The sequence below is a fragment of the Mesorhizobium sp. NFR06 genome (assembly GCF_900115245.1).
Classification (GTDB): domain Bacteria; phylum Pseudomonadota; class Alphaproteobacteria; order Rhizobiales; family Rhizobiaceae; genus Mesorhizobium.
In genome coordinates this window covers 1-54,905 of the sequence record NZ_FOVT01000004.1, presented here as the reverse complement: position 1 = coordinate 54,905, position 54,905 = coordinate 1, and the positions used below count along the sequence as shown (strand labels likewise).

General features: G+C 64.5%; 57 protein-coding genes and 1 pseudogene (1 of these 58 running past the window's edge). 17 read left to right on the top strand and 41 right to left on the bottom strand.

Going from position 1 to position 54,905, the window contains the following annotated elements:
- The 7 genes from F3H96_RS09145 to F3H96_RS09115 form a co-directional block, all read right to left on the bottom strand.
- A protein-coding gene (locus F3H96_RS09145; RefSeq protein ID WP_149791624.1) for a DUF480 domain-containing protein crosses the window boundary here: on the bottom strand, positions 1–627 show its 5' portion. It extends 3 nt beyond the left edge of the window; the window shows 627 of its 630 coding nt (coding positions 1–627); it begins with the start codon at positions 625–627; its stop codon lies off the left edge, out of view.
- A 280-nt stretch (positions 628–907) separates the two neighbouring features.
- Entirely contained in the window at positions 908–1,687 is a 780-nt protein-coding gene (locus F3H96_RS09140) for a succinate dehydrogenase iron-sulfur subunit (protein ID WP_149791623.1), read from the bottom strand.
- Complete coding sequence (locus tag F3H96_RS09135; protein ID WP_149791622.1) at positions 1,687–2,121, bottom strand: DUF3052 family protein; 435 nt, start codon at positions 2,119–2,121, stop codon at positions 1,687–1,689. Before F3H96_RS09135 ends, F3H96_RS09140 begins: the two co-directional genes overlap by 1 nt.
- A gap of 2 nt (positions 2,122–2,123) precedes the next feature.
- Positions 2,124–3,959, bottom strand: a complete 1,836-nt coding sequence (sdhA, locus tag F3H96_RS09130) for a succinate dehydrogenase flavoprotein subunit (protein WP_149791621.1) — start codon at positions 3,957–3,959, stop codon at positions 2,124–2,126.
- A 4-nt stretch (positions 3,960–3,963) separates the two neighbouring features.
- Positions 3,964–4,359, bottom strand: a complete 396-nt coding sequence (sdhD, locus tag F3H96_RS09125) for a succinate dehydrogenase, hydrophobic membrane anchor protein (protein ID WP_149791620.1) — start codon at positions 4,357–4,359, stop codon at positions 3,964–3,966.
- A complete protein-coding gene (gene sdhC, locus F3H96_RS09120) occupies positions 4,356–4,781 on the bottom strand; it encodes a succinate dehydrogenase, cytochrome b556 subunit (RefSeq protein WP_149791619.1) in 426 nt (141 codons plus the stop codon). Before sdhC ends, sdhD begins: the two co-directional genes overlap by 4 nt.
- 225 nt (positions 4,782–5,006) lie before the next feature.
- Positions 5,007–5,498 (bottom strand): hypothetical protein, encoded by a 492-nt coding sequence (locus tag F3H96_RS09115; RefSeq protein ID WP_149791618.1) that lies wholly within the window; start codon positions 5,496–5,498, stop codon positions 5,007–5,009.
- A 340-nt stretch (positions 5,499–5,838) separates the two neighbouring features.
- Here F3H96_RS09115 and F3H96_RS09110 point away from each other — a divergent pair, with 340 nt between their 5' ends.
- The gene (locus tag F3H96_RS09110) at positions 5,839–6,192 is read left to right on the top strand and encodes a hypothetical protein (RefSeq protein ID WP_149791617.1); all 354 of its coding nucleotides are present in this window, start codon (positions 5,839–5,841) and stop codon (positions 6,190–6,192) included.
- Positions 6,193–6,349: 157 nt separating this feature from the next.
- On the opposite strand, the gene F3H96_RS09105 is transcribed toward F3H96_RS09110, so the two are convergent.
- Positions 6,350–7,543 (bottom strand): GGDEF domain-containing protein, encoded by a 1,194-nt coding sequence (locus F3H96_RS09105; RefSeq protein WP_149791616.1) that lies wholly within the window; start codon positions 7,541–7,543, stop codon positions 6,350–6,352.
- A 264-nt stretch (positions 7,544–7,807) separates the two neighbouring features.
- Here F3H96_RS09105 and F3H96_RS09100 point away from each other — a divergent pair, with 264 nt between their 5' ends.
- Complete coding sequence (locus F3H96_RS09100; protein WP_149791615.1) at positions 7,808–8,116, top strand: hypothetical protein; 309 nt, start codon at positions 7,808–7,810, stop codon at positions 8,114–8,116.
- A gap of 62 nt (positions 8,117–8,178) precedes the next feature.
- On the opposite strand, the gene leuC is transcribed toward F3H96_RS09100, so the two are convergent.
- The 7 genes from leuC to rplS form a co-directional block, all read right to left on the bottom strand.
- Positions 8,179–9,588 carry a 3-isopropylmalate dehydratase large subunit gene (gene leuC, locus F3H96_RS09095; RefSeq protein WP_149791614.1) on the bottom strand — a complete coding sequence of 470 codons (1,410 nt, stop codon included), beginning with the start codon at positions 9,586–9,588 and terminating at the stop codon, positions 8,179–8,181.
- A 274-nt stretch (positions 9,589–9,862) separates the two neighbouring features.
- Entirely contained in the window at positions 9,863–10,513 is a 651-nt protein-coding gene (locus F3H96_RS09085) for a class I SAM-dependent methyltransferase (RefSeq protein ID WP_149791613.1), read from the bottom strand.
- 58 nt (positions 10,514–10,571) lie between these two features.
- Positions 10,572–11,381, bottom strand: coding sequence for an amino acid ABC transporter permease (locus F3H96_RS09080; protein WP_149791612.1), 810 nt, complete (start codon positions 11,379–11,381; stop codon positions 10,572–10,574).
- 272 nt (positions 11,382–11,653) lie between these two features.
- Positions 11,654–12,451 (bottom strand): transporter substrate-binding domain-containing protein, encoded by a 798-nt coding sequence (locus F3H96_RS09070; protein WP_149791610.1) that lies wholly within the window; start codon positions 12,449–12,451, stop codon positions 11,654–11,656.
- A 171-nt stretch (positions 12,452–12,622) separates the two neighbouring features.
- On the bottom strand, positions 12,623–13,123 hold the full coding sequence (locus F3H96_RS09065; protein ID WP_149791609.1) for a MarR family transcriptional regulator: 501 nt from the start codon (positions 13,121–13,123) through the stop codon (positions 12,623–12,625).
- Entirely contained in the window at positions 13,120–13,539 is a 420-nt protein-coding gene (locus tag F3H96_RS09060) for an organic hydroperoxide resistance protein (protein ID WP_149791608.1), read from the bottom strand. Before F3H96_RS09060 ends, F3H96_RS09065 begins: the two co-directional genes overlap by 4 nt.
- 482 nt (positions 13,540–14,021) lie before the next feature.
- Positions 14,022–14,540, bottom strand: coding sequence for a 50S ribosomal protein L19 (gene rplS / locus F3H96_RS09055; RefSeq protein WP_149791607.1), 519 nt, complete (start codon positions 14,538–14,540; stop codon positions 14,022–14,024).
- 371 nt (positions 14,541–14,911) lie between these two features.
- Between rplS and F3H96_RS09050 the strand changes: the two genes are divergently transcribed.
- A complete protein-coding gene (locus F3H96_RS09050; protein ID WP_149791606.1) occupies positions 14,912–15,664 on the top strand; it encodes a sulfite exporter TauE/SafE family protein in 753 nt (250 codons plus the stop codon).
- Between the two features lie 85 nt (positions 15,665–15,749).
- On the opposite strand, the gene trmD is transcribed toward F3H96_RS09050, so the two are convergent.
- Positions 15,750–16,445, bottom strand: a complete 696-nt coding sequence (gene trmD, locus F3H96_RS09045; protein ID WP_149791605.1) for a tRNA (guanosine(37)-N1)-methyltransferase TrmD — start codon at positions 16,443–16,445, stop codon at positions 15,750–15,752.
- Positions 16,442–17,038, bottom strand: coding sequence for a ribosome maturation factor RimM (gene rimM / locus F3H96_RS09040; protein ID WP_149791604.1), 597 nt, complete (start codon positions 17,036–17,038; stop codon positions 16,442–16,444). The genes trmD and rimM overlap by 4 nt, the downstream gene beginning before the upstream one ends.
- A 114-nt stretch (positions 17,039–17,152) precedes the next feature.
- On the opposite strand from rimM, the gene F3H96_RS09035 reads away from it, so the two are divergent.
- Together F3H96_RS09035 and F3H96_RS09030 are read left to right on the top strand one after the other, a co-directional pair.
- Positions 17,153–18,091 carry a tyrosine recombinase XerC gene (locus F3H96_RS09035; RefSeq protein ID WP_149791603.1) on the top strand — a complete coding sequence of 313 codons (939 nt, stop codon included), beginning with the start codon at positions 17,153–17,155 and terminating at the stop codon, positions 18,089–18,091.
- 143 nt (positions 18,092–18,234) lie between these two features.
- A complete protein-coding gene (locus tag F3H96_RS09030) occupies positions 18,235–19,299 on the top strand; it encodes a TraB/GumN family protein (RefSeq protein ID WP_149791602.1) in 1,065 nt (354 codons plus the stop codon).
- Positions 19,300–20,031: 732 nt separating this feature from the next.
- Here F3H96_RS09030 and lpdA read toward each other — a convergent pair.
- From lpdA to F3H96_RS08935, 17 genes are all read right to left on the bottom strand, one after another.
- Positions 20,032–21,438: a dihydrolipoyl dehydrogenase gene (gene lpdA / locus F3H96_RS09020; RefSeq protein WP_149791601.1), complete on the bottom strand. Its 1,407-nt coding sequence runs from the start codon at positions 21,436–21,438 to the stop codon at positions 20,032–20,034.
- Between the two features lie 23 nt (positions 21,439–21,461).
- The gene (locus F3H96_RS09015; protein WP_149791600.1) at positions 21,462–22,217 is read right to left on the bottom strand and encodes an SDR family oxidoreductase; all 756 of its coding nucleotides are present in this window, start codon (positions 22,215–22,217) and stop codon (positions 21,462–21,464) included.
- Positions 22,214–22,726, bottom strand: coding sequence for a hypothetical protein (locus F3H96_RS09010; RefSeq protein ID WP_149791599.1), 513 nt, complete (start codon positions 22,724–22,726; stop codon positions 22,214–22,216). The genes F3H96_RS09015 and F3H96_RS09010 overlap by 4 nt, the downstream gene beginning before the upstream one ends.
- On the bottom strand, positions 22,726–23,457 hold the full coding sequence (locus F3H96_RS09005) for a DUF4241 domain-containing protein (protein WP_149791915.1): 732 nt from the start codon (positions 23,455–23,457) through the stop codon (positions 22,726–22,728). The genes F3H96_RS09010 and F3H96_RS09005 overlap by 1 nt, the downstream gene beginning before the upstream one ends.
- Positions 23,458–23,563: 106 nt before the next feature.
- On the bottom strand, positions 23,564–24,289 hold the full coding sequence (locus F3H96_RS09000) for a DUF4241 domain-containing protein (protein WP_149791598.1): 726 nt from the start codon (positions 24,287–24,289) through the stop codon (positions 23,564–23,566).
- Between the two features lie 16 nt (positions 24,290–24,305).
- The gene (gene odhB, locus F3H96_RS08995) at positions 24,306–25,583 is read right to left on the bottom strand and encodes a 2-oxoglutarate dehydrogenase complex dihydrolipoyllysine-residue succinyltransferase (RefSeq protein WP_149791597.1); all 1,278 of its coding nucleotides are present in this window, start codon (positions 25,581–25,583) and stop codon (positions 24,306–24,308) included.
- A gap of 67 nt (positions 25,584–25,650) precedes the next feature.
- Positions 25,651–28,638, bottom strand: coding sequence for a 2-oxoglutarate dehydrogenase E1 component (locus F3H96_RS08990; RefSeq protein ID WP_149791596.1), 2,988 nt, complete (start codon positions 28,636–28,638; stop codon positions 25,651–25,653).
- A 132-nt stretch (positions 28,639–28,770) separates the two neighbouring features.
- Positions 28,771–29,673: a succinate--CoA ligase subunit alpha gene (gene sucD / locus F3H96_RS08985; RefSeq protein ID WP_149791595.1), complete on the bottom strand. Its 903-nt coding sequence runs from the start codon at positions 29,671–29,673 to the stop codon at positions 28,771–28,773.
- A gap of 12 nt (positions 29,674–29,685) precedes the next feature.
- Entirely contained in the window at positions 29,686–30,183 is a 498-nt protein-coding gene (locus F3H96_RS08980; protein WP_149791594.1) for a DUF1579 family protein, read from the bottom strand.
- Between the two features lie 3 nt (positions 30,184–30,186).
- Positions 30,187–30,558: a cupin domain-containing protein gene (locus tag F3H96_RS08975; RefSeq protein ID WP_149791593.1), complete on the bottom strand. Its 372-nt coding sequence runs from the start codon at positions 30,556–30,558 to the stop codon at positions 30,187–30,189.
- Position 30,559: 1 nt separating this feature from the next.
- Positions 30,560–30,793 carry a hypothetical protein gene (locus tag F3H96_RS08970; protein WP_149791592.1) on the bottom strand — a complete coding sequence of 78 codons (234 nt, stop codon included), beginning with the start codon at positions 30,791–30,793 and terminating at the stop codon, positions 30,560–30,562.
- Between the two features lie 5 nt (positions 30,794–30,798).
- Complete coding sequence (gene sucC, locus F3H96_RS08965) at positions 30,799–31,992, bottom strand: ADP-forming succinate--CoA ligase subunit beta (RefSeq protein WP_149791591.1); 1,194 nt, start codon at positions 31,990–31,992, stop codon at positions 30,799–30,801.
- Positions 31,993–32,034: 42 nt separating this feature from the next.
- The gene (gene mdh, locus F3H96_RS08960) at positions 32,035–33,003 is read right to left on the bottom strand and encodes a malate dehydrogenase (protein ID WP_149791590.1); all 969 of its coding nucleotides are present in this window, start codon (positions 33,001–33,003) and stop codon (positions 32,035–32,037) included.
- A 441-nt stretch (positions 33,004–33,444) separates the two neighbouring features.
- Positions 33,445–33,732 (bottom strand): GIY-YIG nuclease family protein, encoded by a 288-nt coding sequence (locus F3H96_RS08950; RefSeq protein ID WP_149791914.1) that lies wholly within the window; start codon positions 33,730–33,732, stop codon positions 33,445–33,447.
- 204 nt (positions 33,733–33,936) lie between these two features.
- Positions 33,937–35,139, bottom strand: coding sequence for a cell division protein ZapE (gene zapE / locus F3H96_RS08945; protein ID WP_149791589.1), 1,203 nt, complete (start codon positions 35,137–35,139; stop codon positions 33,937–33,939).
- A gap of 191 nt (positions 35,140–35,330) precedes the next feature.
- Positions 35,331–35,906, bottom strand: coding sequence for a protease inhibitor Inh/omp19 family protein (locus F3H96_RS08940; RefSeq protein WP_149791588.1), 576 nt, complete (start codon positions 35,904–35,906; stop codon positions 35,331–35,333).
- A 194-nt stretch (positions 35,907–36,100) separates the two neighbouring features.
- Entirely contained in the window at positions 36,101–36,538 is a 438-nt protein-coding gene (locus tag F3H96_RS08935) for a VOC family protein (protein WP_149791587.1), read from the bottom strand.
- 126 nt (positions 36,539–36,664) lie between these two features.
- Here F3H96_RS08935 and F3H96_RS08930 point away from each other — a divergent pair, with 126 nt between their 5' ends.
- The 8 genes from F3H96_RS08930 (at position 36,665) to F3H96_RS08895 (ending at position 44,046) form a co-directional block, all read left to right on the top strand.
- Positions 36,665–37,672, top strand: coding sequence for an MBL fold metallo-hydrolase (locus tag F3H96_RS08930; protein ID WP_149791586.1), 1,008 nt, complete (start codon positions 36,665–36,667; stop codon positions 37,670–37,672).
- Between the two features lie 73 nt (positions 37,673–37,745).
- Positions 37,746–37,907 (top strand): DUF1328 family protein, encoded by a 162-nt coding sequence (locus F3H96_RS08925; protein ID WP_149791585.1) that lies wholly within the window; start codon positions 37,746–37,748, stop codon positions 37,905–37,907.
- A gap of 86 nt (positions 37,908–37,993) precedes the next feature.
- Positions 37,994–38,878 carry a diaminopimelate epimerase gene (dapF, locus tag F3H96_RS08920; protein ID WP_149791584.1) on the top strand — a complete coding sequence of 295 codons (885 nt, stop codon included), beginning with the start codon at positions 37,994–37,996 and terminating at the stop codon, positions 38,876–38,878.
- Entirely contained in the window at positions 38,878–40,188 is a 1,311-nt protein-coding gene (gene mtaB, locus F3H96_RS08915) for a tRNA (N(6)-L-threonylcarbamoyladenosine(37)-C(2))-methylthiotransferase MtaB (RefSeq protein WP_149791913.1), read from the top strand. Before dapF ends, mtaB begins: the two co-directional genes overlap by 1 nt.
- A 13-nt stretch (positions 40,189–40,201) precedes the next feature.
- Positions 40,202–42,046, top strand: coding sequence for a signal recognition particle-docking protein FtsY (ftsY, locus tag F3H96_RS08910; RefSeq protein ID WP_149791583.1), 1,845 nt, complete (start codon positions 40,202–40,204; stop codon positions 42,044–42,046).
- A gap of 62 nt (positions 42,047–42,108) precedes the next feature.
- Entirely contained in the window at positions 42,109–42,765 is a 657-nt protein-coding gene (locus F3H96_RS08905) for a septation protein A (protein ID WP_149791582.1), read from the top strand.
- Positions 42,766–42,854: 89 nt separating this feature from the next.
- Positions 42,855–43,475, top strand: a complete 621-nt coding sequence (locus F3H96_RS08900; protein WP_149791581.1) for a pyridoxamine 5'-phosphate oxidase family protein — start codon at positions 42,855–42,857, stop codon at positions 43,473–43,475.
- Between the two features lie 34 nt (positions 43,476–43,509).
- Positions 43,510–44,046 (top strand): NADPH-dependent FMN reductase, encoded by a 537-nt coding sequence (locus tag F3H96_RS08895; protein ID WP_149791580.1) that lies wholly within the window; start codon positions 43,510–43,512, stop codon positions 44,044–44,046.
- A 238-nt stretch (positions 44,047–44,284) separates the two neighbouring features.
- On the opposite strand, the gene F3H96_RS08890 is transcribed toward F3H96_RS08895, so the two are convergent.
- Positions 44,285–44,491 (bottom strand): 4-oxalocrotonate tautomerase family protein, encoded by a 207-nt coding sequence (locus tag F3H96_RS08890; RefSeq protein ID WP_149791579.1) that lies wholly within the window; start codon positions 44,489–44,491, stop codon positions 44,285–44,287.
- A 159-nt stretch (positions 44,492–44,650) separates the two neighbouring features.
- Positions 44,651–45,571: an SMP-30/gluconolactonase/LRE family protein gene (locus F3H96_RS08885; protein ID WP_149791578.1), complete on the bottom strand. Its 921-nt coding sequence runs from the start codon at positions 45,569–45,571 to the stop codon at positions 44,651–44,653.
- Positions 45,572–45,865: 294 nt separating this feature from the next.
- Between F3H96_RS08885 and F3H96_RS08880 the strand changes: the two genes are divergently transcribed.
- Positions 45,866–46,030 carry a hypothetical protein gene (locus tag F3H96_RS08880; protein WP_149791577.1) on the top strand — a complete coding sequence of 55 codons (165 nt, stop codon included), beginning with the start codon at positions 45,866–45,868 and terminating at the stop codon, positions 46,028–46,030.
- Positions 46,031–46,277: 247 nt separating this feature from the next.
- Here the strand turns inward: F3H96_RS08880 and F3H96_RS08875 are convergent, their stop codons facing one another.
- From F3H96_RS08875 to ccmA, 4 genes are all read right to left on the bottom strand, one after another.
- Positions 46,278–46,856: a DsbE family thiol:disulfide interchange protein gene (locus F3H96_RS08875; RefSeq protein WP_149791576.1), complete on the bottom strand. Its 579-nt coding sequence runs from the start codon at positions 46,854–46,856 to the stop codon at positions 46,278–46,280.
- Positions 46,853–47,020 (bottom strand): heme exporter protein CcmD, encoded by a 168-nt coding sequence (gene ccmD / locus F3H96_RS08870; RefSeq protein ID WP_149791575.1) that lies wholly within the window; start codon positions 47,018–47,020, stop codon positions 46,853–46,855. Before ccmD ends, F3H96_RS08875 begins: the two co-directional genes overlap by 4 nt.
- A gap of 270 nt (positions 47,021–47,290) precedes the next feature.
- The gene (gene ccmB, locus F3H96_RS08865; protein WP_149791574.1) at positions 47,291–47,956 is read right to left on the bottom strand and encodes a heme exporter protein CcmB; all 666 of its coding nucleotides are present in this window, start codon (positions 47,954–47,956) and stop codon (positions 47,291–47,293) included.
- A 211-nt stretch (positions 47,957–48,167) separates the two neighbouring features.
- Positions 48,168–48,776 carry a heme ABC exporter ATP-binding protein CcmA gene (gene ccmA / locus F3H96_RS08855; RefSeq protein WP_149791573.1) on the bottom strand — a complete coding sequence of 203 codons (609 nt, stop codon included), beginning with the start codon at positions 48,774–48,776 and terminating at the stop codon, positions 48,168–48,170.
- A gap of 284 nt (positions 48,777–49,060) precedes the next feature.
- Between ccmA and acnA the strand changes: the two genes are divergently transcribed.
- Positions 49,061–51,751 carry an aconitate hydratase AcnA gene (gene acnA, locus F3H96_RS08850; protein WP_149791572.1) on the top strand — a complete coding sequence of 897 codons (2,691 nt, stop codon included), beginning with the start codon at positions 49,061–49,063 and terminating at the stop codon, positions 51,749–51,751.
- 13 nt (positions 51,752–51,764) lie between these two features.
- Here acnA and F3H96_RS08845 read toward each other — a convergent pair.
- A pseudogene (locus F3H96_RS08845) lies at positions 51,765–52,479 on the bottom strand (ceramidase domain-containing protein).
- A gap of 183 nt (positions 52,480–52,662) precedes the next feature.
- On the opposite strand from F3H96_RS08845, the gene F3H96_RS08840 reads away from it, so the two are divergent.
- Both F3H96_RS08840 and F3H96_RS08835 read left to right on the top strand, forming a co-directional pair.
- A complete protein-coding gene (locus tag F3H96_RS08840) occupies positions 52,663–53,451 on the top strand; it encodes a thioredoxin family protein (protein WP_149791571.1) in 789 nt (262 codons plus the stop codon).
- A 263-nt stretch (positions 53,452–53,714) separates the two neighbouring features.
- Entirely contained in the window at positions 53,715–54,845 is a 1,131-nt protein-coding gene (locus F3H96_RS08835; protein ID WP_149791570.1) for an IS481 family transposase, read from the top strand.
- Positions 54,846–54,905: the final 60 nt, after the last annotated feature.

Sequence of the window (54,905 nt, the reverse complement as noted above, 5' to 3'; positions counted from 1 at the left end):
GCCACCCAGCGCCTCGATCTTCGCGCGCAACGCGGTGACCTCTTCCTCGAGTGCCTTGACGCGCGCTTCGAGATCGGAATCCGACGATGATGGCGCCGGCTGCCAGCGAGCCGCTATCGCGGCCGCATCCACTTGCCCGCCCAGCAGATGCACATAGCGCTCCTCGCGCTGCCCAGGCGCGCGTTCGAGCAGTTGGATCAGCGGCGGCCGGCGGCCGATCATCAGATCGAGATTGTCGCGCAGCTCCTCGATCGAGGCGAAGCGGGCCATGCGCTCGGACCTCGCCAGCAATTCATGCGCCGTCTGGGCGCCGCGCAGGAGCAAGAGACCGATGACGGCAATCTGCGGCGTGGTCAGCGAAAAGCGCTGCGCCATCAAATGCTCGTAGCGCTCGACGCGCGAGGCGAAGGCCTGGCGCACCAGCCCTTTGTGCTCGAGCGAGCTCAGCGCCCGTCTGATCTCGGTCAGCTCCAGCACCATCACCGGCTCGCGCGCCGTCTTCTGGTTGGCGGCCTGATGCGCGCCGTTGAGCGTCAGCGGATAGACGTCCGGCGTCAGCTCCTTCTTTTCGATCAGCGAGCCGAGCACGCGCGCTTCGATGGCGGAGAGGATCGGAAGATCGGTCACGGGTGGTAATCCTTTCTGACGCAGGCGGGACAGCGCCCCCCTCTGTCCTGCCCGTCCTCCGCAGCAGCTGCGCTACAGCTGCGGAGGGTGGACCGGACATCTCCCCCACTTGGGGGGAGATCAGCAGCTTCGCCGACAGCGCCTCATCCTTCAACCTCGGAGATTGGCGAAGGCCGCGATGACAGCCAATCTCCCCACCCGTGGGGGAGATGCCCGGTAGGGCAGAGGGGGGCGCGAAGGACCACTGCCTGCGAGATTATTGCAAGCGAACCAGTCGAGCCTAAACCCGTCTTTCCACCAGCATCTTCTTGATTTCCGCGATCGCCTTGGCAGGGTTCAGTCCCTTCGGGCAGGTCTGCGCGCAGTTCATGATGGTGTGGCAGCGATAGAGCCGGAACGGGTCTTCAAGATTGTCGAGCCGTTCGCCCGTCGCCTCGTCACGGCTGTCGATCAGCCAGCGATAGGCCTGCAGCAGCGTGGCAGGGCCGAGGTAGCGGTCGCCGTTCCACCAGTAGCTCGGGCAGGACGTCGAGCAGCAGGCGCACAGGATGCATTCGTAGAGCCCGTCGAGCTTCTCGCGGTCCTCATGGCTCTGCAGCCATTCCTTCGCCGGCTCAGGCGAGACCGTCTTCAGCCAGGGCTCGATCGAAGCGTGCTGGGCATAGAAATTGGTCAGGTCGGGCACCAGGTCCTTGATCACCGGCATATGCGGCAGCGGGTAGATCTTCACCGCGCCCGAAATATCCTCGGCGCCCTTGGTGCAGGCCAGCGTGTTCGAGCCGTCGATGTTCATGGCGCAGGAGCCGCAAATGCCTTCGCGGCAGGAGCGGCGCAGTGTCAGCGTCGGGTCGATCTTGTTCTTGATCCACAAGAGCGCGTCGAGAACCATCGGCCCGCAATCGTCCATGTCGACGAAGTAGGTATCCATGCGCGGGTTCTCGTCATCGTCCGGCGACCAGCGGTAGATGCGGTATTCGCGCAGGTTCGTAGCACCCTCCGGCTTCGGCCAGGTCTTGCCTTGCTGGACCTTGGAATTCCTGGGGAGCGTGAGTTCGACCATTACCTGCGGTCCTTTCGGATGACGAGCTTCAGCCCGGACCAGATTTCATTCACGGCGGCGACCTTGACGTCGACCAGGTCGCGCTTCAGCGCCTCCGACCGGATGACGCCCTCGGTTACGTCGGTGGCGACCTTCGAGGCCTGCTTCGGCCAGGACACCCAGACCATGCCGTCGCGCTTGATCGCCGCCTCGATGCCGGCAAGGCCGTCCTCGATCTCTGCGCGCCGCCGGGTGAAGGCGTGCACGGCATCGTATTTTTGGCTGCCCGAGATCGCCAACCAGCTGGACAGCCGATCGACGCCGGCAAAGGACACGGCCTCTGTCAGCTCATTGAGTTCCGGCGGCAGCGCGATGAAGGCCGCGACCATGCCGTCCCTCAGGCCGAGCTTGGCCGGAAGGGGTGTGCCGGAATATCCCGCGGCCGCCGGCGCCATCGTCAATACACCCTGGCCTTCGGTGCGATCTTGGCCAGGCTGATCCCGCCGTCCTTCTCAGCCAGCAGCGGCTCGGTGTGCACCGGCCGGTAGGACAGTGTGACCTTGCCGTCCTCGCTGACGCGGGCCAGCGTGTGCTTGCGCCAGTTGGCGTCGTCGCGGGCCGAGAAATCTTCGCGGGCATGCGCGCCGCGGCTCTCCTTGCGCGCCTCGGCGCCGTAGACCGTTGTGATGGCGTTGACCATCAGGTTTTCGAGCTCCAGCGTCTCGACCAGATCGGAGTTCCAGATCATCGAGCGGTCGAAGACCTTGATGTCCTTGAGCTCGCCCCAGATTTGCGAGATGCGCTTGCAGCCGTTCTCGAGTGATTCCTGGGTGCGGAAGACCGCCGCGTCTTCCTGCATCGCGCGCTGCATCTTTTCGCGCAAGCTGGCCGTCGGCGTCGAGCCGTTGGCGTGACGGAGCTTGTCGAACCGGTCCATGATCTTGTCGACCGATTGCTGATTGGGCGAAGGGATCGCCGACTTGCGGTCGATGACCTGGCCGGCGCGCAGCGCCGCGGCGCGGCCGAACACGACGAGGTCGATGAGCGAATTCGAGCCCAGGCGGTTGGCGCCATGCACCGAGGCGCAGCCGGCCTCGCCCACCGCCATCAGGCCGGGCGACACGCGATCGGGATTCTCGGCGGTCGGATTGAGCGCCTCGCCCCAATAATTGGTCGGCACGCCGCCCATGTTGTAGTGCACCGTCGGCAGCACCGGGATCGGCTCCTTGGTGAGGTCGACGCCGGCAAAGATCTTGGCCGACTCCGAAATACCGGGCAGCCGCTCGTGCAGCACGGCCGGATCGAGATGGTCGAGATGCAGGAAGATGTGATCCTTGTTCTTGCCCACGCCGCGGCCCTCGCGGATTTCCAGCGTCATGCAGCGCGAGACCACGTCGCGCGAGGCAAGGTCCTTGGCCGACGGCGCGTAGCGCTCCATGAAGCGCTCGCCCTCGGAGTTGACGAGGTAGCCGCCCTCGCCGCGCGCGCCTTCGGTGATCAGGCAGCCGGCGCCATAGATGCCGGTCGGATGGAACTGCACGAACTCCATGTCCTGCAAAGGCAACCCGGCGCGGGCCGCCATGCCGCCGCCGTCGCCGGTACAGGTATGCGCCGACGTGGCGGAGAAATAGGAGCGGCCGTAGCCGCCGGTCGCCAGCACCACCATCTTGGCCGAGAAGCGGTGTATGGTTCCGTCGTCGAGGTTCCATGCCACCACGCCGGTGCAGGTGCCGTCAGGCTCCATGATCAGGTCGAGCGCGAAATACTCGATAAAGAACTGCGCGTTGTTCTTGAGCGACTGGCCATAGAGCGTGTGCAGGATGGCATGGCCGGTGCGGTCGGCCGCGGCGCAGGTGCGCTGCACCGGCGGACCGTCGCCATAGTTCATCATGTGGCCGCCGAAAGGCCGCTGGTAGATCTTGCCCTCTTCGGTACGCGAGAAAGGCACGCCGTAATGCTCGAGCTCGTAGACCGCCGCCGGCGCCTCGCGCACCATGTATTCCATGGCGTCGACATCGCCCAGCCAGTCCGAGCCCTTGACGGTGTCGTACATATGCCACTGCCAGGAATCCGGGCCCATGTTGGAGAGCGAGGCGGCGATGCCGCCTTGCGCGGCCACCGTGTGCGAGCGCGTCGGAAAAACCTTGGTGATGCAGGCGGTGCGCAGCCCCTGCTCGGCCATGCCGAGCGTGGCGCGCAGGCCGGCGCCGCCGGCGCCGACGATCACGACGTCGAATTTGTGGTCGACAAAGGTGTAGGCGGAAGCCGCGTTGGCGGTGTTTGCATTGGCCAAGACTTCAGCCTCCGAATGCCAGTTTGAGCAGGGCAAACAGCGAAGCTACGCCGACTGCCACCGCAAAGAAGATGTTGAGGGCGATGAGCGCCAGCTTCATGCCTTCGCCATGCACATAGTCCTCGATGATGACCTGCATGCCGAGCCGCATGTGGTAGAGGCCGGAAATCAGCACCAGCGCCAGCATCAGCGCCACGAAGGGATTGGCGAGCGCCGCCCGCACGTCCGTGTAGCCGTGGCCGTTGACGGCGATCAGGAAGCCGACGAAGAACAGGACCAGCGGGATGTTGGCGATCGCCGTCAGCCGCTGGCGCCAGAAATGCTGCGTGCCCTCGCGGGCCGAACCCAGGCCGCGCACCTTGCCGAGCGGCGTGCGCATATCGATGTCGTTGCCGCTCATACCAGGCCTCCCCGCGCCATGTAGCCGGCGATCCAGATCAGAAGGGTGAGCACGATCGAGCCGGCGAGCGTCGCCCAGGCGATCTTCGAGGCGGTGTGTTTTTCGAGCCCCGTTCCGGTGTCCCAGACGAGGTGGCGCAACCCGCCCAGCATGTGGTGCATCAGTGCCCAGGTATAGCCGAACAGAACCAGCCGGCCGAGCCAGGAGCCGAAGGCCCAGTTGACCCAGTCGAAAGCGGCCTGCGAGGTCGAAGCGGCGATCAGCCATGCCGCCACCAGCAGCGTGCCGAAATAAAGCGCGCCGCCGGTGATGCGATGAATGATCGACATCGTCATGGTGATCGGCGGCCGGTAGACCGTCAGATGCGGCGAGAGCGGCCGCTCACGTCTGGCAACTGCGCGGGTGGCTGGTGACTTGCTCATGGCTCCCCCAGTTCGGCATCCTGGAGCCGCGACCGAGCGCGGCTTTTTCCCCGCTCATATATGGCTCCGGACAGCCGGTTTCTAATGCTCTTTTTGCACCGCGTCAAAGCCGGAAAATCGTTTTGGAAAAGTCATTTAGTCTGACAAATTGGCGGCTTCTTGCTTCAATCGATTAGCGGCTGTTTCGAAGCCGGCGCAGAGTTCGCTGCAGTGCAATAAACAGCGCTACCTTTTGCAGGTCTGCGGGGTGGATCCCCTCTTCATCACCAGCGCTTCGCGACCGTCGATCACGATTGCGTCATGTGTCGCCGCTTCCTGGTAGCGGCTGCTCTGATTGGCGGGCGAGGCCGCAAACTCCTCGGTCGTGCCATCCGGCCGGACCACGCGCAGCGACGAGCCAAGATTCTGGATAGTGATCATGCCGCCATTGCCGCATCTGTAGGTGGCCGTGCCGACGCCGGATCGCGGCACGGTAAGGTCGGTGATGATCTTGGTTGCGGGTGGCGCAGGCGCTGCGGGAGTCTTGGCAGTTTTTGTCGGAGACATTGTTGGTACGGGCGGCGCGGTGGGTGCAGTGGACTGCTGGACTGGCGCAGGCGAGATCGCAGGCGGCGCGGCATTCGCCGCCTTCGGCGCGTTGTCCTGCGACACACAGGCCGCAGCCGCAAGAAGCAGCGGGATGGTGATCGACACCCGAACCGTGTGGCCAAAGCTCATACGCTGCCCCTTTCGTGCGCGGCACGCTACAGCAATTCCAGGAAAAGTGTGAAACGGTTTTCGGCCCGGAATTGCATCAAAACAAAGAGATAGGTGGTCGCCGTTTCCGTGAAGCGGCGGACCGCTGTAGCCATGCGCCGGCGCAAGATCAACTTCACCCGGAGTCAGCCCGGCTCCACGACCGCCCCGCCGCCAGAGAACCCGGCTCTCGAAAATTAACCATGTTCCTTAACAAGCGGCACCGAAACCGCGCCGCCTCTTAACAAAGGTTAAGAAAGAGTTAATTTCTGATTCGAACCCGTTTCGGGCGCGATCTCTCGCGCCGACAAAGGAGAGCGACATGCGTTCGAAATCAGTGCGGGCGAGCTTCGCGGCCGTCACGTTGGCGGCGCTCGCCACCGCGATCGCCATGCCAGCCGAAGCCGGCTTGCGCCATCATGACCGCGTCTATGCAGATTCCTTCGGCAATCTCGTCATCGACAGCGCCGCCGGCTACAAGCGCATCATCGTCGGCGAGGGCAAGCTCGCGAAAAAACTTTCCGAATACACCGGTGCCGAACAGCCCGATGTGATCTATGATTCGGACGATGCCGGCGCGCCCGGCTGCTACCAGCCGCCGGTGCTGGTGAAGGGCCGTTCCTATATGTACGGGCTTTCCGATGGCGAGATGCCCAATCTCAGCCCTTGCCGTTGAGCGCCGTCGCCATGCGCCGCGCCTGATAACGCGGACGCAGTCGCGGCCGGCATTGTTGGCTTCGTAGAGCGGCGGCGCGCCGCAAAAGGCCGGCAAAGCCTAGTCCGCGACCGCCGCAGCCTTCTGTCCGCCGCAGCATTCTGTCCGTAGACATGCCTCAGCCGGTGAGCGGCTCGGCAACGACCGCGGTCTCGGGCCGCTCGTAAGAGAGACGGACGCTGTCGCGGCCGTTCTTCTTGGCCTTGTAGAGCGCCTCGTCGGCGCGTCGCATCAACGGCATCAGCCCTTCCTTGCCGGTGCGGGCGGCGACGCCGAAGCTCGCCGTGACCCTGGTGCCGGGCGGTAGGCCGTCGATCGCGCCTGTCGAATAGAAAGTGCGGATCGCTTCGGCAAAGAGCCTTGCCGAAGCAAGATCGCTGATCGGCAGAAGCACGGCGAATTCTTCGCCGCCGATGCGGCCCGCGGCCCCGCGCGCGCCGGTGGCGGAACGCAGCTTGGCGGCGAAATCGGCAATAACCCGGTCGCCTGCCTCATGCCCGTGCCGGTCGTTCAGCGCCTTGAAGTGATCGAGGTCCGCCAGCACCAGGGCGACCGGAAATCCGGCCTTGCCGCACTGATCGAGCAAAAGCGTCGCCCGCTCCTCGAAGCCGCGGCGGTTGAGGATGCCCGAGAGCGGATCGGTATGGGTCTCCGCCTTCAGTGCCCGCATCACATCGAGCGCCGCGGCCGTGAACAGGCAAAGCGCGATGAGCAGCGACATGAGCGCATGCGAGAGCAGCGCCGTCGTCCAATAGGACGAGCCGTAGAAGCCGTCATAGGTCGGGAACGGCCCATGCGCGATGACGACGATCAGGGTGCGAACGATGAAGTTCAATCCCGAAAGCAGCGACAGCACGAAAAGGATCTTTTCGGTCGGACCGTTGCTGCGCACCGTTCTCAGCTCGGCCGCGACCAGCAGGCTGAGCGCGCCGAAGCCGAAATTCATCCCAAGCACGCGCCAAGTAAGGTCCGGCTGGACGAACATGAACCACATAAACGTGGCAAGCCCGCCGCCGGTCGCGACAAAGATGCCGACATAAGGCACGCGCCGCCCATGGCGAGCGACGACCGCGCCTGAAAGACAGCAGGCCGCTATCGTGAAGCAGACGTTGGAAATCAGCTTGGTCAGCACCACGCCGACCGGGAGCGTGAAATATTGCAGCAGGAAGCCCGGAGCCGACAGGCAGTAGCTCGCGGCCAGCACAGCCAGATACGGGCGATGGCGCTGATGAAACCACAGCACGGCAAACGCAGCGCCGAGCGCCAGCGCTATCGTTGGATTGAGCAGCGCTATGAGCAGACCGGTGTCCAAACGACTGCGACTTTCCCCTACTTACCCAAGGGGAAATACTAAGACGCAAGCCCAAACAAGCGGTTAAGCGCTGCCCGGTTTCCGTTGCATCAGCGAGAGCAATTCCAGGAAAAGTGTGTGCGGTTTTCCGTCCGGAATTGCGTCAAAACAAAGAGATAGAACGGTTCGCCGTTTCCGTGAAACGGTGAAACGCTCTAGCGGAACCGGCGCGCGCGAACGACGTTGTCCGGCCAAACAGGAGACGCCAATCAGGAGACAATTCTGATGGCCGACACGATCACTTTGACGGATCACGATGAAATCCGCTCCTGGGCGGCGGCGCGCGCCGGCTTTCCGGCGATCGTCGACGTGTCGCCCGCGGCCGGAACCCAACCCATGCTGCGCCTGGTTTTTGGCCAGAACGCCTATGAGGACACCGACCGCCCCGAGCGTACGATCAACGCCGGCGGTTACGACCTTGTGGAGTGGGACGAGTGGTTCAAGATCTTCGACGAGCGCAAGCTGGCCTTGGTCGTCGCCGTCGACGAGCCCGGCCGGCGCGAGGAATTCCACGAGATTATTCGCCGCAGCTGAGCGCGGCAGGCAAAAGGCCCGGATCGCGCCGCGATCCGGGCCTTTTCATCTGAAGCCGGCGACTATTTCCAGTCGCGGATGTCGACGAAGTGACCGGCGATCGCGGCCGCCGCCGCCATGGCCGGCGACACCAGATGGGTGCGGCCCTTGAAACCCTGCCGGCCCTCGAAATTGCGGTTCGAGGTCGAGGCGCAGCGCTCATGCGGCTTCAGCCGGTCGTCGTTCATGGCCAGGCACATCGAGCAGCCCGGCTCGCGCCAGTCGAAACCGGCGGCGACGAAGATCTTGTCGAGGCCTTCGGCTTCCGCCTGCTCCTTGACCAGGCCGGAGCCCGGCACGATCATGGCGTTGACGCGCGGATTGACCTTCTTGCCCTCGACCACCTTGGCGGCGGCGCGCAGATCCTCGATGCGGCCATTGGTGCAGGAGCCGATGAACACGCGGTCGAGTTCGATGTCGGTGATCTTGGTTCCCGGGGTCAGGCCCATATAGTCGAGCGCGCGGATCTTCGAGGTGCGCTTGTTCTCGTCCGCAATCTCTTCCGGATTGGGCACGATGCCCTGCACCGAGACGACATCCTCGGGCGAGGAGCCCCAGGAGACGATCGGCGGCAGTTTTTGCGCGTCGAGCACGACGACCTTGTCGAAATGCGCGCCTTCGTCCGACTGCAGCGTCTTCCAATAGGCAAGGGCGGCATCCCATGCCGCGCCTTTCGGCGCCCGCGGCTTGTCCTTGACATAGGCGAAGGTCGTCTCGTCCGGCGCGATCAGGCCGGCGCGGGCGCCACCCTCGATCGACATGTTGCAGATCGTCATGCGGCCTTCCATCGACAGCGAGCGGATCGCTTCGCCGGCATATTCGATGACATAGCCCGTGCCGCCGGCGGTGCCGATCTCGCCGATGATGGCGAGGATGATGTCCTTGGCGGTGACGCCTTCCGGCAACTGGCCGTCGACGCGCACCAGCATGTTCTTGGCCTTACGCTGGATCAGCGTCTGGGTGGCGAGCACATGCTCGACCTCGGACGTGCCTATGCCATGTGCCAATGCTCCAAAGGCACCGTGCGTGGAGGTGTGGCTGTCGCCGCAGACGATGGTCATGCCGGGCAGCGTGAAGCCCTGCTCGGGCCCGATGATGTGGACGATGCCCTGGCGGATATCGTTCTCGGAATAATATTCGATGCCGAAATCCTTGGCGTTCCTGGCCAGCGCCTCGACCTGGATGCGGCTTTCCTCGTTCTTGATGCCGAACTTGCGCTCGGGCGAGGTCGGCACGTTGTGGTCGACCACGGCCAGCGTCTTTTCCGGATGCCGGACCTTGCGGCCGCTCATGCGCAGGCCTTCGAAGGCCTGCGGGCTGGTGACTTCGTGGACAAGGTGCCGGTCGATATAGAGCAGGCAGGTGCCGTCGTCCTGGCGGTCGACCGTGTGGTCGTCGAAGATCTTGTCGTAGAGGGTGCGCGGTGCGCTCATGTGCGTAAATCCGTCGATATGAGAATGGCAAAGGACGCCGGCAGTCCGGCGCGACGACTGCGATCAGTCGGCTCAGCTAAGTCGGCTGGTGAGCGCGCCGCAGACGCGCGCGGAGAAACGCGACGGCAGGCGCTTTCTGTCCTGCAGCACGAAACCTTTATAGGCCGGATCGCTGAAAAGCTTTTCCATGCCGGGGTAGATAGCAATGTTTTGGCTTTTCGGCAATTAGCGCGACTTCCCCTTCTCCCCTTGTGGGAGAAGGGGAACTCGCGCCTCACACCACCTCGAACACGAACGTCTTCACAAGCGCTTCCGGATCGCCGATCGCGTAGCAGCGGAACCATGGGCTCTGCTCGGTCAAGCGCCATTTTCTCGCCTGCGTCAGCTCGTCGAACACCGCCTGGAACCCGCCGCGCTCGAACACCTGGTCGCGCACGGTGAAGATGGCGTGGCCGCCACTTCGGGTGATGCGCACCAGTTCGTGCAGGCCGGACGCCGGCGCGTGGCCGATGGTGAAGACGCCGGTCGAGAAGAAGGCGCGGAAATGCCGGTCGGGCCAGGGCAGCGGGCCGCCGAGCATCGCCTTCTTCAGCTCGCCATAGGCCGGCTTGTTGTCGGCCTGGCGGCTGCCGGCAAGCTTCAGCATGTCGTCGGAAAGATCGAGCCCGGCGATGTCGCCGTAGCCGAGCGCCTTGAGCGACGGCCCCGACAGGCCGGTGCCGCAGCCGGCGTCGAGCAGCGGGCCTTCGCCCGCCGGCACGTGCCGCGCCACCCAGGCGGTGATCAGGAACGGCAGGAGATAGCCGAGCGAGGCGGTCTCGCTGTCATAGGTCGCCGCCCAGTCGGCATAGGCCTTGGCGAGCGCCTCCGGCGTGTCGGCCGTGTAGACGGAATCCAGCGCCGCGTTGGCTTTGTCGAAATTCATTCCTCTTGCTCCGCAGCTGGCGATCCGCGGAGATCGTAGCGCGGACTTGTCCCGGCGGCTATTCCCGATGCCGCCGGCGCAGCCGCTGCTCCAGCGCTCTCAGCGCCAGCGACAGGCCGACCGTCAGGATCAGGTAGATGTAGGCGACGATCGAATAGGTCTCGAAGAAGCGGAACGAGCCGGCGGCGTAGACCTTGCCCATCTGGGTGATGTCGGCGACGCCGAGCACCGAGACCAGCGAGGAATCCTTGACCATGGCGACGAAATCGTTGCCGAGCGGCGGCAGGATGGTGCGGGTCGCCTGCGGAAACACGATCAGCCGGAAGCGCTGCACCCGTGACAGGCCAAGCGCCTTGGCGGCTTCGATCTGGCCTTTCTCCACCGACTGGATGCCGGCCCGGAACACCTCCGAGATGAAGGCCGAATAGCCGATGGTCAGCGCCATGACGGCGCGCCACAAAAGCGAAACATCGCGCACCAGGAGTTCGCCCATGAGCCCGGCGCTTTGCAGCGGAGCGGTCAGCGCGTTCCAGGCAGCGACGAAGGCCGGCGCGCCGGCAAAGGCGATCCAGAACAAAAGCACCAGGATCGGCACACCGCGGATGATCTCGACATAGAAGCGCGCGATCTGGCGCAGCCAGGGCGAGCCTGACAGCGCCATCAGCGCGATGCCGAGCCCCAGCGCGGAAGCGAGCGCGAAGGCGACCCCAGTGACGAAGACGGTGATGCCGATGCCCTTGGCGACGGTTGCGAAGACTTCGCCGTAGAGGTCGCTGGAAGCAATGGCGAGGGCGGCAGCGAGTGCGAGGACGGCCGCGGCGGCCAGCCACCAGGGGAAATCGGGTTTGGTGGTTGATCGTGCAGGCATCAAGCGCCAGCGCCGGCAAGATAGTTACGGAGACAGCGTTCCTTCGCGCCCCCCTCTGCCTTGCCAGGCATCTCTCCCACAAGGGGGGAGATCGAATATCGCACCGGCCTTCGCCAATCACCGTGGCTGCGAAGATGGGTGAAGCGCCGAAGCTGCCAATCTCCCCCCTTGTGGGGGAGATGTCCGGCAGGACAGAGGGGGGCGCGAAGGAATGAGGCTTTCGCGGCCCTCCGCCCGTAACCGTTGCGCATCGCACGCACCAAAATAGAGCCCTACTGCCCCATCTTGTAATCAAGGAACCACTTCTTGTTGAGCTTGTCGAAGGTGCCGTCGGCCTTGAGCGAGGCGATCGCGGCGTTGACCGGCTTCACCAGGTCCGAGCCCTTCGGGAAGATGAAGCCGAAATCCTCGGTGCCGAGCGGCCCGCCGATCAGCTTCAGCTTGCCTTGCGAAGCGTCGACATAGCCCTGGCCGGCGGTGCCGTCGGTCAACACCACGTCGACGTCGCCCGATTTCAGCGCCTGCACGGTCGCGCCAAACGTCTCGAACAGTTTGATGCGCGGGTTCTGCTCGTTGCCGTCGAGCACGCTGTAGACGGCGGTGTAGAAGGGCGTGGTGCCGGGCTGGGCGCCGATCAGCCCGTCCTTGAAGGCGCCAAAACTCTTGGCATCGGTGAAGCGGCTTTCGTCGCCGCGCACCAGCATGAACTGCTCCGAGCGCATATAAGGATCGGAGAAGTCGACCTTCTGCTTGCGGTCGTCCTTGATGGTGATGCCGGTCATGCCGATGTTGTACTGGTTGTCCGAAACCGCCTGGATCATCGCGTCCCAGGAGGTGTTCTGGTACTCGACCTTGAAGTTCAGCCGCTTGGCGATCTCGTCCATCGCGTCATATTCCCAGCCGATCTGCTTGCCGGTCTTCTTGTCGATGAACTGCAGCGGCGGATAGGCGTTTTCCGTCACCACCACGACCTTCTTGCCGCCGAGGTCGGGCAAGTTGTCGGCGAGCGCGGCGACGGGCGCAAGAAGGCAGGCCACGACGGCGGCCAGCAGCAGTTTCGACTTGGTCATGAACAATCTCCAAAGGGCTCGACCGCGCTTGCAAAGTTTTCGCGATCGGGAAAATCCGGCGCCGACTTTAGCCTGCCGCAGGCGCCTTGCAAGCCGGTTCGCGCCGCCGCAGGCAAGCGATGCGCAATCCGATGCTCTTTCAGGGATGGTTTGGAGGATGGCTGTCGGCGATCAGTCCTGATCAGCCGTGGCCTCGCGCAACCCGGCCACCAGGCGGGTAAGCGTGCCATGCAGGGCCTTGAGCTCGTTCGCCGTCAATGGCATGGCGCAGGCGAGGCCTGCCTGGACGTCCTTCATCTTCGCCCGCAGCGCCTGCCCCTTGGCGGTCGGCTCGACCAGCACCCGACGCTCGTCGGCATGATCGCGCCGGCGCGTCACGAGACCGCCCGCTTCCATGCGCTTGATCAGCGGCGTCAGCGTCGCCGAATCGAGCCCCAGCGCTTCGCCGAGCTCACCGACCGTGCTCGGCGAGCGTTGCCACAGCGCCAGCATCGCCAGATATTGCGGATAGGTGAGGCCGAGCGGGTCGAGCAGCGGCCGGTAGAGCTTGGTCATCAGCCCGCTTGCCGAATAGAGCGCGAAGCAGAGCTGCTGATCGAGGCGCGGCACATCGATCGCCCCGGCGTCTTGCGCCGGGACTTGCTTGGCCATGGCTTCGGTTTTCGTCGTCATGCCGCCTTTGCCGAGAGCGCCACATCGATATTGCCCCGGACGGCGTTGGAATAGGGGCAGATCTTGTGCGCTTCCGATACAAGCGCCTCAGCGGCCGCTTGATCAAGGCCTTTGATCTGCGCCGCCAGCGCGACACCAAGCCTGAAGCCGCCCTGCTCGTTCGGGTAGAGGCTGACCGTGGACGTGACCGAGGCGTCCTGCAGCGGCAGTTTCTGCTGACGCGCGATGAAGCGCACCGCGCTTTCGAAGCAGGCCGCGTAACCGACGGCGAAAAGCTGCTCGGGATTGGTCGCGCCGCCCTTGCCGCCGAGTTCCTTCGGCATCGCCAGATCGACCTTGAGCAGGCCGTCGCTGGTCTCGCCGTGACCGTTGCGGCCGCCGGTGACGTGAGCCTGGGTGCTGTAAAGTGCCGACATTGTCTTCTCCATTCAATTTGTACACGATTATTTAGTGTACAAGATAAATGAATGTCAACTCCGGTGTCGTCATCCACGGTCGGGGCAAGGAGCGTAGCGACGCGGCGCAGACCCCGAGGATCAAAGCGCTACCGGCGGACAAAAAGGGGGCGTGAAGAAGCGCTGACCAATCGCCTTCGTAATTCTAGGGTGGAGCAAGGAGCGAAGCGACGCGCAGACCCTAGAATGAATTCCGTGAGATAAGAGCGATACTGCGGTGCAGACCTATCTTTTAAAAGGTTCGACGGAGTTCCATTCTCTATCGCCGCATTCCTCGCGAAGGTAACGGCATGGATTCTAGGGTCTTCGCTCCGCTTCGCGTCGCTCCGCCCTAGAATGACGAAAACGCGAAGGCTTCGATCAAATTCAGAACGCTTGCGATAGCGGTACAACGAAAAAAGGCGGCCGAAGCCGCCCTTTTCCAAACCTGTTTCGCAAATGCCTTATTCGGCGGAAGCGGTCTCGGCCGCCTTCTTCTCGGCGGCTTCCTTGGCGGCCGTCTCGGCGGCCAGCGCCTGGGCGGCGGCGACCTTCTCGGCCTCGATGCGGGCGCGCTCGGCGTTCAGCGCATCGCGCTCTTCGTCGTTGAGCTTGCGTGCGCGCACGCCGGTGTTTTCCGAAATGCGGGCCGACTTGCCGCGACGGTCGCGCAGGTAATAGAGCTTGGCGCGGCGCACCTTGCCGCGGCGCACGATCTCGACGCCCTCGACCATCGGCGAGTAGACCGGGAACACGCGCTCGACGCCTTCGCCGTAGGAAATCTTGCGGACGGTGAAATTCTCCTGGAAGCCGGAGCCGGCGCGGGCGATGACGACGCCCTCATAGGCCTGGACGCGGGTGCGGGTGCCTTCGGTGACGCGCACCTGGACGCGCACGGTGTCGCCGGGCTGGAATTCGGGCAGCTTGCGCTTGGCTTCGATCTTGGCGGCCTGTTCGGCCTCGAGCTGACGGATGAGATCCATCTCAATTATCCACTTCTTGTTCTTCCGACAGTCAGAGCGTCCTCAACTCGCCTTGCAGTTCCATTGACCGCTCGGCTATGCCGTCAGTCGGAGACATCGGGCAGGGACGGCTACACCGCCATTGTTGACGGGTCCAGAAGATCGTTCTTCCGGTTCGGGCGGGCACATACAGCTATTTTGCCGCTTTGTCACGCGCTAATGCATGTCCCCAGAAGCGTGTGCCAAAACGCATCGCCTGACATGCGCTTCAGCGCAACGTGCTTTGAAGGCATGTTTTGCTGATGGCACCATCATATTGCCGCCGTGCCGGGTTGCGCCCGTCTCGCAAGCTTTCTAAGCGGGAAAAGTGTTTTTCCTTGGCGCTTCCTGAAATGACCTTTTTCGATGCCGTGCTGCTCTTTCTCGCCGGTTTTGTCTCCGGCGTGGTCAACGCCGTCGCCGGCGGCGGCACCTTCGTCACCTTCGGCGCCATGACCCTGGTCGGCGTGCCGCCGATCGTCGCCAACGCCACCTCCTCGGTGACGCAGTTTCCAGGCTACATCACCTCGACGCTCGCCTATCGCGACGACATCAGGCATTTCTGGCGCCAGGCGCTGCTGCTTTGCGTCATCTCCGCCTTCGGCGCGCTGGCGGGCTCGCTCATCCTGCTCGCGCTCTCCAACCCGTCCTTCCGCGCGCTGGTGCCGTGGCTGCTGATCGCCGCCACCGCGCTCTTCGCCGCCGGGCCGTGGCTCAAGCCGACGGCCGGACCGGAGCACCAGGCCTCGGTCGGCTCCCTGACAGGTTCGCTGGCGCAGTTCCTGACTTCCGTCTATGGCGGCTTCTTCGGCGCCGGCATGGGCGTGATGATGCTGGCTACGCTTGGCCTGACGCAGGCCGGCGACTACCACAAGCTCAATGCGCTGAAGAACATGCTGGCCATGGTCATCGCCGCCATCGCCATCCTGGTCTTCGTCACGGGCGGCGTCGTCGCCTGGCCGCAGGCGCTCGTCATGGTGCCGGGTGGCGCGCTCGGCGGCTATGCCGGCGTCTGGATCGCCAAGCGCGTGCCGCAAGGGGTCGTGCGCGGCTTCGTCGTCGCCGTCGGCCTGTTTCTCGCCTTTTACTATTTCACCAAGGGCTGAGCCTCACCGCAGGACCGCGTAAGCGAAACGTGCGAACCGGTTTTTGGCATCATGGTCGGCCAGGCACAAGGATGATCCGTCCGACCTACCGGAGCGGAGCGGCTCGCAGCAAATCCGGCCGCCGTTCCCGGGTCAGCTTCTCGGCCTCGGCGCGCCGCCATTCGGCGATTTTCTTGTGGTTGCCGGAAGTGAGCACGTCCGGGATCGGCCTGCCCTCGAACTCCTGCGGCCGCGTATAGTGCGGATGCTCGAGCAGCCCGCTCTCAAAACTTTCCTCCTCGCCCGACACGGCGTTGCCCATGACCCCCGGCAACAATCGAACCACGGCATCGAGCAGCACCAGCGCGGCCGGCTCGCCGCCGGACAAGATAAAATCGCCGATCGAGACTTCCTCCAGTTCGCGCGCCTCGATCAGCCGCTGGTCGACGCCTTCGAAGCGTCCGCACAGGATGACGGCGCCAGGACCGGCGGCCAGTTCGCGAACACGGGCCTGCGTCAGCGGTTTGCCGCGCGGGCTCATCAGCAGGCGCGGGCGCGGATCGCCCGGCGGCGAGGCGTGGTCGACGGCCATGGCCAGCACGTCGGCGCGCATCACCATGCCGGCGCCGCCGCCGGCTGGCGTGTCGTCGACGGTGCGGTGCTTGTCGGTGGCGAAATCGCGGATCTGGATCGCCTCCAGCGACCATGTGCCGGCCTCCAGCGCGCGGCCGGCCAGCGACAGGCCGAGCGCGCCTGGAAACATCTCCGGATAGAGCGTCAGCACCGAAGCGGCAAAGCTCACCGGTTGCCCCCGGCATCCTTCGGTCCGCGCGGCCGGCCCTTCGGGTCGAAGCCGGAACGGCTCGGCGCTTCGCTCTCCTCGTCATCGACCAGTCCCGCCGCCAGCGGATTGACCTGGATGAAACCGTCGGCGATCGAGACATGCGGCACCGCGGCCTGCGTGAACGGGATCAGCACGCCCTTGCGGCCGGCAAGCGTGACATCGAGGATATCGCCGCCGCCGAAATTGTGCACCGCGACGACCTTGCCGATGACGCCCGTATCGTCCCTGATATCGAGACCGATCAGGTCGGCGTGATAGAACTCGTCCTCCTCGCCGTCGTCGGGCAGCACCGAGCGGTCGACGAAAAGCTCGGTGCCGGCCAGCGCCTCGGCGGCATTGCGGTCGGCGACACCCTTGAAACGCACGACGACGACGCTGCCCGCCGGCCTGATGTCGATGATCTGGAATGTGCGGCCGTCCTTGGTATGAAGCGGGCCGTAATCGGCCAGCGCCAGCGGATCGCCAGTGAAGGTTTTCACCCGCAACTCGCCCTTGATGCCGTGGGCGGCGCCGATAACGGCCATCTGTACGGGGTTTTCGAGCTTCGACATCGCCGCCAATTTCCTTTGCCCTGCTCTAACCCCGCGAGGCCATCATTTCAATGATCGCCTCTTCACCGCTTCCTAACCTGCCCGCCGGAAAATGCCTGAAACCGGAAAACACCCATGCAGGAATTCCTCATCCCGGCAAAGCCCGACCTTCAGGCGGCGCGCCAGGCGTGGCTGAAGATGCTGGCGCATGAGCGCCGGCTCTCGCCGGAGACGGTCGAGGCTTATGAACGCGACACGCGCCAGTTCCTGCATTTCCTGACCGGGCATTGCGGCGGACAGCCGGGCATTTCGGACATCGCCGACCTGCGCCCGGCCGACCTGCGCGGCTTTCTCGCCGCGCGCCGCAACACCGGCGCCGGCGCCCGCACGCTGGGGCGCGGCCTTGCCGGCATCCGCTCGCTGCTGCGCTTTCTCGAACGCCGAGGGCTGGTCAATGCCGCGGGTGCGGCAGCCCTGCGCGCCCCGCGCCAGCCAAAGTCGCTGCCCAAGCCGCTGACCGCAAGCGACGCCAAGCAGGTCGTCGCGGTGGAGGGCCAGCTGGCGCAAGAACCATGGATCGCCGCGCGCAACGCCGCTGTGCTGACCCTGCTTTACGGCTCCGGCCTGCGCATCTCGGAAGCGCTCGGTCTGACCGGCACCGATCTCGCCTCCGAGGCCGATAGCGTGCTGCGCGTCACCGGCAAGGGCGGCAAGACGCGGCTGGTGCCGGTGCTGCCCGCGGCCTGGCGGGCGGTTGCCGAATATCGCCGGCTCTGCCCTTTCCATATCGATCCCAAGGGCCTGCTGTTCCGCGGCGCCCGCGGCGGACCGCTCAATCCGGCCATCGTGCAGCGCGAGATGGCCAAGCTGCGCTCGGCGCTGAACCTGCCGGACACGGCGACGCCGCATGCCCTGCGGCATTCCTTCGCCACCCATCTGCTCGGCCGTGGCGGCGACCTGCGCACCATCCAGGAACTGCTGGGCCACGCCAGCCTTTCGACCACCCAGGTCTATACCGGCGTCGACACCGCAAGGCTGCTCGATATCTACGAGCGGGCGCATCCAAGGGCGTAACCCCTCTGGGTCATCATGAGCCCTCCGGACTTCGATGGGCGTTTCCGCTAACTACCAAGGGCATTCCACCCGGCACCGCACCTCAAACAATTTCACCTCGCCGGTTAACCGTTTTGCCGCTTTTCATCGCTAAGACGCTTCCCATGAAACGCGTCATCGCCATCGCCGACCGCGCGGCCCTTGTCTCGTTGAAGCTGCTTGCAGCGCTCAACCTGCTGTTTTTCCTGTCTTTCCTCGTCGTTCTGCTGCTCGCCGGCCGGGCGCATGCGGAAGCGCCCACTTGCGACGGCACCGATCTTTTGACCGCGCTGGAAAAGAACGATCCCGCGGCCTTCAAGAAGGTCGAGGCCGAAGCGGCGGCGGTTCCCAACGGCAAGGGCCTGTTGTGGAAGCTGGAGAAACCGGGTGAAAAACCGTCCTATCTGTTCGGCACCATGCACATGACCGACACGCGCGTCACCACGCTGCCGGCCGCCGCCAGGAAAGCCTATGACGGCGCCGGCACCGTCATTATCGAAACCACCGACGCGCTCGACAACGCCAAGATGATGGCCGCGATGGCCAGCGAACCCGGCCTGATGATGTTCACCGACAACACCACGCTGTCGTCGCTCCTGTCGCCTGAGGATGCGGCGACGCTGAACAAGGGGCTCGATGCCCGCGGCATCCCGCCGGCGACGGTCGCCAAGATGAAGCCGTGGATCCTGTCGGCGATGATGGCATTGCCGGCCTGCGAGGTGGCGCGCCAGAGCGCCGGCGAACCCGTGCTGGACGTCAAGCTCGCCTCGGACGCCAAGGCTTCGGGAAAAGACGTCGAAGGGCTGGAAACCGCCGTCGACCAGCTGCGCGCGATGGCCTCGCTGCCGCTCGAATTCCACATGAAGAGCTTGGTCGAGACGATGAAGCTCGGCGACAAGGTGAATGACGTCAACGAGACGATGATCGTGCTCTACCAGCGCGGCGAGGTCGGCATGTTCTGGCCGCTGTTTCGGGCCGTCTTGCCGGACGAGGCGGACGACAAGGCTGGCTATGCCGCCTTCGAGCAAACCATGATCACCAGCCGAAACAAGGTGATGGCGGCGCATGCCGGGCCGATATTGGCCAAAGGCAACGTCTTCATGGCCGTTGGCGCCATGCATCTGCCCGGTCCGGAAGGACTGGTCGAGGATTTTCGCAAGGCAGGGTATAGTGTTACCGCCGTCAACTGAGTCGTCTGGCGGCTGGCGGACCTGAAAACGCTGGCTTTTCAGCGCTTTCCGTCCGTTCGCGTGAAACCCATGGCGGGATCAGCGCGTTGATGGCTGTTATTTTGAGGACTTTCATCCACGGAGGACACGTTTCATGGCGAACCCTAACGACCCCTTCACCCCTTCGAGCACGCCTCCCACCTCGAGTGGCGGTGGTGGCGGCAGCGGGTGGCTGATTGCCCTAGTTGTCATTATCCTGGCCATTGTTGCGTATTATGTCTTTGGCAGAAGCGGCGGCGAGCATGCCCCGGCCCCGGCTGAGCCGCCGGCCGCCAGCACGCCGGCCCCGGCGCCTGCACCAGCGATGAAGCCTGCCGAACCAGCGCCGGCTCCAGCCCCTGCTCCGGCGCCCGCGCCTGCCCCGGCTCCGGCACCCGCTCCGGCCCCAGCGCCTGCTCCGGCACCTGCCCCGGCGCCAGCTCAGTAATCGGGCTACAATTTAACGACGAACGGCCCGCCGAAAGGCGGGCCGTTTTGTTTTCGGTGATGCGAAAGGAGCTCCCGGCGCCTCGTCATACTCGGGCTTGACCCGAGTATCCATGCCGTGACCGTTGCCATAGAGCGCAACGGTGCAAAATTCTGTAATCGTCGCAACGCCTTGGCGTCACGGCATGCATCCTATGGTCTGCGCGTCGCTGCGCTCCTTGCTTCGCCCTAGGATGACGAAGCGCCGTGTTCGGCGCCTACCTGCGGTCAAATATGGATCGGCTTGAAGAACGTCGCCAGCGCGGCTTCCTTCACCGCTTCCGACATCGTCGGATGCGCGTGGCAGGTGCGGGCGAGGTCTTCCGAGGAGCCGCCGAATTCCATCAGGACCGCCGCTTCGTGGATCATCTCGCCGGCGCCGAAGCCGACGATGTGGACGCCGAGCACGCGGTCGCTGGCCTTGTCGGCCAGGATCTTCACGAAGCCGTCGGTGTGCAGCATGGCGCGCGCGCGGCCGTTGGCGCTGAACGGGAACTTGCCGACCTTGTAGTCGATGCCGGCCTTCTTCAATTCCTCCTCGGTCTTGCCGACCGAAGCGATCTCCGGGGTGGTGTAGACGACGCTCGGGATGACGTCATAGTTCACATGGCCGGCCTGGCCGGCGATCGTCTCGGCCACCGCCACGCCCTCGTCCTCGGCCTTGTGCGCCAGCATCGGCCCGGCGATGACGTCGCCGATGGCATAGATGCCGGGCACGTTGGTCTTGAGATGCCCGTCGGTCTTGACCCGGCCGCGCTCGTCGACCTCGACGCCGGCGTCCTTCAGCCCCAGACTGTCGGCGTAGGGGCGTCGTCCAGTGGCGACCAGCACCACGTCCGCCTCGATGGTTTCGGCGGCGCCGCCCTTGACCGGCTCGAAGGTGACGCTGGCGCCCTTCTTGGCCTTGGCCACCCCGGTGACCTTGGCGCCGAGCTTGAACTCGAAACCCTGCTTGGACAAGAACCGCTGGAACTGCTTCGACACCTCGCCGTCCATGCCGCCGAGGATGGTGTCGAGGAACTCGACCACCGTGACCTTGGCGCCGAGCCTGGCCCACACCGAGCCGAGTTCCAGCCCGATGACGCCGCCGCCGACCACCACGAGGCTGGCGGGCACCTTGGCCAGCGACAGCGCGCCGGTGGACGACACGATCACCTTCTCATCGAACTCGACCTTGACGCCCGGAATGCCGGCGACGTCCGAGCCGGTGGCGATGACGATGTTCTTGGTCTCGAGCTCCTCGACCTTGCCGTCCTCGCCGGTCACCGACACCTTGGCCGCGGAAATCACCTTGCCGGTGCCGCGGAAGGAATCGATCTTGTTCTTCTTGAACAGGAAGGCGACGCCGTTGACGTTGGACGCGACCGTCGCGTCCTTGTGCGCCAACATCTTCTTCAGATTGAGCTTCGGCGCGCCGACCTCGACGCCCAGCGTATCGAAGGCATGGCCGGCCTCGGCGAACATCTCGGAGGCGTGCAGCAGCGCCTTGGACGGGATGCAGCCGATGTTGAGGCAGGTGCCGCCGAAGGTGGCGTTCTTCTCGACCACCGCCGTCTTCAGGCCGAGCTGCGCCGCCTTGATGGCGCAGACATACCCGCCCGGTCCCGATCCGATGATAACGACGTCATAAGCCATAGTGGAATCCTTCTTATCCGGCCTCAGCGGCCGCCGCTCACATTCAGGATCGCGCCCGTTACATAGGAGGCCGCGTCCGACAGAAGATAGAGAACCGCGCTCGCGACCTCATCGGCCGTGCCTGCGCGTTTCATCGGCAGCAAATCCTGCAACCGCGCCACCCGGTCGGGCTGGCCGCCGGAGGCGTGGATTTCAGTGTCGGTGATGCCGGGGCTGACCGCGTTGACGCGAATGCCTTCCAGCACCACTTCGCGCGCCAGCCCGATGGTCATGGTGTCGATCGCCCCCTTCGAGGCGGCGTAATCGACATATTCGCCGGGCGAGCCGAGCCTCGCCGCCGCCGAGGACAGGTTGACGATGGCGCCGCCCTTGCCGCCATGCCGTGTCGACATGCGCTTGACCGCTTCGCGCGCGCAGAGGAAGGAGCCGACGAGGTTGATGCGCATCATGCGCTCGACCCGCCCGGCGCTCATCTCATCGACCCGCGCCTTGACGTCGACGATGCCGGCATTGTTGACGAAGGCATCGAGCCGGCCGAACGCCCGGTCCACCGCCTCGAACATCGCAATCACATCGGCCTCGCTGCCGACGTCGCCCTTGACCGCGAAGGCCTCGCCGCCGCCGGCTTTGAGCTCTGCGACCAGCGCGTCCGCGGCGGCCCGGTTGGAGACATAATTGACCGCCACGCGGTAGCCGGCCTGGCTCGCCTGCCGGCAGATGGCGGCGCCGATGCCGCGGCTGCCGCCGGTGACCAGCAGCGTTTTCTTGTCCGCGCTCACTCCTGGCAGCCTTTCAGCACGAAGATGTCCCACGGCACTTTCGAAAAGCCGGCGGGACCGTAAGCGGCCGACATTTCGAGCGAGGGCCCGAGATCGGGAAAGATCAGGTTCTTCGGCGCGTCGGCGCCCTCGGCCGGCAGCAACCCGATGCCGCCCTTGTCATCGGCGCTGTAGATGACGCCTTCCCAGACCGTGCAGGCTGCAAGCTCCTCGCCGGTGACGTCGCCGGTCGGGCATTTGTACATCAAAGAGCCGTGCGGACGCCCGGCGCTGCCTTCCGTCCACATGGCGATGCCGTCGAGCACGACATTGTTGTCGAGGATCATGCGGAAAGTGTTGGTGATCGTCGCCGAGGTGCCGGTCGGGGTGAAGTCGATCTCGGCGCCGCTCTGCGCCTCGCCATAGACGGCGAGCTGGATCGGGCAGGCGGCCTGGGCGGGGGAAATCGCCGCTGTGAGAGCCAGCGACCCGGCCATAAATCCGATCATGGGCGAGGCGGCTATTGTCATCACTTGGCCTGGTCGCCCTCGCGGCCGTCGGCGTTTTCGAGCACACCGAAATCGGTCATCAGGACCACCGGCTCGCCCGCCGCGTCCAACCCCCAGAAGGATGGGTAGAACCCATCGCCCCAGCCGCTCCAGAACATCGCGATGTTGACCGGATTGCCGGCGGCCGGATGGTGCATGACGAACCGGTCCTGGCTCGGCGCGAACTCGGCCGCCAGCACATCGTCATAATAGTTCTGGTCGGGTTTGAGCTTGTCCTGCGCGGCCGTCATCAAGGCTATCGCCGCCTTGTCCATGAACGAGCCGAGGCCGGCATCCACGGGATAGCCGAAGATCTCGTCGCCATTCAGCGTCGAGACGTCCTGGCCGGGCAAGGTCGCGAGCTCCCAGCGCACCGGCACGCCGGAACGGAAGCGAAGGAACGCGGCGGCCACGCGGCCCTGCGCCTCGAACAGCGCGACCGGATATCGCCCCGGCTTCACCTTGCGGGCCAGCGCCGGCCAGTCGTCGGTCGTGATCAGCGGATCGCAGGCGATGATCTCGCCCGTCGGCAGTTCGAGCTGGCCGATGGGCGTGACGGTGATTTTCCGCTCCGCCAATTGCGCGTCGCTGAGCGCGAAGATGCCGAAATTGCTGCTGGCCTTCGCCGGGTCCCAGTCGGCTGCGACTGACAATGAGGGGATGGCGGCGGAGAGGCCAAGCATCACGATGGTGTGCCGGAAAGTCCGCCGCATGCCGCGCACCGTCTGGCTGAGCGCGAACCCGAACCGTTCCAGCCAACCCTCGGTAATTGTCGAGGCCAGCAAGGCGGCCACAGGTCCGATCGTGGGCGCTATTTTGTTAGCCATCGGTGACCTGGTTGCCTTGGCGTCCGTCGGCGTTCTCGAGCACTTCGAAGTCCGTCATCAGCAGCAGCGGTTCGCCGGCCGCGTCCAGTCCCCAGAAGGACCGATACGCGCCGTCGCCATAGCCGGTGTCGAACATGGCGACATTGATCGGATTCCCCTCTATCGGACTATCCATGCCAAACCTGTCGAGAGAACACGCAACGTCAGCTAGATAATCGTCAAGCTCCTCTTGGTCCGACATTAGCGTCAGGAACGATTTGTCCATAAACGACGCAACCGCATCATCAACGATAAATTCAAACTCATAGGCGGATGAGCGATCGCGAGCAAAGGTGGCCAATTCCCACCGCACCGGCAAGCCAGAGCCGAATCGCAATGCCGCCACGGCAACCCTACTCCGCACCTGAAGCAGTATGACCGGGTAGCGCCCCGGCTTTACCTTGCGGCTAAAGGGAGGCCGCCCCAAACCGGTGATCAGTGGATCGCAGGCTACGATTTCGCCGGTGGGCAACTCAAGCTCACCGATCGTGATAGCACTGATCTGCCGTTCGGCCATTTCCGTATCGCTGAGAGCGAAGACGCCAAGGTTGCTGCTTTCGGGCAACGGGACCGGCCCAATCGATTGCACCTGCGAAGCAGCAACGGCCGAGGCAGTCGGCCGAAAAGTCCGAAGCGCGCGACCCAGCGCAAACCCGAACCGTTCCAGCCAGCCGCTCATTGCGGATCGGCTCCGATCACAGGTCGAGCACCAGCCGCTCGGGATCCTCCAGGCTTTCCTTGACGCGCACCAGGAAGGTCACCGCCTCCTTGCCGTCGACGATGCGATGGTCGTAGCTGAGCGCCAGATACATCATCGGCCTGATCACGATCTGGCCGCCGACCACCACCGGCCGCTCCTGAATCTTGTGCATGCCGAGGATGCCGGACTGCGGCGCATTCAGGATCGGCGTCGACATCAGCGAGCCATAGACGCCGCCGTTGGAGATGGTGAAGGTGCCGCCCTGCATATCCGCAACCGAGAGCTTGCCGTCGCGCGCGGCAACGCCCAGCCGGCCGATCTCCTTCTCGATCTCGGCGATCGACATCTGGTCGGCATCGCGCACCACCGGCACCACCAGGCCCTTGTCGGTGCCGACGGCGACGCCGACATGGGCGAAGTTCTTGTAGATGATGTCGGTGCCGTCGATCTCGGCATTGACCGCCGGTATTTCCTTCAGCGCATGCGTCACCGCCTTGGTGAAGAAACCCATGAAGCCGAGCTTCACGCCATGCTTCTTCTCGAACACGTCCTTGTACTTGGCTCGCAGCGCCATCACCGCGCTCATATCCACCTCGTTGAAGGTGGTGAGCATGGCTGCGGTCGACTGCGCCTCCTTTAGCCGGCGCGCGATGGTCTGGCGCAGCTTGGTCATGCGCACGCGTTCCTCGCGCGGCGCATCCCCGGCCGGGGACGGCGCGCGGGCCGCGACCGGCGCCGGAGCGGCCTTCGGCGGCTCGGCCGGCTGCGACGGGGCGCCCCTGGCGATGGCGTCGAGCACATCGCTCTTCAGCACTTGCCCGCGCTTGCCGGAGCCCGACAGCTGGTCGACGGCGAGATTGCTCTCGGCGATCAGCTTCGCTGCCGCCGGCGCCGGCGGCATGCTGCGCGGCTCGATCGGGAGACCGCCGCCCGCGACTTTGGCGGTTTCCGCCGCGGCCTGCTTGACCGTGGACGCGGCCTCCGGACTGGAGGCCTGCGCCACTGCCTGCGGCTTCGTGGCCGGAGCGGCGCCGCCGCCCGCCGAAATCGAGCCGAGCAGCGCGCCGACATTGACCGTCTCGCCTTCCTTGACGGCGATCTCGGAGAGCGTCCCGGCGCCCGCGGCGGGCACTTCCACCGTCACCTTGTCGGTTTCGAGCTCGACCAGCGGCTCGTCGGCGGCGATCGTGTCGCCGACCTTCTTGAACCATTTGCCGACGGTCGCCTCGGTGACGGATTCGCCGAGAGTGGGGACGCGGATTTCGGTAGCCATTGTGCCTGTCCGTTCTCTTCTCTTCTAAGGTCTGTTTCGTCCGGCCTGTTTCATTCGCCCGGCGCGCTTATTCGCCGAGAGCGTCGTCGAGCAACGCGGCGAGCTGGCTGAGATGCTTCGACATCAACCCGGTCGCCGGCGAGGCGGAGGCCGGCCGGCCAGTATAGCGCACCCGCTGATGCTTAGCGTCGATATGCGCCAGAACCCATTCGAGATAGGGATCGATGAACGACCAGGCGCCCATGTTCTTGGGCTCCTCCTGGCACCACACCATCTCGGCATTGCGGAAGCGTGACAGTTCGGTGATCAGCGCCTTGGCCGGGAACGGGTAGAGCTGTTCGACGCGCAAGAGGTAGATGTCGTTGATGCCGCGCTTCTCGCGCTCTTCGTAGAGGTCGTAATAGACCTTGCCCGAGCACAGCACGACGCGGCGGATCTTGGAATCCTTCACCAGCTTGATCGGCTGGTTGGCGAGGAGTTGCGCGTCGTCCCACAACAGGCGGTGGAACGAGCTTTCGCCCGCCATCTCCGAAAGCATCGACACCGCCCGCTTGTGGCGCAGCAGCGATTTCGGCGTCATCAGGATCAGCGGCTTGCGGAAGTCGCGCTTCAACTGCCGGCGCAGGATGTGGAAATAGTTAGCCGGCGTAGTTACGTTGGCGACCTGCATGTTGTCCTCGGCGCACAGCTGCAGGAACCGCTCCAGCCGCGCCGACGAATGCTCCGGTCCCTGGCCTTCATAACCATGCGGCAGCAGGCAGACGAGGCCCGACATTCTCAGCCACTTGCGCTCGCCGCTGGAGATGAACTGGTCGAACACCACCTGGGCGCCGTTGGCGAAGTCGCCGAACTGCGCTTCCCAGAGCGTCAGCGCCTTGGGCTCGGCCAGGCTGTAGCCATATTCGAAGCCCAGCACCGCCTCTTCCGACAGCATCGAGTTGATGACTTCGTAGCCGGCTTGCGCAGCCGACAGGTTGTTGAGCGGGATGTAGCGGGTCTCGTCGCGCTGGTCGTAGAGCACCGAATGGCGCTGCGAGAAGGTGCCGCGTTCCGAATCCTGGCCGGAAAGCCGGATCGGGTTGCCGTCGAGCAGGATGGCGCCGAAGGCCAGCGCCTCCGCCGTCGACCAGTCGATGCCTTCGCCCGATTCGATCGCCTGGCGCCGGTTTTCGAGAAAGCGCAGGATGGTCTTGTGCGCCTCGAAATCCTTCGGCACTTCGGTGAGCTTCTTGCCGATTTCCTTCAGCGTGCGCACCGGAACCGCGGTCTTGCCGCGCCGCTGTTCGTCCTGGTTGTCGGCGGTGCGCAGGCCCGACCACGCGCCGTCCAGCCAGTCGGCCTTGTTCGGCCTGTAGGACTGGCCGACTTCCCACTCGGCTTCCAGATGCGCGCGCCAGTCGGCCCGCATCTTGTCGACCTCGGCCTGGGTGATGTGGCCCTCGGCAATCAGCCGATCGGCGTAGACCTGCACCACCGTCTTGTGGGTGCGGATGTTGCGATACATGATCGGCTGCGTGAAGGCCGGCTCGTCGCCCTCGTTGTGGCCGAAGCGGCGATAGCAGAACATGTCCACAACCACCGGCTTGTGGAACTTCATGCGGAACTCGGTCGCGACCTTCGCCGCATGCACCACCGCTTCCGGGTCGTCGCCGTTGACGTGGAAGATCGGCGCCTCGATCATCTTGGCCACATCCGACGGATAGGGCGAGGAGCGCGAGAAGCGCGGATTGGTGGTGAAACCGATCTGGTTGTTGATGATGACGTGCAGCGTGCCGGCGACGCGGTGGCCGCGCAGGCCGGACAAGCCGAGGATCTCGGCGATCACGCCCTGGCCGGCGAAGGCGGCGTCGCCGTGCAAGAGCAGCGGCATCACCTTGGCGCGCTCCGACAGCGGCACCACCTCGCCGCGCTCGCGGCCGGAAAGCTGGTCCTGCTTGGCGCGTGCCTTGCCCATCACCACAGGGTCGACGATTTCAAGATGCGAGGGGTTAGCGGTCAGCGACAGATGCACTTTGTTGCCGTCGAACTCCCGGTCCGACGAAGCGCCGAGATGGTACTTGACGTCGCCCGAGCCTTCGACCTCGTCGGGCGCCGCGGAGCCGCCCTTGAATTCGTGGAAGATGGCGCGGTGGGGCTTGGCCATCACCTGGGAAAGCACGTTGAGGCGGCCGCGATGCGCCATGCCGAGCACGATTTCCTTCAGCCCGAGCTGGCCGCCGCGCTTGACGATCTGCTCCAGCGCCGGGATCAGCGATTCGCCGCCGTCGAGGCCGAAGCGCTTGGTGCCCTTGTATTTGACGTCGATATATTGCTCGAAACCCTCGGCCTCGATCAGCTTCGACAGGATCGCCTTCTTGCCGGTGGCGGTGAAGGTGATCTCCTTGTCGGCGCCTTCGATGCGCGCCTGGATCCAGGCCTTCTCCTCCGGGTCGGAGATGTGCATGAACTCGACGCCGAGCGTCGAGCAATAGGTGCGGGTGAGGATGTCCAGCATCTGCCGGATGGTGCCGAATTCGAGGCCGAGCACATTGTCGAGGAAGATCGGCCGGTCGTAGTCGGCTTCAGTGAAGCCGTAATTCTCCGGCGACAACTCGTTATAGTCCTCCAGCGGCTTGGCGATGCCGAGCGGATCGAGATTGGCGTGCAGGTGGCCGCGCATGCGGTAGGCGCGGATCATCATGATGGCGCGCACGGAATCGCGCGTCGCCTGGTGCACGTCGGCGTCGGAAAGCACGGCACCGTTGACGACCGCCTTTTCCTTGACCTTCTTTTCGATCGCCTTTTCGACCAGGCCCCAATTGCCGTCGATCGCCGACACCAGCTCACCATTGGCGGTGAGCGGCCAGGAAGGCTTCGCCCAGGAAGCGCCCTTGGCGTTCTTGCGCACGTCGCCCGCGTCATCCTTCAGCGCGGCGAAGAAATCCTGCCACTCCGGATCAACGGAAGCCGGATCGTCTTCATACGCCGCGTAGAGCGCGTCGATGTAATCGGCATTGCCGCCGTAGAGGAATGAGGTGAGCGAGAATTGGTCGTTGGCCTGATCTTGTCTTGCCATTTTCGTCTGCGGAGCCTGGCTCCGTCTCCTTCTTGGAGCGAATAGTGAGTAGCGAATAGCGAGTAGGGGATTTCCCTGGAGCCGCGTCGTTACTCTGTTTTCCCTATTCGCTATTCGCTACTCACTATTCGCTTAACCCTTGATCGCCTCGACCAGCGTCGTGCCCAGCCGCGCCGGCGACGGCGAAACCTTGATTCCGGCCGATTCCATCGCCGCGATCTTGTCTTCCGCGCCGCCCTTGCCGCCCGAGATCACCGCGCCCGCATGACCCATGGTGCGGCCGGCCGGCGCGGTGCGCCCGGCGATGAAGCCCGCCATCGGTTTCTTGCGGCCGCGCTTGGCCTCGTCCTTGAGGAACTGCGCGGCGTCCTCCTCGGCCGAGCCGCCGATCTCGCCGATCATGATGATCGACTTGGTCTCGTCGTCGGCAAGGAACATTTCCAGCACGTCGATGAACTCGGTGCCCTTGACCGGGTCGCCGCCGATGCCGACCGCCGTGGTCTGGCCGAGCCCGACATTGGTGGTCTGGAAGACTGCCTCATAGGTAAGTGTTCCCGAGCGCGAAACAACGCCGACCGAGCCCTTGCGGAAGATGTTGCCAGGCATGATGCCGATCTTGCATTCGTCCGGCGTCAGCACGCCCGGGCAGTTCGGTCCGATCAGCCGCGAGGTGGAGCGGTCGAGCCGCGCCTTGACCCTGACCATGTCCATCACCGGGATGCCTTCGGTGATGCAGACGATCAGCGGGATCTCGGCCTCGATCGCCTCGATGATGGCCTCGCCGGCGCCCGCCGGCGGCACATAGATGACGGAGGCGTTGGCGCCGGTCTTTTCCTTGCCCTCGGCGACGGTGGCGAAGATCGGCAGGGTCTCGCCCTTCGAACCGGTCCAGGTCTCGCCGCCCTTCTTGGGATGGATGCCGCCCACCATCTTGGTGCCGTGATAGGCCAGCGCCTGCTCGGTGTGGAACGTGCCGGTCTTGCCGGTCAAACCCTGAACCAGCACCTTGGTATTCTTGTCGATGAGAATGGACATCGCGGCCCTTTTCTAAAAACCGTTGATCGAGGAAGGCGAAACGAGCCGGTATAGGCCGCTCACCATGTCTTGCCAGGCATCGCTGCCAGCGGGTCTGAATTGAAGTTTCATGCGGTAGGCGTCGGTGCCGTCAAAGCCATACGTCACGCGGGCAGCGCCTCGCGGCGACGACCGTTCGAGCACAAGCTCGTTGCCGTCCCACGCGCCGGTGGCTGGCGACATCGGCACAAACCCCATCGAGTCGAATTGGTGCATGGTGACGAGGCTGTTCTGCTGATCGAAGCCGAACACATTGTGCGCGCCGAACGAAACAGTGCCGTCGCGGCGCTGGCGATAACGCTGCACCACGAACAGGCCGCCGAACTGCGCCTCGGCCTGGACTTCGGAAGTCGCCGTGCCGGCATCGGTCCATTGCGTGGCCGCGACCTCTTCCTCGCCGCGCCATGCGCCGACCAGCGCCTGCAGGCGCTGGTGACCGTCCGAGAGGGAAGAGAAGGGTGACGCGTTCATGGCTCAAAGCCGCTTGAGGTCGGTGACGGTGAGGTCGCTCTTGGCGTTGCCGGTGTTGAGCGTCGTCGCCGGCTCGAACATCAGCACCACCGGTTCCAAGGTTAGCGAACGCGGCCGGTGCTCGACGCCGCGCGGCACGACGATGAAGTCGCCCTCGCCGAGCTCGACCGGCCCGTCGCGGAAATCGATGGCGATCCGGCCGCGCAGCACCAGGAAGGCCTCGTCCTCGCTGTCATGCGCATGCCAGTCGAAAACCTCGCCGAACTTGGCGACCTTCGCTTGGGCATCATTGACGTCGCCGGCGACATGCGGATCGAAGACCTTCGTGATCGTCCGATCCGCCGCCTCGACCAGGTTTATCTTGCGCGGAGGCATTCTATGACTTCCGCCCTTGAAATTCCGATTTCACGTCGCGTAGCACGCCCACAATTTCCCGGTTTGTCTCAACGAGTTCGCGAATAGCGGCCGCATTGTCACGGCTGGCAAGTTCCCGCGCCCGCACATATTGTTTCAGCGTGACGAGGCCCCAGATCCAGATCACCAGGAAAACCGCCAGCGGCAACCAAGCGATGATGTATCCGAGCAAGCTTTGCGTGGCGTCCTGCTCCACAGCCCTCAGCCCTTCACCGCCTTGACGATCTTCTTCGCAGCATCATCCAAGTCATCGGCCGACACCACGTTCAAGCCGCTGTCGTTGATGATCTTCTTGCCCAGTTCGGCATTGGTGCCTTCCAGGCGCACCACCAGCGGCACCTTGAGGCCCACTTCCTTGACCGCCGCGATCACGCCCTCGGCGATGACGTCGCACTTCATGATGCCGCCGAAGATGTTGATCAGGATGCCTTCGACCGCCGGATCCTTGGTGATGATCTTGAACGCCGCCGTAACCTTTTCCTTCGACGCGCCGCCGCCGACGTCGAGGAAGTTAGCCGGCTCAGCACCATAGAGCTTGATGATGTCCATCGTCGCCATGGCAAGGCCGGCGCCGTTGACCATGCAGCCGATATTGCCGTCGAGCGCGACATAGGCGAGGTCGTATTTCGACGCCTCGATCTCCTTCTCGTCCTCTTCTGTGGTATCGCGCAACTCCATCACGTCCGGGTGGCGGAACAGCGCGTTGTTGTCGAACGACACCTTGGCGTCGAGCACGCGCAGCCGGCCGTCCTTCATGACGATCAGCGGGTTGACCTCGAGCAGGCTCATGTCCTTCTCGACGAAGGCCTTATAGAGGATCGGGAACAGGGTGCCGCCGTCCTTTGCCGCATCGCCGTCGAGCTTCAGCGCGGCGTTGAGCTTGTTCAAGTCGTCGGCGCTCACGCCCTTTTCCGGATCGATGGCGACGGTGACGATCTTTTCAGGCGTCTCATGCGCGACCGTCTCGATGTCCATGCCGCCCTCGGTCGAGACGACGAAGGCGATGCGGCCGACCGAGCGGTCGACCAGGATCGAGAGATAGAGCTCGCGCTCGATGTCGGCGCCATCCTCGATATAGAGGCTGTTGACCTGCTTGCCGGCCGGGCCTGTCTGCTTGGTGACCAGCGTGTGGCCGAGCATCTCGTTGGCGTTGGCGACCACTTCGGCCGCCGACTTCGCCAGTCGCACGCCGCCCTTGGCGTCGGGGCCGAGTTCCTTGAACTTGCCCTTGCCGCGGCCGCCGGCATGGATCTGGCTCTTCACCACAAAGAGCGGACCGGGCAAAGCCTTGGCGGCGGCTTCGGCCTCGCTGGCCTTGAACACCGGAACGCCGCTTGCTACCGGCGCGCCGAAGGTCTTCAGCAGCGCCTTGGCCTGATACTCATGGATGTTCATGCGCTTGGTCTCCGGGGAGGGACGTTTTACTTGCCGGCGAGATTACTTGCCGGCGAGATGCGGGGCGATCTTGGTGCAGGCCTCGGTCAGGCCCTGGACGGCCGCGACGGAGGAGTCGAACATCTTCTGCTCGGCCTTGGACAGGTCGATCTCGATGACGCGCTCGACGCCGCCGGCGCCGATCACCACCGGCACGCCGACATAGGTGCCCTTGACGCCATACTGGCCCGAGAGATGCGCGGCGCATGGCAGCACCCGCTTCTTGTCCTTGAGGTAGGATTCGGCCATGGCGATGGCCGAGGCCGCCGGCGCGTAATAGGCGGAGCCGGTCTTCAAGAGGCCGACGATCTCGGCGCCGCCGTCGCGGGTGCGCTGAACGATCTGGTCGAGCTTTTCCTTCGAGGTCCAGCCCATCTTGACCAGATCGGGCAGCGGAATGCCCGAGACGGTCGAATAGCGGATCATCGGCACCATCGAGTCGCCATGGCCGCCGAGCACGAAAGCGGTGACGTCCTCGACCGAGACCTTGAACTCCTCGGCCAGGAAATAGCGGAAGCGGGCGCTGTCGAGCACGCCGGCCATGCCGACGACATGGCTGGTCGGCAGGCCGGAGAACTTCTGCAGCGCCCAGACCATCGCGTCGAGCGGGTTGGTGATGCAAATGACGAAAGCCTTCGGCGCATACTTCTTCAGGCCGGCTCCGACCTGTTCCATGACCTTGAGGTTGATGCCCAGAAGGTCGTCGCGGCTCATGCCGGGCTTGCGCGGCACGCCGGCGGTGACGATGCAGACATCGGCGCCCTCGATGCCGGCATAGTCGTTGACACCGGTCAACCTGGCATCGAACCCATCGACCGGCGACGACTGCGCGATATCGAGCCCCTTGCCCTGCGGAATGCCCTCGGCGATATCGAACAGCACCACGTCGCCGAGGTCCTTGAGGCCGATCATATGGGCGAGCGTGCCGCCGATCATGCCCGAGCCGATGAGCGCTATCTTGTTGCGTGCCATGTGAGGATGTTTTCCCTTTGTCTGTGACGAAGTCGTGACGGTGCCGGGGAGGCCGAAAGGATGCGCGAAACCGCGAGATTTGGCCGCACCGAATAACGCCGGCCGGCATAAAATTCAAACGATTATTTCGGGCTCAACGTTTTCAATCGGTTAGATGGTTCGGGAATTACGTAAACGTCAAAGTTTGTGAACCGACTGAGGAGAATTTACACAATGAACGTGGAAATCAGAAGGCTTCATCCCGGCGATGACGCCCTTGTGATGCGAATGGCAATCTCCCGCCTTGAGGACCCGAAAGGGGATGCCGGGCAGGGCAGAGGGGGTCGCTGCCCGCCAACGTCCCATCCTTCGTCATTCTAGGGCGGAGCAAGGAGCGGAGCGACGCGCGCAGACCCTAGAATCCATGCCGTGACGGTTGAGCGCCGCAACGGTGGAGAACGATCACCAGCCAATTCCGCGAAACAGCTCGAACCATTCCGGGTTGGCTTTCTCTATGAGCTCGACCTTCCATTGGCGTGGCCAGCGCTTCAATGACGTTTCACGCTGGCTGGCGTCGGTGATGTCGAAGTATTCCTCGTACCAGACCAGACGCTGCTCGCCGTAACGGCTGGTGAAGCTGGAGCCTTGGCCGGCCTTCTGCTCGGGCATCGGGCGAGCAAGGTCGTTGGTGACACCGATATAGATCGTGCCGCCCTTCTGGCTTGCGGTCATGTAGACGTAGCCGGTCATGTTGCGATCAGCTGGCGCTGTCATCGGCTGCTATTCTCGACCGTTGCATTCTACGGCCAATGTCACGGCATGGATTCTAGGGTCTGCGCGCGTCGCTTCGCTTCTTGCTCCGCCCTAGAATGACGAAGGATAGGTCGCCGCTTCAGCTGTTGCAGCGGACTTCGCCAACCTCCCACGGTTCAAAGAGAGCTGCGAAACAGTATCCTACCCCTGCGCCTGCCTTGCCTCGGCAGCCACCCCCTCGCGCTCCCGCCGTTCCGCCCAGCCGTCCAGCCAATCGCGGCTCTGCATCTCGACCAGGCGCGAGGCGGTGCGCTCGAACTCGAACACTTCCGTGCCGCGCTTGGCAGTGTAGAGCCCTTCGGGTGGCGCCGCGGCGCTCATCACCAGCCGCATGCGGTGGTCGTAGAGCGTGTCGATCAAAAGGATGAAGCGCTTGGCTTCGTTGCGCTTGCCTTCGCCCAGAACCGGCACATGGTCGATGAAGACGGTCGAGAAACGGCCGGCGATCGCCAGGTAGTCGCGCGCGCCGAGCGGCTTTTCGCAGAGATCGGCAAAGGAAAAACGCGCCGCGTCGCCGGCGGCGCGCGGCACTACAAGCTGGCGGCCTTTCAGCGTCAACGTGACCTCGCCGGTCGGCTGGCCACGCGTCATCGCCTTCCAGGCGTCGTCCAGCGCGCGGTCGGCGGCGGCGTCGGCCGGCGTGACGTAGACTGGCTGGCGGTTGAGCTTTTCCTGCCGATAGTCCTTCTCGGCATCCAGCGTCATCACATGGGCATTGCGCTCGAGCAGCGCGATGAATGGCAGGAAGAGCTGGCGGTTCAGCCCGTCGCGATAGAGGTTCTCCGGCGCGACGTTGGAGGTTGCGACCAGCACGACGCCACCGGCAAACAGCGCCGAGAACAGGCGCGACAGGATCATCGCATCGGCGATGTCGGTGACGGAGAATTCGTCGAAGCACAGCACCCAGGCTTCCTCGGCGAGCGCACGGGCCACCGGCGGGATTGGGTCGTCTTCCTTGACATCGCCGTTCTTGCGCGCCGCCCGATGCTTCTGGATACGGTCCTGCACATCGGCCATGAAAACGTTGAAATGCACGCGGCGCTTGCGCCTGACCGGCAAGAGCTCGAAGAACATGTCCATCAGCATGCTCTTGCCGCGACCGACGCCGCCATGGATGTAGAGGCCTTTGACCGGCTCGCGCGTTTGCCGCTTGGCCGCAAACAGCCAGCCAAGCGCGCTCGATTTTTGCGCCAGCCTCTTGGCGGAGACTTCATCGATCAACCGGTCGAGCGCGGCGACGATGCGCTCCTGCGCCGGATCGCGCTCGACCGCGCCGCTCTGGAGGAGACGGTCGTAGCGCTGCCTGACGGTCGCGTGGGTCTGGAGGCCGTCACGCAGATGCATGGGTCACGTCGTTTTTTTCAGAGCAGAATGCTCCAGGAAGTATTGGGTATGTTGAGATTCAGGTCAGGCCGAGCCGAGAATGGCGGCTTTCGAGAACCGGAGCGGAGCGTACTTACAGTACGTGAGCACCGGAAGCGCAGAAGGCCTCCGTTCGCGGGCCGGCATCACCTGAATATCGGCATACCCTAGGCTTACCTTGTAAGCGAGATCGGCTGCCCGTTGGAAGTCTGGCCGTCGAACTTTTCGCCGCCCGACGAATAGAGCCTGGCCAGCGTGCCGCCGTTTTCGTCGTAGAGCGTCAGCTGCTTGCCGGCGACATTCCACGACTTGATGCCGTCGATCGGGGCCGGGCAATGCAGCGGACCGGCGCGGTAACCGGCGCCGAACTTGGTCTGCGGCGTCGCCACCTTGCAGCTCTGTCCGGAGACGCTGACGTTCCACACGCCGGCGACGCTGGCCGCGGTGAGATCGGTGGCGCCGGCGGGTGCCGTGCCGTCGGGCGGCAGCGAAGCGACCTGGGTGTTCTTCGGGGCGGTCGGGAATTGCGAGGGATCGGTGGTGCCGGGAGCAGCCGGCGGCGGCAGCTGGTTCTGCGTCACCGTGCCTGCAGGCGCCGGCGTCAGCGGCGCCGGCTGCTGGTCGTCCATCGATGAGAAGCGCGAGGTCGAGCAGCCGCTCGCAATCAGCGCGGCCAGCGATACGGCCACGAGGCCGGTCTTTGAAAAGGGGCGGGGCCGCGAAAAGGAGCGGGTCTTCGAAAAATTCATTCCAACCTCCGTCGGATCCGGCCGGGGGAGCCATCCGCGTAATGTTCGCTCCACCAAGATGGCGAAGGTGGCAGAATTTCAACCTGATATGGTTAAAATAGGGTTTTCGACGCGGCTGTTGCAAATTTATCGCAGCAGGCGGACAGCGCCGGAAGATGCCGATGGCGCTGGCCTAACCTATTGACATATCTATGTTATATCCGAGCGCTTGGCACGAATACATAGCCATCCGGGCCAACGATGTAGCATTCGCGCAAGCCATGTGGCTTGTCGATCGAGCCGGCCAGCACGATGTGGCCGAGCGCTGCCGCCTTTTTCTCGATTTGGTCCGGATCGGCGCCGTAAAGGCGCAATTCGATGCCGGCGCCGCGCGTGTCGGCGGCCGCGATGACACCGGTCATCGGATTGTCGAGATAGGAATGATCGGCATGCAGCATGAAAATCGAACCCAAAAGCCCGATCGCCGCGAAGTCCTCGTCGGCATAGATGACCTGCGCGCCGAGCACGTCGCGGCAGAACGTCTCCATCGCCGCCATGTCGGTGACCAGGAGATTGACGCCCAGCCCGCGCGGCAGCGAGCGGCCGAAATCCTCGGCCTTCATCCACGGTGTCCTGGTCCGCTTCATCGCCATGGTGCTGTCCTCCGCGGCCGTGATCCTAGACGAAGCCGCCTTCCGGCCCTTGGCATTCGCCGGCAAAATGCTTGCACCAGGCAGGCGCGTCCTTATCTCAACAAGGACCGAGCCGGCGGAGAAAGAATGGCCGCAAGAAAAAGAACCGCCAATCGATATTATAGCGGCCCGCCCAGCGATCATTTCGACGGCACCTTGTTCTTCAATCCCGGCGGCAAGCCGCCCGGGCGCTTCACCGACCTGCTCAAATGGCAATTCAGCGGCGGGCGGGCGAAATGGCCGGCCGCCCATCCGAGCCCCCACCCGCCGGCCAGGCCGGAGGAGCGCGTGAACGGCGAAGCGCTGCGGCTAACCCTTGTCGGCCATGCCACGCTGCTCATCCAGACGGCGGGCCTGAATATCCTGACCGACCCGGTCTGGTCGGAACGCGCCTCGCCTTTCGCCTTTGCCGGTCCGAGAAGGGTAAATGCGCCAGGGATTGCTTTTGCCGACCTGCCGCCGATCGACCTGGTCCTCGTCAGCCACAATCACTACGACCATCTCGACCTCGCCACGCTGAAGCGGCTGAAAGACAGCCACGACCCCCGGGTGGTCACGCCGCTTGGCAACGACGCCATCATTGGCCCTGCCGCGCCCGGCATGCGGCTCAGCGCGCATGATTGGGGCGGCAGGGTCGAGCTCGGCGCCGCCGCCATCCACGTCGAGCCGGCGCATCACTGGTCGGCGCGTGGCGGGCGCGACCGCCGCATGGCGTTGTGGGCGGCCTTCGTCATCGAGACGGCCGGCGGCAACATCTATTTCGCCGGCGACACCGGCTTCCATGACGGTATCAACTATCGGCTGATGGCCGCAAAGCATGGCGGCTTCCGCCTCGCCATCCTGCCGATCGGCGCCTATGAGCCGCGCTGGTTCATGGCGCCGCAGCACCAGAACCCGGAGGAAGCCTTGCAGGGCATGAAGCTGTGCAACGCCACGTTCGCCGCCGGCTGCCATTGGGGCACGTTCCATCTCACCGACGAGCCGGTCGACGAGCCGGCGCGAAAATTGGCCGAGGCGTTGGCGGCCGAAGGCATCGCCCGCGAGCGTTTTCGCGCCATGCGCCCGGGCGAAGTGTGGGATCTGCCCTCGGCCTAGCTCGCCAGGCAGCGGAACCGCAAGCGCATAGCCGCGTTGCTTCCTTGACGCAATTCGGCAGGGAGCCAACCCCATGATCAGGTGGATCATCATCCTTTTGATTGTCGCCGCTGCCGCGAGCCTGCTTGGCATGCCGGCGCTGGCCGGTGCCGCCGCCATGGGCGCGCGCATCCTGATCGGCATCGTGCTGATCCTCTTCCTGCTGCTCGTGCTCGGCGTCTTCGCGGTCACATAAGATCTGGCCGGACTGGTAATTCCGGGCCGTTTCCGCCATATAGCGCCAAACGGAATTGGCCAAACGGAATTGGAACGACCGGTTAGATGGCAGGCACCGCCCCCTTCGCCAAGATGAACGGCATTGGCAACGAGATCATCGTTGCCGATATGCGCGGCCGTGCCGACCAGGTGACGGTGGCCGCGGCGATCGCGCTGAACGGCGATGCGGCGACAAGGTTCGACCAGATCATGGCGATCCATGACGCGAGGACGCCGGGCACTGCCTATTACGTCGACATCCTGAACTCCGATGGCACCAGCGCCCAGGCCTGCGGCAATGGCATGCGCTGCGTCGTGCAGGCTTTGGCTGCCGAGACCGGGCAAAAGACCTTCACGTTCGAGACCAGGGCAGGAATCCTCAACGCTCAGGAACATGCCGACGGCACGATCTCGGTCGACATGGGCAAGCCGCGCTTCGGCTGGCAGGAGATTCCGCTGGCGGAAGAGTTCCGCGACACCCGCATGATTGAGCTGCAGATCGGCCCGATCGACGCGCCGGTGCTGCATTCGCCCTCGGCCGTCTCGATGGGCAATCCGCACGCCATCTTCTGGGTCGATCGCGACGTCTGGTCCTACGAGCTCGACCGCTTCGGCCCGCTGCTCGAAAACCACCCGATCTTTCCCGAGCGCGCCAACATCACCATAGCGCAGGTCACGTCGCCGCAAACCATGGTGATACGCACCTGGGAGCGTGGCGCCGGCCTCACCAAGGCCTGCGGCTCGGCGGCTTGCGCCGCCGTGGTGGCGGCCGCCCGCACCCGGCGCACCGGCCGCAGCGTCTCGCTGCTGACGCCCGGCGGCGGCGAGCTCAATGTCGAATGGCGCGACGACGATCACGTCATCCTGACCGGCGCGGCCGAATGGGAGTTTTCCGGCAGCTTCGATCCCTCGACCGGCGCCTGGGCCCGCGACACCGAAAGCGCCGCGTGATGTCACCCCTCGAGAAAGGCGCGCCGAAAGGTATCGACGTCGTCACCTTCGGCTGCCGGCTCAACACCTATGAATCGGAAGTGATGCGCCGCGAAGCCGAAAGCGCCGGCCTTGGTGCGCTGCAAGGCGGCGCCGTCATCTTCAACACCTGCGCCGTCACTGCCGAAGCGGTGCGCCAGGCCAAGCAGGCGATCCGCAAGGCGCGCCGCGAGAACCCTTCAGCCCGCATCATCGTCACCGGCTGCGCGGCGCAGACCGAGCCGCAGAATTTCGCCGCCATGGACGAAGTCGACCTCGTGCTCGGCAATGAGGAGAAGCTCAAGGCCAACTCCTACCGCGCGCTGCCCGATTTCGGCGTCAACGACACCGAGAAGGCGCGCGTCAACGACATTTTTTCGGTGCGCGAGACGGCAAGCCATATGGTCGACGCCATCGAAGGCCGGGCGCGCGCCTTCGTGCAGGTGCAGAACGGCTGCGACCATCGCTGCACCTTCTGCATCATTCCTTATGGCCGTGGCAACTCGCGCTCGGTGCCGATGGGCGCCGTGGTCGAGCAGGTCAAGCGGTTGGCCGATAACGGCTATGCCGAGATCGTGCTGACCGGCGTCGACATGACCAGCTTCGGCGCCGACCTGCCCGGCAGACCGAAACTCGGCAAGCTGGTGAAGACGATCCTGCGGCAGGCGCCGGAGGTGAAGCGCCTTCGCCTTTCCTCGATCGATTCGATCGAGGCCGATGACGATCTGCTCGACGCGATCGCCACCGAGCCCCGGCTGATGCCGCATCTGCATCTGTCGCTGCAATCCGGTGACGACATGATCCTGAAGCGCATGAAACGGCGGCATTTGCGCGACCAGTCGATCCGCTTCTGCGAGGACGTGCGCAAGCTGCGACCGGCGATCGTCTTCGGCGCCGACATCATCGCCGGCTTCCCGACCGAAACCGAGGCAATGTTCGAGAATTCGGAAAAGATCGTCGAGGAGTGCGGCCTGACGCATCTTCACGTCTTCCCGTTCAGCCCGCGTGAAGGCACGCCCGCCGCGCGCATGCCGCAGGTCCGCCGCGAGGTGGTGAAGGCGCGCGCCGCGAGGCTGCGCGCCGCCGGCGAGGCCGCGTATCGACGTCACCTGGCATCGCTCGTCGGCAGCCGGCAATCGATTCTGGTCGAGCGCGACGGACTCGGCCGCACCGAAGGTTTTACGCTGGCCGCCATCGCCGTGGGACAACCGGGCGATATCGTCGACGCCGTGGTGACCGGCCATGACGGCGCCCGGCTGATTGCGGCGCCCTCTGCCGCGCGAGCCGCCTGAGACTGCGAGACGCATGGCCGGTTTTTTCAAGAAGATATTTTCGTTCGGCAAGAAAGAGGTCGTCGAGGAGCGCGTCGACGAGACCGCCCCGCTGCCGCCGATCCAATGGGACGCTCTGGAGGCGCTGAAGCCGCAAGCCGAGCAGGCTGCCCCGGAAGAGAAGCGTGGCGAGCCCGAAGCCGAAGTTGCGGCGACACCGTCGGACGAGCCAGCGCCTTACTCTCCCCTGGATGGGGCCGCGCCTCAACCTGCACCGGAGGAACCGAAGCCCGAGCCGGCACCGACGATCCCGCCGGCGCCGGAGCCCGTCATTCCCTCCGAACCGGAACCGCTACCGCGGCCGGAACCGGACGAAGAACCGCAACCACCTCCCGAGGCGCCTGAGCCGCCGGCGCCGGAAGAAGTGCCGGTGCCGCCGGTCCAGCCGGAGCCGACACCCGAACCCAAGCCGCAGGAAGTGCCTGCACCGGTGCCGGCAGAGCCGGACATCGTGCCGTCGCGTCCGGAACCGCAGCCTGAGCCGGCGCCGATCGAGGTGCCGACGCCACCCAGCGAAGTTCCGACCGAGACGCCGACGCCGGTGGAAGTGCCGCCATCGACTCCGTCGCCGGAGCAACCAACCTCTGAGGTCGGCGCCGCCCCTCACCCGCCTGCCGGCACCGTCTCCCCGTATAGTGGTGAGGAGAAGGAAGAAGCTCTCCGCCCTCCCCTCGATGGGGAGGGTCGACGCGAAGCGGCGGGGCGGGGTGACAGCGCCGACGCTGGCGCCAGTCACCCCCACCCCCGAGCTGCGCTCGGGACCTCCCCCATCGAGGGGGAGGTAGAGCCGGCGCCTGTTCCGGCGCCGCAACCGAAGCCCTCGCCCGCCGCCGGCAAGGTGACGGTCGCCAAAAAAGTCGAGCAGAAGGCCGAGCCGGTAAAAGCGCCCGAGCCGGCGCCAAGGCGCTCCTGGTTCCAGCGCATGCGCGACGGGCTCGCGCGCTCCTCGCGCGAACTCACCGGCAACATTGCCGGCGTCTTCACCAAGCGCAAATTGGACGAGGACACGCTGCAGGATCTGGAGGACGTGCTGATCCGCGCCGATCTTGGCGTGGAGACGGCGCTGCGCGTCACCGATTCGCTTGCCGCAAGCCGCTACGGCAAGGATGTCTCCGATACGGAAGTCCGCGCCGTGATGGCGGCGGAGGTCGAGAAGGTGTTGACCCCGGTCGCCCGACCGCTCGAGCTCGATCTCAGCCACAAGCCGCATGTCATCCTGGTCGTCGGCGTCAACGGCACCGGCAAGACCACCACCATCGGCAAGCTCGCCGCCAAGCTTACCGAAGGCGGCCTCAAGGTGATGCTGGCCGCCGGCGACACGTTCCGCGCCGCCGCGATCGAGCAGCTGAAAATCTGGGGCGAGCGCACGAAATCGCCGGTCATTGCAACCAAGCTCGGCGCCGATGCCGCCGGCCTCGCCTATGACGCCTTCGAGAAGGCCAAGGAAGCCGGCTCCGACGTGCTGATCATCGACACCGCCGGCCGCCTGCAGAACAAGACCGAGCTGATGGCGGAGCTGGAGAAGATCGTGCGCGTGCTGGGCAAGCTCGATCCGGAAGCGCCGCATACCGTGCTGCAGACCGTCGATGCCACCACCGGCCAGAATGCGCTGAACCAGGTCGAGATCTTCCGCAACGTTGCCGGCGTCAACGGGCTGGTGATGACCAAGCTGGACGGCACGGCGCGCGGCGGTATTCTGGTGGCGATCGCCGCCAAACACCGGCTGCCGGTCTATTTCATCGGCGTCGGTGAGCAGGTCGACGACCTCGAACCGTTTTCCGCCAGCGAGTTTGCGAGAGCGATCGCCGGCGTGGCTTGATTTAGGCGCGATCTCTTGAAATGGCCTGCTTTTCGGCCAGATCATGCGCAAGAAGGACTTTTATGAACATCCTCGAACGCGACCCGACCGACCCACGCCGCAAGCCGGTCAATCCCGGCTTGAAGTTCCTGCTCGAGCTGGGGCCTGGCCTGGTGTTCTTCTTCACCACCATCCGCGGCGAATGGCTCGCCGAAAAATTCCCGATCCTCGCCCATCTCGGCGAGCCGATCCTGATCGCCACGGCATTCTTCATGGTGGCGACCGCGCTTTCGCTCAGCGCCTCGTGGCTGCTGATTCGCAGCCTGCCGCTGATGCCGCTGGTTTCGGCGATCGTCGTCTTCGTCTTCGGCGCGCTCGCCCTCTACCTGCAGGACAAGACCTTCGCCTACATGAAGCCGACGATCATCAATTCGCTGTTCGGCGTCACGCTGCTCGGCGGACTTGCCTTCGGCAGGTCGCTGCTCGGCTACGTCTTCGATTCCGCCTTCCAGCTCGATGCCGAGGGGTGGCGCAAGCTGACCTTCCGCTGGGGATTGTTCTTCCTGTTCCTGGCGGCGCTCAACGAGGTTGTGTGGCGCAACTTTTCCGAGGCGACCTGGCTTTATTTCAAGGTCTGGGGCACCATCCCGATCACCTTGCTGTTCACCTTCAGCCAGATGCCGTTGATCATGCGTCACTCGCTCGAGGAAAAGCCCAAGGAAGAAAAGGCCGGGAATTAAAGCAATTCCGCGAAGGCGCCCGGCGGTTGGGCTCGGTGCCTTTCGCCGTAGTCTTCCGGGCGGAATTGCGTAGACAAGAGGGGGACGGCATGGAATTCCTCGCCACGCAGGACGAGTTGAGAGCGATCTACAAGACGCCGAGGCCGACCGACGGCTCGATCCGCAAGGAACTCAAAGCCCTCGACGGCCACTGTCGTTCCTTCATCGGCAAGAGCCCCTTCGTGCTGATCGGCTCATCCGACGGTGTCGGCAATGCCGACGTCACCCCAAAGGGCGACAAGCCCGGTTTCACCGCCATCCTCGACAACAGCACCATCGCCATTCCCGACCGCCCGGGCAACAATCGGCTGGATACGCTGGAAAACATCGTCCGCAACCCATCGGTCGGGCTGCTTTTCCTCATCCCCGGTATGAACGAGACGTTGCGCGTCAATGGCGACGCCCGCATCACCGTCGATGCAACCCTGCGCGCGCGTCTGGGCGTCGACGGCAAGGAGCCGCAGAGCGTCATCGTCGTCACCGTCAAGGCCGCCTACATGCATTGCGCCAAGGCCTTCATGCGCTCCGACCTGTGGAAGCCGGAGACCTGGTACGACCGCGCGACCCTGCCGACGCTCGGCCAGATCATCCGCGACCAGCTGGCGCTGGCTGAAAGCGCCGGCGAGATCGACCGCGAGCTGGACGACGATTACCGCCAAACCATGTGGTAGGCTTTCTGGACGACTCACTCTTCGTCCGGCTCCCTTGATCGAGATCATCGCCATATCGGGCAGCCTGCGCGCCGCCTCCACCAATTCGGCCTTGGTGGCGGCTTTGGCCGCCAACGTGCCCGCGAACTGCCGCGTCGAGGTTTATGACGGACTGGGCCGGCTGCCTATCTTCAATCCCGACAACGAGGGCGAGCGTACGCCGCCCGAAGCCGCAGAGCTGGTCGACGCCATGACCCGCGCGGACGGCGTCATCGTCTCTTGCCCCGAATATGCCCATGGCGTGCCCGGCGGCATGAAGAATGCGCTGGACTGGCTGGTCTCGCGCGACGCTGCCGTCGGCAAGCCGGCGATGCTGGTGCACGCCTCGCCGCGTTCGCTCTATGCGCGGGCAGCGCTTGCCGAGATCATGCGGACCATGTCGTTCGCGATGTATGAGGAGACGGCGCTGGAGATTGCGCTGCTGGGGAAGAAGCCGGCGGAGGTGGAGGCCATCCTAAGCGAGGACGCGAACCGGCGGGCGATGCGCGAGGCGGTGCAGGCTTTCGCTGGTTTTATTGGTGGGCAAATATAACGTCGCCATCCTAGGGCGGAGCAAGGAGCGAAGCGACGCGCGAAGACCCTACGATCCATGCCGTTACGCTAAGGCGTTGCAACGGTTACGGAATTCTGCATCGCTGCACTCTATGTCGCACGTCACGGAATGGATCCTCGGGGTCAAGCCGGTCAAGCCCGAGGATCACGAATGGAAGGGGCGCTGCCATGCCCTGACCTTGCCGAAGGGGCGCGCCCCTACCCTAGCGTTGCAGCAGCTACCCCTTCCTCCGCGTCTCGACATCGGTCTTGCCGACATACCAGTCGCGGGCATTGACCTCCTCGAACACCACCCAGACGTCGTCATTGCCGAGCCCGGTGGCCTCCATGATGGCCGAGGTCACCTTCCTGGCGATGTCAGCCTTCTTGCCGGCCGGATCGGCAGCGATCACTTCCTTGACGATGCGGATGTTGACGAATGGCATGATGTCCTCCCCTTGGGTTCTGCCGGTTGAGGTCAGGCGACGGTTTGGCAATTTGCTCCGGCAAATCGGATGGCGGTGGTTGCGGGAACCGCAGCGCGGCGGGCGCTGCGGGGATGCGCAGAAAGGCCAGCAGAGGCCAGAGAAGCGCCTGCAGCAGCCTCAATAGGTTTTCGCCCCGTTCACCATCAGCCGCACCATGTAGAGCGAAGTGCTGCCGGCGATGTAGAGGCAGTTCAGCTTGTTGCCGCCGAACACGCAGTTCGCCGTCACTTCCGGCACCTTGACCTTGCCGATCAGCGTCCCGTCCGGGTCGTAGCAGTGGATGCCGTCGGCAGCGCTTGTCCAGATGCGCCCGTCCGAATCGAGCCTCAAACCGTCGAACAGGCCGGCGGTGCAGTCGGCGAACACCTTGCCGCCCGAAACCTTCTTGCCGTGCTTGCCGACATTGAAGACCCGCATATGCGCCGGGTTCTTCTCGCCATGCGTGCGACCGGTGTCGACGACATAGAGCAGGCTCTCGTCCAGCGAGAAGGCGAGCCCGTTCGGCCGCACCATGTCGGTGACGACGGCTTCGACATCGCCGGTATCGGGATCGACGCGATAGACGTTGCAGGCGCCGATCTCGCTCTCCGCCTTGTCGCCCTCATAGTCGGTGTCGATGCCGTAGCTCGGATCGGTGAACCAGATCGAGCCGTCGGACCTGACCACCACGTCGTTGGGCGAGTTCAGCCGCTTGCCTTTCCATTTTTCGGCGATGGTGGTGACCGCGCCGTCATGCTCGGTGCGGCTGACGCGGCGGCCGGAATGCTCGCAGGTCACCAGCCGGCCCTGCCGGTCGACCGTGTTGCCATTGGAATTGCCGGACGGCTGGCGGAACATGCTGACGCTGCCGTCGGTCTCGTCATAACGCAGCATGCGGTTGTTGGGGATGTCGGACCAGACGACATAGCGGCCGGCGGCGAACCAGGCCGGCCCTTCCGCCCACCGGCATCCGGTGAACAGCTTTTCCACCTGCGCGCTGCTGTTGAACAGGCGCCCGAAGCGAGGGTCGAGAACTTCGTAATAATCTGCGGCCGCCATGCATTCCTCCCGGCATCACGTGACGGTGGATCAAGCCAGCCCCTAACCGATCTGGCAAGACGTGGTCCCCGCAATTTGTAAGACAAAACGGATGAGAATCGCGTGAAGCGCGGTCGGTGCGGGCTCCGCGTGCGGCGTATGGGCCTTTAGGCTTCGGTTAACCGGCTATGCGCTGGCTGCAATGGTGCATTGCAACATCTTTCTTTTGCATCGCACCATTCCTATGTCATGCTGGCAATCGCCAGGGAGGAACAACCGGCCGCGCCAATGCGGCATAGAAGGAGCCCTGTCACCATGTTCGACAACCTCGTCTCCCGCGCCCGCGCCAGCATGGCCAAGCGCCGCCACTACAACCGTCTCGTCGCCGAAATCGAGAACCTGTCGGGCCGCGATCTCGCTGATCTGCGCGCCGACCGTTCCGAGATGCTCTACCAGGTCCGCAAGCAGATCTACGGCTGAGTTTTTCGGGACGACCTGTCACCTTCGTCCTTGGGCGTAGCGACGCGAAGCGGCGCGAAGACCCAGGGATCCATGCCGTGACTTTGGAGCGCCGCAGCGGTGCGGGTCTGTGATTCCGCACACTGGTCGCGCGTCTATCCTGGACCGTCTCATTCTTCGGTCAACGTCACGGAATGGATTCCAGGGTCTGCGCCGCGTCGCTCCGCTCCTTGCTTCGCCCTGGAATGACGACTTAAAGGAGGTCGCCTTAGCCTGGCGCCGCGAGTGCCTTCTCGACCTGCGGCAGCAGCAGGTACCGCACCGATTCCGCCGTCAGCGGCCCGACATGCTTGTAGGCTATTCTGCCGTCCTTGCCGATGACGAAGGTCTCCGGCACGCCATAGACGCCCCAATCGATCGCCGCGCGTCCGCCAGGGTCGACGCCGATGGCCTGATACGGATTGCCGAGATCGCCGAGGAAGCGGCGGGCATTTTCCGCTTCATCCTTATAGTTCAGCGCGGCAAGCGTGAAGCGCTTGTCCTGCGACAGGCCGAGCAGCACCGGATGCTCTTCGCGGCACGGCGCGCACCACGACGCGAACACGTTGACCAGCGTCACCTTGCCGGCGAAGTTTTTCGAATCCAGCCCCGGCAGGCTCACCCCTTCGAGCGGCGGCAGGTTGGTCTGCGGCGCCGGCAGGCCGATCAAGGCCGAAGGGATTTCCGAGGCGTCGCGGCCCGAGAGAAGCTGCGACAGGAACAGCCCCGCCAGCCCCAGGAACACCAGCAGCGGCAGAAGCACGAACAGGCGGCGGCGCGGCGCCGGAACTTCGCTTTCCATGCTCATGATTTGACGGCCTTGTCGGAGCGCCGCCGCACGCCGGCGGCTTGAAGCGCCGCGAGCTCGCGCTTGCGGGCCCGCTGGTCGAGCAGGATCCAGCCGATCAGCCCGGCCAGCACGACGGCCGTGATGGCATAGGCGGCGGTGACGAAGAGGGCGTGCGCGCTCATATCGGCCGCTCTCCGGTCGCACGCTTCAAGCCTGCCATGCCAGTCTGTTCGATCATGTCTTCCCTTAACCTAACACCTAACGGCCCGCAATTTGCCGCGGTGCCGCAGTGAACGTCCTCGTCGCCTCAGGGGTCTGTTGAGATTCAGGTCAGGCCGAGCCGAAAATGGTGGATTCCGAGAACCGGAGCGGAGCGTACTTTTCGTACGTGAGCACCGGAAGCGCAGGAAGCCGCCATTTGCAGGCCGGCATCACCTGAATCTCGACAGACCCTAATCCGTCCCGTGCCGCAGTGCCAGTGCCGCCGCCAGCGGGCCGAGCACGGCAAGAAACAACGTCAGCGCGGCAAGAATGAGGAAGGGCTGCAGGAACGGCGCCGGATTGGCGACGGCGCCGTAGCTGGCCGAAACACCGAAAATCAGCACCGGAATGGTGAGCGGCAGCACCAGCACCGAGATCAGCAGCCCGCCGCGCGGCAGCGCCACCGCCACTGCTGCGCCTGCGGCACCGATGAAAGTGATCGCCGGCGTGCCTATGAGAAGCGTCAGCGCCGTGGCGCCGATGCCCAACGGCTCCATGTTCATGAACAGGCCGAGCAAGGGTGCGGCGACGACCAGCGGCAGCACGCTGCCCGTCCAGTGCGCCAGGCACTTCATCAGCACCGTCAGCGCCAAGATGTGGCGGTCGCTGTTGAGCACCAGCAGGTCGAGCGAGCCGTCCTCGCGATCGGCCTGGAACAGCCGGTCGAGGCCGAGCAGGCAGGCGAGCAGAGCGGCGATCCACAGGATCGCAGGGCCGATGCGAGACAGAAGGTTGAGATCGGGGCCGACGCCAAACGGGATGGTAACGATCACCGCCAGGAAGAAAATAACGCCGATCAGCGCCCCGCCGCCGGCGCGGATCGAAAGGCGGATATCGCGCAGGAAGAGGGACCACATTATGAGGCGGCCCCTCTTTTAGGTAGGCGTTCCTTCGCGCCCCCCTCTGTCCTGCCGGACATCTCCCCTACAAGGGGGGAGGTTGGCTGTTTCGGCGCCCCGCCGAATCGTCCGACGCTGTTAGTTGGCGAAACCGCCAGCGGCGTCTGATCTCCCCCCTTGTGGGGGAGATGGCCGGCAGGCCAGAGGAGGGCGCCGTAGAGCATCGACATCAAAGCCCTACCGCCATTTGCAACGCCTTCGCCCCCTCGATCCCCAGCGGCAGGTGCGTCGCCGCCACCACGATCCCTCCATCCTGCAGATGCCCGCGCATCAGCCCCGCGAACCGCTCCTCCGACGCCTTGTCCAGCCCAGCCGTCGGCTCGTCGAGCAGCCAGACCGGCCGGCGGCTGACCAGAAGCTTCGCAATCGACGCGCGCCGTCTTTGCCCGGTCGAGAGGTAGCCTAACGGCAGATGCCCAAGCCCGCCAAGCGCCACTTTCTCCAGCGCCTCCTCGACGCTCAGCGCCGGTTCGCCCTGGAAGGCGCGCCAGAAGCCGAGGTTCTCCTCGACGCTGAGCGCCGTCTTCATCGCATTGAGATGGCCGAGATAGTGCGATGCCGAGGCAACCGTCGGGAAAGCCTCGCCGCCGCCTTCGACAAGCACTTTGCCCCCAGCCGCCGGCAGCAATCCGGCGACCACCCTGAGCAGCGTCGATTTGCCCGCGCCGTTCGGTCCGGTGACGATGAGCGCCTCGCTTTTTTCAAGCGCGAAGCCGATGTTGGAAAAAACCGTCTCGCCGCCGCGCTCGCCGCCCAAATTTTCGGCGATCAGCCGCATTCTTTGCCCGTCCCGAAAGCACTGTTGCGCGCCCGTCCCCGGCTCACGCAAATTCGTCCTTCGACTGTCTAGAACTATTCCAGGAAATTCTCTATATGCGGTTCATCCGTGCCAGCGGTCGGCGCGGGAACAGGATTAGCGCCGAACCAGCGCACGCGCCGCCTTGAACGGCTCGGGTTGCTTGGGAGCGGACAGCGGAAATGGCCGTACCCGCACCTTTGCGCGTGATTGCATGCCAACGGCGTCCGTTCCCTTTCAGGCTGAACAGACAAGGACGGATCGCCGTGACGAAATCCCTCGACAGTTTCAATTGCCGCCGCACCCTGACCGTGGGTGGCGCGGACTATGTCTATTTCGACCTCGTTGAGGCCGAGAAGAACGGCCTCACCGGCATCGCCCGGCTGCCCTATTCGATGAAGGTGCTGCTGGAGAACCTTCTGCGCAACGAGGATGGCCGCTCGGTCACCAGGGAATCGATCCAGGCGGTCGCCGCCTGGCTGACCGACAAAGGCACCGCCGGCGTCGAGATCGCCTATCGCCCGGCCCGCGTGTTGATGCAGGATTTCACCGGCGTGCCGGCGGTGGTCGACCTCGCCGCCATGCGCGACGGCATAAAGGCGCTCGGCGGCGATCCGGAAAAGATCAATCCGCTGGTGCCGGTCGACCTCGTCATCGACCATTCCGTCATCGTCGACGAGTTCGGCACGCCGATGGCCTTCGCCCGCAATGTCGAGCTCGAATATGAGCGCAACGAGGAACGCTACAAGTTCCTGAAATGGGGCCAGCAGGCCTTCCGCAACTTCCGCGTCGTGCCGCCCGGCACCGGCATCTGCCACCAGGTCAATCTCGAATATCTTGGGCAGGTGGTGTGGACCAACGCAGATGACGGCGAAACCACCGCTTATCCCGACACCTGCGTCGGCACCGATTCGCACACCACCATGATCAACGGCCTTGGCGTGCTCGGCTGGGGCGTCGGCGGCATCGAGGCCGAGGCGGCGATGCTCGGCCAGCCGGTCTCCATGCTGCTGCCGGAAGTCATCGGCTTCCGCCTCACCGGCAGGCTCAAGGAAGGCGTCACCGCCACCGACCTCGTGCTCACCGTCACCCAGATGCTGCGCAAGAAGGGCGTCGTCGGCAAATTCGTCGAGTTCTTCGGCCCCGGCCTCTCCAACATGACGCTGGCCGACCGCGCCACCATCGGCAACATGGCGCCCGAATATGGCGCGACCTGCGGCTTCTTCCCGGTAGACTCGGAGACGATCCGCTACCTCACCATGTCGGGCCGCGAGGAAAGCCGCATCGCGCTGGTCGAAGCCTATTCGAAGGCGCAGGGCATGTGGCGCGATACCGGCTCCGCCGATCCGGTCTTCACCGACCTGCTCGAGCTCGACCTCGGCGACGTCGTGCCGTCGATGGCCGGTCCGAAGCGCCCCGAGGGTCGCGTCGCCCTCCAGGATATCCCGGCCGGCTTCGCCAAGGCGATGGAGACCGAATACAAGAAGGCCGCAGAGATTTCGAAGCGCTATGCCGTCGAAGGCACCGGCTATGATCTCGGCCATGGCGACGTCGTCATCGCCGCCATTACCTCCTGCACCAACACCTCGAACCCGAGCGTGCTGATCGGCGCCGGGCTCTTGGCGCGCAACGCCAACCGGCGCGGCCTCAAGCAGAGGCCGTGGGTGAAAACCTCGCTCGCTCCCGGCAGCCAGGTGGTAGCCGAATATCTGGAAAAGTCCGGCCTGCAGAAGGAGCTCGACCAGATCGGCTTCAACCTGGTCGGTTTCGGCTGCACCACCTGCATCGGCAATTCCGGCCCGCTGCCGGGGCCGATCTCCAAGACCATCAACGATAAGGGCCTGATTGCCGCCGCGGTGCTCTCCGGCAACCGCAATTTCGAAGGCCGCGTCTCCCCCGATGTGCAGGCAAACTACCTCGCCTCGCCGCCTCTGGTGGTGGCGCATGCGCTGGCCGGTACCGTCACCAGGGACTTGACCGTCGAGCCGCTCGGCGAGGGCAGCGACGGCAAGCCGGTCTATCTCAAGGACATCTGGCCGACCTCGGTCGAGATCCAGGAGTTCATCGAGAAGAACGTCACCCGCGAGCTTTTCGCCCGCAAATATGCCGACGTCTTCAAGGGCGACGAATACTGGCAGAAGGTCAAGGCGCCGGAGGGCCAGACCTATGCCTGGGACGATCACTCGACCTATGTGCAGAACCCGCCCTATTTCGCCGGCATGGGCCGCTCCTTCGGCAAGGTCGGCGACATCAAGGGCGCGCGCGTGCTTGGCCTGTTCGGCGACAAGATCACCACCGACCACATCTCGCCGGCGGGTTCGATCAAGGCCGCCTCGCCGGCCGGCAAGTATCTTACCGAGAATGGCGTCGGTGTTGCCGACTTCAACCAGTACGGCACGCGGCGCGGCAACCATGAGGTGATGATGCGCGGCACCTTCGCCAACATCCGCATCCGCAACCACATGCTGGGCGAGAACGGCCGCGAGGGCGGTTACACGATCCACTACCCTTCGAAGGAGGAGATGTCGATCTACGACGCCGCGATGGAATACAAGAAGGACGGCGTGCCGCTGGTCATCTTCGCCGGCGTCGAATACGGCAACGGCTCCTCGCGCGACTGGGCGGCCAAGGGAACGAACCTCCTTGGGGTCCGCGCGGTCATCGCCCAGTCCTTCGAGCGCATCCATCGTTCGAACCTGGTCGGCATGGGCGTCATCCCCTTCGTCTTCGAGGACGGCACCTCATGGGCCTCGCTGAACCTCAGGGGCGACGAGCTGGTCGAGATCGACGGGCTGGACGCGATCAAGCCGCGCCAGAAGATGGTCGCCAAGGTCACCTTTGGCGACGGCACGGTGAAGAACCTGCCGATCATCTGCCGCATCGATACGCTGGATGAGCTCGACTACTTCAAGAACGGCGGCATTTTGCAATACGTGCTGCGCGACTTGGCTGCTTAACAGCAGCCAGGGATTAGGGCTTAGGCAGTAGGCAGTAGGGAACGGAGTACCTACTGCCTACTGCCTTGCCTTCGGCTCCGAACCGCGTCGTCGCCGCCAGCAGCACGGCAAGCATCAGCGCATTGAAAATGTGCCAGAGGAAATGCGTGCCGAGCGGAAAGCCGGCGCAGACCAGCGGGTCGATCATCCGGCAGATGACCGAAACCACGAAGATTGCCGATCCGGTCAGATTGTACCAGCCGGCCCGGTTGCCGCTGGCCGCCACCCACACCCCGAAGACGGCGAGCGCCAGGAACGGCGGCAGGTAATTGGTCGTGCCGTTCGACGCGCCTGGTGCAGCCAGTCCGGCACGGCAAAGGTGATCAGGCCGGCGATGGCGTAGAAGACGACGAAGACGAGCATCGCCTTGCCCCATTCCATGCCGAGGAAGCGACGCAGGTTGAACAGCGTGTGGGCGAGCGTGAAGCCGGCGATCGGCAGGATGTCGGCCCAGATCGTGCCCTTGGTGGCGAAGGTGTGGAACACGGTCGAGCCAATGCCGATCGCCGCCACCCACCAGGCCAGAACTTCTGCGAAGCTGCCGGCCTCGTGTCGCCGAACCAGCAAGACGCCCACAGTCCCACGGCAATGAAAGCCAGATTGGTCAAAGCATTAGCCGGCTCGGCCCAAAGTCCAGGTCCGGTCCGTTCGTAATAGAGATCGACCGGGGTCAGGAAAGTTTGCCACATGATGAGGATGCCGCCGCCGAATCGAACCGCGCCTTGAAATGCAATGGCCTCTCCTATTGCGGCCTTACCTGCGGTTGCAACAGCAAATTTCACCGCAACGTGACTTCCCGTTGACTGTCGCTTCTGCCACATATTTTAGCAATCAGAACAAGGCCGGCGTCACCGGCGGGAATTGGAAAAGTCATGGCATCTCGAGGACGATTGCGGCTTGCGGCAGTGGCGCTGGCCCTTACGGCGTTGGGCGGCGTGGGCCTTGCAGCCGAGCCTGAGAAGGCCGTGACCAGCAAGGCTCAAAGCGAAAAACCTTTGGGCGTGGTCGAACTGTTCACCAGCCAGGGCTGCAGTTCCTGTCCGCCGGCCGACGTGTTCTTCGCCGAGCTTGCCGGCAAGGACGACATCATCGCGCTCGCCTACCACGTCAATTACTGGGACTATCTCGGCTGGCAGGACACGCTGAGCACCAAGGAAAACACCGAGCGCCAATATGACTATATGCGCGCCTTCGGCAGCCGCTCGGTCTACACCCCGCAAGCCGTCATCAACGGCCGCAGTCACGTCAACGGCGCCAGCCGCAAGGATGTCGACGGTGCGCTGGCCCGGATGGACAGGACCGGCGAGGGCATGCGCGTCGGCATCAAGGTGAGCCGCACCAGCGACCGCGTCATGATCGATGCCGGCGACGCCGGCAACGGTCCGGCCGACGCCCATGTTGTGATCGTCTATTTCGATCCGCCGCAGATGGTGAAGATCGGCCAGGGCGAGAACAGCGGCCGCAGCCTGACCTACTGGAACGCCGTTTCCGACATCCAGATCGCCGGCATGTGGCACGGCAAGGCGCAGCGCTACGAATTGCCGATGACCGAAATCGCCAAGAAGGGCGGCTGCGCGGTGCTGCTGCAATCCGTCGGCAAGGACGGCATGCCCGGACCGATCCTGGGCGCCGCCTTCATCCGCAAACCCGATCGCCTTTAGCGGGCGCTCCCTTTCCTTCTCCCACAGGGGGAGAAGGTGGCTCGGCGCGCAGCGCCGAGACGGATGAGGGGTATTCCAGCTTGACGTTCGCCACCAGCGCCGCATCGTGCCAGATCGCCAAGTGCCTCATTCCTTCCAGCACCCCTCATCCGGCCGCTTCGCGGCCACCTTCTCCCACAAGGGTGTTTGGACCGGGGACATCGCGAACAGGTGTGCGAGGACATCGCGAACAGTTTTGCGCGTTTTGCGCGAGGGGGTTCGGGATGCCATTCGAGGCCAAAAGCGTGATGAGCCAGAAAGAAGAGTTCGTGAGATTGGCGCTGGCGCCTGGCGCTAATGTGAGCGCGTTGTGCCGACGCTTCGGCATTGGTCGGACCTGTGGTTACAAGTTGCTTTCGCGCTATCGGATGGAAGGCGCGGCAGGCCTGGCGGAGCAGTCTCGGCGACCACTGTCGAGTCCGGCACGCAGTGCGCGGGAGGTGGAAGCAGCAGCCGTTTCGGTGCGTGTGGCGCATCCAGCCTGGGGTGGGCGCAAGATCGCGCGGGTGCTTGCCCGCGAAGGTATCGGCACGCCGGCGGCTTCGACGGTCACCGGGATCCTGCGCCGCAACGGTATCGAGCTGGGGGCTTTGGGCGGCGGAGCCCAGCCTTTCATTCGCTTCGAGCATGCCGCCCCCAACCACCTGTGGCAGATGGACTTCAAGGGCCACGTTGCCTTGCGCGCCGGCCGGCTGCATCCGCTTACCGTGCTCGACGACCATTCGCGCTTCTCGATCGCGCTGTCGGCCTGCGCCGACCAGACCACCGAGACCGTAAAAGCCCGGCTGATCGCCGCCTTCCGTCGCTATGGCCTGCCATGGCGCATCGCCACAGATAATGGCCCGCCCTGGGGCGATGGCGGCCGCAACGACTTCACCTTGCTCACCGTCTGGCTGATCGAGACTGGCATTGCCGTCAGCCACTCCCGGCCTTGCCATCCGCAGACGCTCGGCAAGGACGAGCGCTTCCATCGTTCGCTCAAGGCCGAGGCATTGCAGGGACCGCCCTTCGCCAATCTCGCCGAGGCTCAGGATGCATTCGACCAGTGGCGCCACGTCTACAACGCCCAGCGTCCCCACGACGCGCTGGACGGCGGCGTGCCGCTCGATCGCTACCAGGCCTCGCCACGCCAGTATCGCGAAACTGTCGAGCCGTTCGAATATGCCAAGGACGATCTCATCCGCCGCGTTCAGCAGCACGGCTTCGTCTCCATTCTCGGCCGAACCATACGCTTGCGCCGGGCCTTCGCCGGAAAGTCTGTCGCTTTCCGCCCCACCGCCACCGACGGCGTCTTCGACGCCTGGTTCAGACATCAGAAAATAGAAACCATCGACCTCAACACCTTGGTCCGATAGCATGCAAAACTGTTCGCGATGTCCTCGCACACCTGTTCGCGATGTCCCCGGTCCAAACAA

Excerpts from the sequence above, each read along its gene's own strand:
- F3H96_RS09140 (WP_149791623.1), bottom strand. The coding sequence starts at position 1,687 with ATGGTCGAACTCACGCTCCCCAGGAATTCCAAGGTCCAGCAAGGCAAG.
- F3H96_RS09135 (WP_149791622.1), bottom strand. The coding sequence starts at position 2,121 with ATGGCGCCGGCGGCCGCGGGATATTCCGGCACACCCCTTCCGGCCAAG.
- sdhD (WP_149791620.1), bottom strand. The coding sequence starts at position 4,359 with ATGAGCGGCAACGACATCGATATGCGCACGCCGCTCGGCAAGGTGCGC.
- sdhC (WP_149791619.1), bottom strand. The coding sequence starts at position 4,781 with ATGAGCAAGTCACCAGCCACCCGCGCAGTTGCCAGACGTGAGCGGCCG.
- F3H96_RS09115 (WP_149791618.1), bottom strand. The coding sequence starts at position 5,498 with ATGAGCTTTGGCCACACGGTTCGGGTGTCGATCACCATCCCGCTGCTT.
- F3H96_RS09110 (WP_149791617.1), top strand. The coding sequence starts at position 5,839 with ATGCGTTCGAAATCAGTGCGGGCGAGCTTCGCGGCCGTCACGTTGGCG.
- F3H96_RS09100 (WP_149791615.1), top strand. The coding sequence starts at position 7,808 with ATGGCCGACACGATCACTTTGACGGATCACGATGAAATCCGCTCCTGG.
- leuC (WP_149791614.1), bottom strand. The coding sequence starts at position 9,588 with ATGAGCGCACCGCGCACCCTCTACGACAAGATCTTCGACGACCACACG.
- F3H96_RS09085 (WP_149791613.1), bottom strand. The coding sequence starts at position 10,513 with ATGAATTTCGACAAAGCCAACGCGGCGCTGGATTCCGTCTACACGGCC.
- F3H96_RS09080 (WP_149791612.1), bottom strand. The coding sequence starts at position 11,381 with ATGCCTGCACGATCAACCACCAAACCCGATTTCCCCTGGTGGCTGGCC.
- F3H96_RS09070 (WP_149791610.1), bottom strand. The coding sequence starts at position 12,451 with ATGACCAAGTCGAAACTGCTGCTGGCCGCCGTCGTGGCCTGCCTTCTT.
- F3H96_RS09065 (WP_149791609.1), bottom strand. The coding sequence starts at position 13,123 with ATGACGACGAAAACCGAAGCCATGGCCAAGCAAGTCCCGGCGCAAGAC.
- F3H96_RS09060 (WP_149791608.1), bottom strand. The coding sequence starts at position 13,539 with ATGTCGGCACTTTACAGCACCCAGGCTCACGTCACCGGCGGCCGCAAC.
- rplS (WP_149791607.1), bottom strand. The coding sequence starts at position 14,540 with ATGGATCTCATCCGTCAGCTCGAGGCCGAACAGGCCGCCAAGATCGAA.
- F3H96_RS09050 (WP_149791606.1), top strand. The coding sequence starts at position 14,912 with ATGACCTTTTTCGATGCCGTGCTGCTCTTTCTCGCCGGTTTTGTCTCC.
- rimM (WP_149791604.1), bottom strand. The coding sequence starts at position 17,038 with ATGTCGAAGCTCGAAAACCCCGTACAGATGGCCGTTATCGGCGCCGCC.
- F3H96_RS09035 (WP_149791603.1), top strand. The coding sequence starts at position 17,153 with ATGCAGGAATTCCTCATCCCGGCAAAGCCCGACCTTCAGGCGGCGCGC.
- F3H96_RS09030 (WP_149791602.1), top strand. The coding sequence starts at position 18,235 with ATGAAACGCGTCATCGCCATCGCCGACCGCGCGGCCCTTGTCTCGTTG.
- lpdA (WP_149791601.1), bottom strand. The coding sequence starts at position 21,438 with ATGGCTTATGACGTCGTTATCATCGGATCGGGACCGGGCGGGTATGTC.
- F3H96_RS09010 (WP_149791599.1), bottom strand. The coding sequence starts at position 22,726 with ATGACAATAGCCGCCTCGCCCATGATCGGATTTATGGCCGGGTCGCTG.
- F3H96_RS09005 (WP_149791915.1), bottom strand. The coding sequence starts at position 23,457 with ATGCGGCGGACTTTCCGGCACACCATCGTGATGCTTGGCCTCTCCGCC.
- F3H96_RS09000 (WP_149791598.1), bottom strand. The coding sequence starts at position 24,289 with ATGAGCGGCTGGCTGGAACGGTTCGGGTTTGCGCTGGGTCGCGCGCTT.
- odhB (WP_149791597.1), bottom strand. The coding sequence starts at position 25,583 with ATGGCTACCGAAATCCGCGTCCCCACTCTCGGCGAATCCGTCACCGAG.
- F3H96_RS08990 (WP_149791596.1), bottom strand. The coding sequence starts at position 28,638 with ATGGCAAGACAAGATCAGGCCAACGACCAATTCTCGCTCACCTCATTC.
- sucD (WP_149791595.1), bottom strand. The coding sequence starts at position 29,673 with ATGTCCATTCTCATCGACAAGAATACCAAGGTGCTGGTTCAGGGTTTG.
- F3H96_RS08980 (WP_149791594.1), bottom strand. The coding sequence starts at position 30,183 with ATGAACGCGTCACCCTTCTCTTCCCTCTCGGACGGTCACCAGCGCCTG.
- F3H96_RS08975 (WP_149791593.1), bottom strand. The coding sequence starts at position 30,558 with ATGCCTCCGCGCAAGATAAACCTGGTCGAGGCGGCGGATCGGACGATC.
- sucC (WP_149791591.1), bottom strand. The coding sequence starts at position 31,992 with ATGAACATCCATGAGTATCAGGCCAAGGCGCTGCTGAAGACCTTCGGC.
- mdh (WP_149791590.1), bottom strand. The coding sequence starts at position 33,003 with ATGGCACGCAACAAGATAGCGCTCATCGGCTCGGGCATGATCGGCGGC.
- F3H96_RS08950 (WP_149791914.1), bottom strand. The coding sequence starts at position 33,732 with ATGACCGGCTACGTCTACATGACCGCAAGCCAGAAGGGCGGCACGATC.
- zapE (WP_149791589.1), bottom strand. The coding sequence starts at position 35,139 with ATGCATCTGCGTGACGGCCTCCAGACCCACGCGACCGTCAGGCAGCGC.
- F3H96_RS08940 (WP_149791588.1), bottom strand. The coding sequence starts at position 35,906 with ATGAATTTTTCGAAGACCCGCTCCTTTTCGCGGCCCCGCCCCTTTTCA.
- F3H96_RS08935 (WP_149791587.1), bottom strand. The coding sequence starts at position 36,538 with ATGGCGATGAAGCGGACCAGGACACCGTGGATGAAGGCCGAGGATTTC.
- F3H96_RS08930 (WP_149791586.1), top strand. The coding sequence starts at position 36,665 with ATGGCCGCAAGAAAAAGAACCGCCAATCGATATTATAGCGGCCCGCCC.
- F3H96_RS08925 (WP_149791585.1), top strand. The coding sequence starts at position 37,746 with ATGATCAGGTGGATCATCATCCTTTTGATTGTCGCCGCTGCCGCGAGC.
- dapF (WP_149791584.1), top strand. The coding sequence starts at position 37,994 with ATGGCAGGCACCGCCCCCTTCGCCAAGATGAACGGCATTGGCAACGAG.
- mtaB (WP_149791913.1), top strand. The coding sequence starts at position 38,878 with ATGTCACCCCTCGAGAAAGGCGCGCCGAAAGGTATCGACGTCGTCACC.
- ftsY (WP_149791583.1), top strand. The coding sequence starts at position 40,202 with ATGGCCGGTTTTTTCAAGAAGATATTTTCGTTCGGCAAGAAAGAGGTC.
- F3H96_RS08905 (WP_149791582.1), top strand. The coding sequence starts at position 42,109 with ATGAACATCCTCGAACGCGACCCGACCGACCCACGCCGCAAGCCGGTC.
- F3H96_RS08900 (WP_149791581.1), top strand. The coding sequence starts at position 42,855 with ATGGAATTCCTCGCCACGCAGGACGAGTTGAGAGCGATCTACAAGACG.
- F3H96_RS08890 (WP_149791579.1), bottom strand. The coding sequence starts at position 44,491 with ATGCCATTCGTCAACATCCGCATCGTCAAGGAAGTGATCGCTGCCGAT.
- F3H96_RS08885 (WP_149791578.1), bottom strand. The coding sequence starts at position 45,571 with ATGGCGGCCGCAGATTATTACGAAGTTCTCGACCCTCGCTTCGGGCGC.
- F3H96_RS08880 (WP_149791577.1), top strand. The coding sequence starts at position 45,866 with ATGTTCGACAACCTCGTCTCCCGCGCCCGCGCCAGCATGGCCAAGCGC.
- F3H96_RS08875 (WP_149791576.1), bottom strand. The coding sequence starts at position 46,856 with ATGAGCATGGAAAGCGAAGTTCCGGCGCCGCGCCGCCGCCTGTTCGTG.
- ccmD (WP_149791575.1), bottom strand. The coding sequence starts at position 47,020 with ATGAGCGCGCACGCCCTCTTCGTCACCGCCGCCTATGCCATCACGGCC.
- ccmB (WP_149791574.1), bottom strand. The coding sequence starts at position 47,956 with ATGTGGTCCCTCTTCCTGCGCGATATCCGCCTTTCGATCCGCGCCGGC.
- ccmA (WP_149791573.1), bottom strand. The coding sequence starts at position 48,776 with ATGCGGCTGATCGCCGAAAATTTGGGCGGCGAGCGCGGCGGCGAGACG.
- F3H96_RS08840 (WP_149791571.1), top strand. The coding sequence starts at position 52,663 with ATGGCATCTCGAGGACGATTGCGGCTTGCGGCAGTGGCGCTGGCCCTT.
- F3H96_RS08835 (WP_149791570.1), top strand. The coding sequence starts at position 53,715 with ATGCCATTCGAGGCCAAAAGCGTGATGAGCCAGAAAGAAGAGTTCGTG.